General features: G+C 46.1%; 44 protein-coding genes and 12 pseudogenes (2 of these 56 cut by a window edge). 6 read left to right on the forward strand and 50 right to left on the reverse strand.

The window, feature by feature from the left end; all coding sequences use genetic code 11:
• The 8 genes and pseudogenes from RE628_RS26600 to RE628_RS26640 all read right to left on the reverse strand — a co-directional run.
• A protein-coding gene (locus RE628_RS26600; protein WP_309159579.1) for a TIGR03826 family flagellar region protein crosses the window boundary here: on the reverse strand, nucleotides 1–161 show its 5' portion. It extends 262 nt beyond the left edge of the window; only the first 161 of its 423 coding nucleotides appear in the window; it begins with the start codon at nucleotides 159–161; its stop codon lies off the left edge, out of view.
• Nucleotides 162–290: 129 nt separating this feature from the next.
• Nucleotides 291–932: a ComF family protein gene (locus tag RE628_RS26605; RefSeq protein ID WP_309156356.1), complete on the reverse strand. Its 642-nt coding sequence runs from the start codon at nucleotides 930–932 to the stop codon at nucleotides 291–293.
• Between the two features lie 631 nt (nucleotides 933–1,563).
• A pseudogene (locus tag RE628_RS26610) lies at nucleotides 1,564–3,042 on the reverse strand (DEAD/DEAH box helicase); the annotation flags it as partial.
• 385 nt (nucleotides 3,043–3,427) lie between these two features.
• Nucleotides 3,428–3,799 (reverse strand): hypothetical protein, encoded by a 372-nt coding sequence (locus tag RE628_RS26615; RefSeq protein ID WP_309156361.1) that lies wholly within the window; start codon nucleotides 3,797–3,799, stop codon nucleotides 3,428–3,430.
• Between the two features lie 179 nt (nucleotides 3,800–3,978).
• Nucleotides 3,979–4,416 carry a hypothetical protein gene (locus RE628_RS26620; protein ID WP_309156363.1) on the reverse strand — a complete coding sequence of 146 codons (438 nt, stop codon included), beginning with the start codon at nucleotides 4,414–4,416 and terminating at the stop codon, nucleotides 3,979–3,981.
• A 313-nt stretch (nucleotides 4,417–4,729) separates the two neighbouring features.
• On the reverse strand, nucleotides 4,730–5,458 hold the full coding sequence (locus tag RE628_RS26625) for a response regulator (RefSeq protein ID WP_309156365.1): 729 nt from the start codon (nucleotides 5,456–5,458) through the stop codon (nucleotides 4,730–4,732).
• A complete protein-coding gene (locus tag RE628_RS26630; protein ID WP_309156366.1) occupies nucleotides 5,451–6,632 on the reverse strand; it encodes a sensor histidine kinase in 1,182 nt (393 codons plus the stop codon). Before RE628_RS26630 ends, RE628_RS26625 begins: the two co-directional genes overlap by 8 nt.
• 46 nt (nucleotides 6,633–6,678) lie before the next feature.
• A pseudogene (locus RE628_RS26640) lies at nucleotides 6,679–9,328 on the reverse strand (stalk domain-containing protein).
• Between the two features lie 692 nt (nucleotides 9,329–10,020).
• Here RE628_RS26640 and RE628_RS26650 point away from each other — a divergent pair.
• Both RE628_RS26650 and RE628_RS26655 read left to right on the forward strand, forming a co-directional pair.
• On the forward strand, nucleotides 10,021–10,197 hold the full coding sequence (locus tag RE628_RS26650; RefSeq protein WP_309156371.1) for a hypothetical protein: 177 nt from the start codon (nucleotides 10,021–10,023) through the stop codon (nucleotides 10,195–10,197).
• A gap of 98 nt (nucleotides 10,198–10,295) precedes the next feature.
• Complete coding sequence (locus RE628_RS26655) at nucleotides 10,296–10,694, forward strand: hypothetical protein (RefSeq protein ID WP_309156372.1); 399 nt, start codon at nucleotides 10,296–10,298, stop codon at nucleotides 10,692–10,694.
• Between the two features lie 60 nt (nucleotides 10,695–10,754).
• On the opposite strand, the gene RE628_RS26660 is transcribed toward RE628_RS26655, so the two are convergent.
• The 26 genes and pseudogenes from RE628_RS26660 to spoIIID form a co-directional block, all read right to left on the reverse strand.
• Nucleotides 10,755–12,080: an S-layer homology domain-containing protein gene (locus tag RE628_RS26660; protein WP_309156373.1), complete on the reverse strand. Its 1,326-nt coding sequence runs from the start codon at nucleotides 12,078–12,080 to the stop codon at nucleotides 10,755–10,757.
• On the reverse strand, nucleotides 12,043–13,407 hold the full coding sequence (locus RE628_RS26665) for a SwmB domain-containing protein (protein ID WP_309156374.1): 1,365 nt from the start codon (nucleotides 13,405–13,407) through the stop codon (nucleotides 12,043–12,045). Before RE628_RS26665 ends, RE628_RS26660 begins: the two co-directional genes overlap by 38 nt.
• A gap of 28 nt (nucleotides 13,408–13,435) precedes the next feature.
• Nucleotides 13,436–13,687, reverse strand: coding sequence for a hypothetical protein (locus tag RE628_RS26670; RefSeq protein ID WP_309156375.1), 252 nt, complete (start codon nucleotides 13,685–13,687; stop codon nucleotides 13,436–13,438).
• 3 nt (nucleotides 13,688–13,690) lie between these two features.
• A pseudogene (locus RE628_RS26675) lies at nucleotides 13,691–13,762 on the reverse strand (hypothetical protein); the annotation flags it as partial.
• Nucleotides 13,752–14,243 (reverse strand): Ig-like domain-containing domain, encoded by a 492-nt coding sequence (locus tag RE628_RS26680; RefSeq protein ID WP_309156376.1) that lies wholly within the window; start codon nucleotides 14,241–14,243, stop codon nucleotides 13,752–13,754. The gene RE628_RS26680 and the pseudogene RE628_RS26675, both read right to left, overlap by 11 nt.
• Before the next feature lie 11 nt (nucleotides 14,244–14,254).
• On the reverse strand, nucleotides 14,255–14,728 hold the full coding sequence (locus RE628_RS26685) for an Ig-like domain-containing domain (protein WP_309156377.1): 474 nt from the start codon (nucleotides 14,726–14,728) through the stop codon (nucleotides 14,255–14,257).
• Nucleotides 14,729–14,922: 194 nt separating this feature from the next.
• Nucleotides 14,923–16,124: pseudogene (gene metK, locus RE628_RS26690) on the reverse strand (methionine adenosyltransferase).
• Nucleotides 16,125–16,329: 205 nt separating this feature from the next.
• Complete coding sequence (locus tag RE628_RS26695) at nucleotides 16,330–16,599, reverse strand: alpha/beta-type small acid-soluble spore protein (RefSeq protein ID WP_309156378.1); 270 nt, start codon at nucleotides 16,597–16,599, stop codon at nucleotides 16,330–16,332.
• Nucleotides 16,600–16,692: 93 nt separating this feature from the next.
• Nucleotides 16,693–17,237, reverse strand: a pseudogene (locus tag RE628_RS26700) (hypothetical protein).
• Between the two features lie 106 nt (nucleotides 17,238–17,343).
• Nucleotides 17,344–17,982, reverse strand: a complete 639-nt coding sequence (locus RE628_RS26705; RefSeq protein WP_309156379.1) for a hypothetical protein — start codon at nucleotides 17,980–17,982, stop codon at nucleotides 17,344–17,346.
• Entirely contained in the window at nucleotides 17,921–19,861 is a 1,941-nt protein-coding gene (locus RE628_RS26710) for a hypothetical protein (RefSeq protein ID WP_309156380.1), read from the reverse strand. Before RE628_RS26710 ends, RE628_RS26705 begins: the two co-directional genes overlap by 62 nt.
• 744 nt (nucleotides 19,862–20,605) lie before the next feature.
• The gene (locus RE628_RS26715) at nucleotides 20,606–22,888 is read right to left on the reverse strand and encodes a hypothetical protein (RefSeq protein WP_309156381.1); all 2,283 of its coding nucleotides are present in this window, start codon (nucleotides 22,886–22,888) and stop codon (nucleotides 20,606–20,608) included.
• Nucleotides 22,861–23,577 (reverse strand): S-layer homology domain-containing protein, encoded by a 717-nt coding sequence (locus tag RE628_RS26720; RefSeq protein WP_309156382.1) that lies wholly within the window; start codon nucleotides 23,575–23,577, stop codon nucleotides 22,861–22,863. The genes RE628_RS26715 and RE628_RS26720 overlap by 28 nt, the downstream gene beginning before the upstream one ends.
• Before the next feature lie 516 nt (nucleotides 23,578–24,093).
• On the reverse strand, nucleotides 24,094–24,435 hold the full coding sequence (locus RE628_RS26725; RefSeq protein WP_309156383.1) for a hypothetical protein: 342 nt from the start codon (nucleotides 24,433–24,435) through the stop codon (nucleotides 24,094–24,096).
• Nucleotides 24,436–24,603: 168 nt separating this feature from the next.
• Nucleotides 24,604–28,593 (reverse strand): S-layer homology domain-containing protein, encoded by a 3,990-nt coding sequence (locus RE628_RS26730; protein WP_309156384.1) that lies wholly within the window; start codon nucleotides 28,591–28,593, stop codon nucleotides 24,604–24,606.
• A 362-nt stretch (nucleotides 28,594–28,955) separates the two neighbouring features.
• Nucleotides 28,956–30,076: pseudogene (locus RE628_RS26735) on the reverse strand (glycosyltransferase family 4 protein).
• Between the two features lie 110 nt (nucleotides 30,077–30,186).
• Nucleotides 30,187–30,951: a WecB/TagA/CpsF family glycosyltransferase gene (locus tag RE628_RS26740; protein ID WP_309156385.1), complete on the reverse strand. Its 765-nt coding sequence runs from the start codon at nucleotides 30,949–30,951 to the stop codon at nucleotides 30,187–30,189.
• A 7-nt stretch (nucleotides 30,952–30,958) separates the two neighbouring features.
• Nucleotides 30,959–32,140: pseudogene (gene csaB, locus RE628_RS26745) on the reverse strand (polysaccharide pyruvyl transferase CsaB).
• Nucleotides 32,113–34,130 (reverse strand): annotated as a pseudogene (locus tag RE628_RS26750) (DUF5693 family protein). The pseudogenes csaB and RE628_RS26750 overlap by 28 nt, the downstream one beginning before the upstream one ends.
• Before the next feature lie 466 nt (nucleotides 34,131–34,596).
• Nucleotides 34,597–36,314 (reverse strand): annotated as a pseudogene (locus tag RE628_RS26755) (phospho-sugar mutase).
• A 91-nt stretch (nucleotides 36,315–36,405) separates the two neighbouring features.
• Nucleotides 36,406–36,828, reverse strand: a complete 423-nt coding sequence (gene fabZ / locus RE628_RS26760) for a 3-hydroxyacyl-ACP dehydratase FabZ (RefSeq protein ID WP_309156386.1) — start codon at nucleotides 36,826–36,828, stop codon at nucleotides 36,406–36,408.
• A 595-nt stretch (nucleotides 36,829–37,423) separates the two neighbouring features.
• Nucleotides 37,424–37,627, reverse strand: coding sequence for a DNA-directed RNA polymerase subunit beta (locus RE628_RS26765; protein WP_309156387.1), 204 nt, complete (start codon nucleotides 37,625–37,627; stop codon nucleotides 37,424–37,426).
• A 12-nt stretch (nucleotides 37,628–37,639) separates the two neighbouring features.
• Nucleotides 37,640–38,464 carry a flagellar hook-basal body protein gene (locus RE628_RS26770; RefSeq protein ID WP_309156388.1) on the reverse strand — a complete coding sequence of 275 codons (825 nt, stop codon included), beginning with the start codon at nucleotides 38,462–38,464 and terminating at the stop codon, nucleotides 37,640–37,642.
• 54 nt (nucleotides 38,465–38,518) lie between these two features.
• Nucleotides 38,519–39,414, reverse strand: a pseudogene (locus RE628_RS26775) (flagellar hook-basal body protein).
• A gap of 105 nt (nucleotides 39,415–39,519) precedes the next feature.
• Nucleotides 39,520–40,518, reverse strand: a complete 999-nt coding sequence (locus RE628_RS26780; protein ID WP_309156389.1) for a rod shape-determining protein — start codon at nucleotides 40,516–40,518, stop codon at nucleotides 39,520–39,522.
• 365 nt (nucleotides 40,519–40,883) lie between these two features.
• Nucleotides 40,884–41,168: a sporulation transcriptional regulator SpoIIID gene (gene spoIIID, locus RE628_RS26785; RefSeq protein WP_068778933.1), complete on the reverse strand. Its 285-nt coding sequence runs from the start codon at nucleotides 41,166–41,168 to the stop codon at nucleotides 40,884–40,886.
• 290 nt (nucleotides 41,169–41,458) lie between these two features.
• Between spoIIID and RE628_RS26790 the strand changes: the two genes are divergently transcribed.
• Genes RE628_RS26790 through RE628_RS26800 form a run of 3 tightly spaced genes read left to right on the forward strand, consistent with a single transcriptional unit; the run spans nucleotide 41,459 to nucleotide 43,409 of the window.
• Entirely contained in the window at nucleotides 41,459–41,830 is a 372-nt protein-coding gene (locus tag RE628_RS26790) for a GntR family transcriptional regulator (RefSeq protein WP_309156391.1), read from the forward strand.
• Complete coding sequence (locus tag RE628_RS26795; RefSeq protein WP_309156393.1) at nucleotides 41,827–42,723, forward strand: ABC transporter ATP-binding protein; 897 nt, start codon at nucleotides 41,827–41,829, stop codon at nucleotides 42,721–42,723. Before RE628_RS26790 ends, RE628_RS26795 begins: the two co-directional genes overlap by 4 nt.
• Nucleotides 42,720–43,409: a hypothetical protein gene (locus tag RE628_RS26800; RefSeq protein ID WP_309156394.1), complete on the forward strand. Its 690-nt coding sequence runs from the start codon at nucleotides 42,720–42,722 to the stop codon at nucleotides 43,407–43,409. Before RE628_RS26795 ends, RE628_RS26800 begins: the two co-directional genes overlap by 4 nt.
• Before the next feature lie 76 nt (nucleotides 43,410–43,485).
• Here RE628_RS26800 and RE628_RS26805 read toward each other — a convergent pair whose 3' ends face one another.
• From RE628_RS26805 to RE628_RS26820, 4 genes are all read right to left on the reverse strand, one after another.
• Nucleotides 43,486–44,232 (reverse strand): peptidoglycan DD-metalloendopeptidase family protein, encoded by a 747-nt coding sequence (locus RE628_RS26805; protein ID WP_309156395.1) that lies wholly within the window; start codon nucleotides 44,230–44,232, stop codon nucleotides 43,486–43,488.
• Nucleotides 44,233–44,438: 206 nt separating this feature from the next.
• On the reverse strand, nucleotides 44,439–45,554 hold the full coding sequence (spoIID, locus tag RE628_RS26810) for a stage II sporulation protein D (protein ID WP_309159582.1): 1,116 nt from the start codon (nucleotides 45,552–45,554) through the stop codon (nucleotides 44,439–44,441).
• Nucleotides 45,555–45,753: 199 nt separating this feature from the next.
• Nucleotides 45,754–47,097, reverse strand: coding sequence for a UDP-N-acetylglucosamine 1-carboxyvinyltransferase (gene murA, locus RE628_RS26815; RefSeq protein WP_309156396.1), 1,344 nt, complete (start codon nucleotides 47,095–47,097; stop codon nucleotides 45,754–45,756).
• A 272-nt stretch (nucleotides 47,098–47,369) separates the two neighbouring features.
• A complete protein-coding gene (locus RE628_RS26820; RefSeq protein WP_309156397.1) occupies nucleotides 47,370–47,621 on the reverse strand; it encodes a DUF1146 family protein in 252 nt (83 codons plus the stop codon).
• 257 nt (nucleotides 47,622–47,878) lie between these two features.
• On the opposite strand from RE628_RS26820, the gene RE628_RS26825 reads away from it, so the two are divergent.
• Complete coding sequence (locus RE628_RS26825) at nucleotides 47,879–48,568, forward strand: copper homeostasis protein CutC (RefSeq protein WP_309156398.1); 690 nt, start codon at nucleotides 47,879–47,881, stop codon at nucleotides 48,566–48,568.
• A gap of 97 nt (nucleotides 48,569–48,665) precedes the next feature.
• On the opposite strand, the gene RE628_RS26830 is transcribed toward RE628_RS26825, so the two are convergent.
• The 12 genes and pseudogenes from RE628_RS26830 to upp all read right to left on the reverse strand — a co-directional run.
• Entirely contained in the window at nucleotides 48,666–49,070 is a 405-nt protein-coding gene (locus tag RE628_RS26830; protein ID WP_309156400.1) for a F0F1 ATP synthase subunit epsilon, read from the reverse strand.
• A gap of 61 nt (nucleotides 49,071–49,131) precedes the next feature.
• Nucleotides 49,132–50,523 carry a F0F1 ATP synthase subunit beta gene (gene atpD, locus RE628_RS26835; protein WP_309156402.1) on the reverse strand — a complete coding sequence of 464 codons (1,392 nt, stop codon included), beginning with the start codon at nucleotides 50,521–50,523 and terminating at the stop codon, nucleotides 49,132–49,134.
• A gap of 27 nt (nucleotides 50,524–50,550) precedes the next feature.
• Nucleotides 50,551–51,411 (reverse strand): ATP synthase F1 subunit gamma, encoded by an 861-nt coding sequence (atpG, locus tag RE628_RS26840; protein WP_309156404.1) that lies wholly within the window; start codon nucleotides 51,409–51,411, stop codon nucleotides 50,551–50,553.
• Nucleotides 51,412–51,535: 124 nt separating this feature from the next.
• Entirely contained in the window at nucleotides 51,536–53,050 is a 1,515-nt protein-coding gene (atpA, locus tag RE628_RS26845; RefSeq protein WP_309156406.1) for a F0F1 ATP synthase subunit alpha, read from the reverse strand.
• A gap of 15 nt (nucleotides 53,051–53,065) precedes the next feature.
• Nucleotides 53,066–53,613 (reverse strand): annotated as a pseudogene (locus RE628_RS26850) (F0F1 ATP synthase subunit delta).
• Entirely contained in the window at nucleotides 53,610–54,098 is a 489-nt protein-coding gene (atpF, locus tag RE628_RS26855; RefSeq protein WP_309156407.1) for a F0F1 ATP synthase subunit B, read from the reverse strand. Before atpF ends, RE628_RS26850 begins: the two are co-directional and overlap by 4 nt.
• A 111-nt stretch (nucleotides 54,099–54,209) precedes the next feature.
• Nucleotides 54,210–54,434, reverse strand: coding sequence for a F0F1 ATP synthase subunit C (gene atpE / locus RE628_RS26860; protein WP_309156408.1), 225 nt, complete (start codon nucleotides 54,432–54,434; stop codon nucleotides 54,210–54,212).
• An 84-nt stretch (nucleotides 54,435–54,518) separates the two neighbouring features.
• Nucleotides 54,519–55,343 carry a F0F1 ATP synthase subunit A gene (gene atpB, locus RE628_RS26865; protein ID WP_309156410.1) on the reverse strand — a complete coding sequence of 275 codons (825 nt, stop codon included), beginning with the start codon at nucleotides 55,341–55,343 and terminating at the stop codon, nucleotides 54,519–54,521.
• A 31-nt stretch (nucleotides 55,344–55,374) separates the two neighbouring features.
• Nucleotides 55,375–55,755, reverse strand: coding sequence for an ATP synthase subunit I (locus RE628_RS26870; RefSeq protein ID WP_309156412.1), 381 nt, complete (start codon nucleotides 55,753–55,755; stop codon nucleotides 55,375–55,377).
• Nucleotides 55,745–55,987, reverse strand: coding sequence for an AtpZ/AtpI family protein (locus tag RE628_RS26875; protein WP_309156413.1), 243 nt, complete (start codon nucleotides 55,985–55,987; stop codon nucleotides 55,745–55,747). Before RE628_RS26875 ends, RE628_RS26870 begins: the two co-directional genes overlap by 11 nt.
• 135 nt (nucleotides 55,988–56,122) lie before the next feature.
• Nucleotides 56,123–57,320, reverse strand: a pseudogene (gene wecB, locus RE628_RS26880) (non-hydrolyzing UDP-N-acetylglucosamine 2-epimerase).
• 33 nt (nucleotides 57,321–57,353) lie between these two features.
• Nucleotides 57,354–57,671, reverse strand: the 3' portion of a protein-coding gene (gene upp, locus RE628_RS26885; protein ID WP_309156414.1) for a uracil phosphoribosyltransferase. 312 nt of this gene lie beyond the right edge of the window; 318 of the gene's 630 nt are visible here — the last part of the coding sequence; its start codon lies beyond the right edge, outside the window — the gene reads right to left on this strand; the stop codon is at nucleotides 57,354–57,356.

The following is a 57,671-nucleotide window of genomic DNA, read 5'->3' on the forward strand; positions in this document are numbered from 1 at the left end:
GTTGCCTCAGATAACTCAATCATCGTCGCTGACTTGTTTTTACGCAAATATTCGAGACATTTCTCGTACTCTGCCTCGATATCTTTCATGCAAGAAGGACAGAGGTCTCTGAAATTTTTGGCAAACAACCTTCCACAGCGCGGACAATTCCCAAGATTCATATCCATTCTTTCTCTTCCCTTCAGAAATTATCATCTGTTGTTAGATTACATGATCAGTTACATTTCGTCCATCACTTTCTCTCACTCTTCTTCCAAAAAATACAATATTCGACTTTCCCGTTTGACCTCCTATGATCGCGCCCAAGTCAAACTATAAATCTCAGCGGAACGCCCCAGCTCCCGGCAAAGGCCCTGAAGAACCGATGCACAAGTATCCATCGTGCTTCCTGTCGTATACACATCATCAATCAACAATAGACGTACGGGATACTGAACCAAATGCTTAGACAACAGGAACCCCTTCAATTTGTCTAATGCGTCGGGCAAAGGCAGGTATACCCCCTCCAGTTCCAGAAGCCTTTGCCTTCTGTTCTTGGAGCTCTGCTTCTCTGTATGCCGGGAACGCCCGAGCAGCTCTAATACAGGGGCTCTTGCTGCGCTTGCCGCTCCATAAGCTAGAGCTCTGGACTGGTTGAAGCCGCGTTCCAGCATACGCTCCTCACTCACGGGAACAAATGTAACTACATCGAAAAAATCCCACGAGGCTGCGGATTTCTCCCGTAATTCCTCAGCCATTGCCCTCATCGCATAATTCATCATCTGAGCCAACAGTGGCCCCATTGATTCATGTCCCCTGAACTTATATTGCGCCAGCCATTCACGCATCGCTGGATTATATTGAACCGCACTCCGATTCATCAGAAAGCTTCTCGTCCCTGACCAGCCCTGCTGCAATCCGGGCAGCCCACCGCCCTGCCACAGATCAGACAACGGGGGACAGTAATCCAGGGGATCGATGCATAACAAGCAGTACATATTTGTAAGAAGCCTTTGACTCCGCAGCCTCCCGCACGAATCATTTTCCCACAGGTCAGGCAGCTTTTATTGGTGGATGCTAACCATTGATGCACCGGAGTGATTAAAATGTCCTTCCAAGACAATATCTTCACCTCACTTTTGAGAACATGATATTTTCGTATTTAAATAAAGCACGTGGAGCTTCATGTTCACCTGCATTTTGAGAGAGTTGTCTTCTCTCTAAAAATAATTGTAAATCATACATCTAAATCTGGAGATTCCTCATGATCAGGCAAATTAGTTGTATAGTACATCTAAATTAGTCTTAATCCCCACGATGGCTCATATGCAGGAAAACTAAATGTACAAAATCCAACTATTCTTCTGTCTCCCTTTCTGTTCTGAAAAATAAGTGTACTTAATACAGCTATTCATAGATTTTGGTTTTCTTCCCTCATTGCTAGTCTTGGTAGCAGATCGATACATGGCCGGATCACTATTTAAGAATTAATTGTCCTACTACTACAATTGAATAGTAATGATCGAGTGCGACAATAAGTTCAATGACGAGTTAATCTACATGCTAAAACTATAAAAATTGATGTTATGTATGTAGGAAGCCCTTCTTACGGGCGATGGCATTCATGGAACGAATCTGACGCACCGCACCGCGCTGTGATCGAGTCCATTCCGGTGAAGCGAAGCAAACTCGGCCTGCGGGATCGTCTTTGGATCTACCAGCCCGCCCGGCCATCTGAACGAGAGACGCTTCATCGAACAAATCGCTATCCGCATCCAAAATAAAGACATCACTCCTGGGCACAGTAACGCCCCGTTCCAAAATCGTAGTAGTCACTAACACACGTGTCTTGGCTGCTCTGAAATCAAGTACCTTCTCCGCGCGCAGTTCATCCTTCGATGAGGTCCCTTCAATCTGTATGCTCGAGAAACGTCTCCTTAGCAGGACAGTTAAAGGCTCAATGTGCCGGATACGAGACACAAATATGAAGATCTGTGCCCCACGTTGAACCGATTGTTCCAATGCAGCAGCTAGTGAAGAAGGTAAAGAACGACGGCGAAGACAATGCTCTACCGATTCGATTCTGATTCGGTGCGGCACGGGCAGCGGATGACCGTGGAATCGAGCGGGAACTTTGGCATGCTCCAATTTACCTCTACGGACCTCCCGCTGCAATTGCGTGGGCGGAGTAGCCGACAGGAAAATGAAACGTCCTGCGTCTTTGCAGGATTCCTTGGCCGCATAAGCGAGCATGGGATCGTTGTGATAAGGAAATGCGTCCAATTCATCGATAATGACGAGATCAAATGCATGATAGAAGCGCATCAACTGATGCGTCGTAGCCAGGATGAGTCTGGCTTCCTCCCAGCGCTGAGTACTTCCGCCATAGAGAACCGCGATCGTTTCCTCCGGAAAAGCCTTGCCAATCCGCGGCGCAAGCTCCAATACAACGTCCCGACGCGGCGTAGCTACGAGCACTTTGCCCCCGGTGCTCAGTGTGTAGTTAATGAGTGGGAAGATCATTTCCGTCTTGCCCGCACCGGTCACGGCCCAGAGCAGGAAGCGTGGAAGCGAGCGTCCCCTGCTCTGGAGCAGCCGGCCATGACGATGTACATGGCCGAGGGCCGATTCGGCTGGCGCGATCTGCGGCTGCGCCAGGAACTGCAGCGCGGCGGACGCCGCATCGCGCTGCGCTGGGCTCAGCCCCCACCGGTCCAGCAGGGACCTGGTGGGGGCCTTCCCGTGCCGCCTGCCGCCGGCGGCACGGCTTCGGCGCTGCTGCCACGCAGCAGCAGCGCGCAAGACCGGCTGCGCCCCAGTGCGAGGCAGGCCTCGCAATAGGCGCAGCCACTGGAACCGCACGACCCGCAGGGCGTGCGGGAATGCACTTCGCTGCCGCAGCGCCGGGCAGCGATACTGGGCCCGCGGCCGCGCCAGCGGGCCCCACCCACTGCGGGCGGCGGCAACCGCCACGCCCGCGGTGAGCTGCACGCGCCCTTGCAGGTGCGCGTGCTGGACGGCGGAGCGCCACGCCGGCACAAGCTCCGGCAGGCGCTCCGCCAGTAGCTGCTGTAGCTCCGCTTCCAGCAGCGAACGCCCCTCCAGCGCGGCTGCAATACGCCGCGCCATTATATCCATCGCATCCACTCTTCGTCCTGCAATCATCTTCAGCTCTTCTTCACTACATCGCATTATTGCTCCCACCGTCTCCGCACCATCCCCCGCCATCCGTCCTATCCTCTCTGCACCAACCGTCTCCTTGTTTCCATACACACTCCCTCCAATTTCACTTCTATCCCCCTCACCTGTTCCACTCCAGTTCTGATCAAACTTATCCAATCCTGCCCCTAGAGAATACCGATCGATCTTCTCCCCCTGTACTGCTCCAGTATCCTCTCACCGGATCGGGTCAATCCTTGCCCCCTTGTCCACAACACACCGCCAGACCTTAATCCCAGTAAGCTTTCCTCATCACGACATCCATCTTTCCCCGCTTCTCTTTTCTTTCTTGCTCCAGCTCCCCTTGAAGAGCTCCACGTATGTATTCATGCCACCGCTTCATCTTCCAACCATCCATCTCCGGCCTTGACTGAAATGAATCACGCAGCCTAACTGCCCAACCTAACGGCATCGCTTTAGATAGCAAAATCATCCCAGAGCATCTCTCAACCTGAACTCCGCCCTCAACACCACGCTGACTCCCCTTCTCTACAAGCCATCCTCTCTCCGCTAGGCACCATCCTAGATCCGTAGCAATATCAATACTGATCATCAGTTTCCAGACTTGCTCCAACCTTACCGCATAAACAGCCGCCTTCAACACCTATCCCTCCTTCATAGAATTTACTTTCCGCCTACCTTCCCCTACATTTATCAACACAAAAAAGCACACTCCCCCGGCCTAAGCCATGAAAGAGTGTGCTTCACACTTTAAATACATGATTTTCAGTTGTTGATCGTACACCGCTGAATCCTAGATTTCTGACGGCTACCGATTGGTCACACATGAACATACGGTATTTTATTCGCCTCCCCAGGCGAACGGAGATCGATATAGAGTCGATGTTCTACCTCGTTCTGCTGCTCTTCCGCGGACAGCATATACCGCTTCATATCTTCCTCGCTTACCGCCGCCAGGCGGTCAAGCTTCAGTTCCATTCCACTCTGATGGCCAAGTCGCTCAGCAATCGCCATGGTATTATCCTCTGAAGCCTCATCGAGAACAGTTACCTTCACTGCATGACCACGCCACCGTCCATACCAGGACAAGGCCCTTAAATACCATTCCATTTGCTGTTCATGATTATGAGTCACCAGTACATAATGCAACCGCTTAGGAGACCTCGGCTGCATACGTAAATAATGTCCGTGTACCAAGTGCACCATCGCCGCCGCTAGACCGTAACCGAACAGAATCCAACCCATATATGGAAACATGGACCCACCTCCTTATAGAGGTCGTTCGAACTGCTCTCCTCCACCAGGGAGGGGAAGTTCGAACTCTCGCTTATAACGACAATATATGCCGCTTTCAGGAGGTCGGTTACTGGGCACTATTGAAATGGACCAATTGGTGCTGTAAACCGAACTTTTTGAACTACGCGCTATATGTACCCAACTTTACACTTGAGTAAAATATCCAAAAGGCTATCAACTCGCCTCTCTTTTCAAGTTAATGAATTTAATGGAAGGTTAGAACAACAAAAAGCCACCGCTCTATACACTTCTGATTTTCATACACCAGCAATGATTAGAGAGTAACCCATCCAAATTTGATCGCATTAATAACCGCTTGCGTACGATCATCAACATCCATCTTTTGCAAAATGCTGCTGACATGGTTCTTAACTGTTTTCTCACTAATGAACAAATGCTCGCCAATCGTCTTATTGCTACGGCCTTCGGCCATTAATCTCAGCACTTCAGCTTCTCTGCGTGTCAGCGGATTATTATCACCGGCAATGAACTTAACCCCTGCCTCACGAATCGCGCTATCCTCCGAGATCGCACCTGTCTCACTCAAGTATTCCATCCGGCGCAGCTGTTGAATCAGCTTACCTGTTACTTTCGGATGAATAAAAGCATTGCCTTCGGCAACAGTACGGATCGCATTGATCAGCGACTCTGCTTCCATATCCTTCAGCAAATAACCTGTCGCACCTTTGCGCAAGGTCTCGAACACATAGCTCTCATCATCATGAATCGATAATATAATAACCTTCACTTCCGGCAAAGCTTCGCGGAGTTCGGCTGTCGCATCGACTCCGTTCAAAATCGGCATGTTAATATCCATCAGCACGATTTCCGGTTCGTATAGCCGACAGCTCTCCAGTACCTGAGAACCGTCACTGCATTCACCAATTACTTCGATATCCTCTTCCATATTCAATATCCGTTTTAATCCCTCACGAAACAATTGGTGATCATCAGCTAAGAGGACCTTTATTGCCTGCCCATCATTTACATTGTGATTATCCATCTAGGTTCTCCTTTCCCTTCTCTGAATTTGTCGGAATGTGGATAGTAATTTTCGTTCCCATATTTTCCGTTGATTCAATGTCCATTCTACCTTCCAGGAGTTCTACCCTCTCCCCCATGCCAATCAGGCCGAAGTGGGTATGTTCCTTCGTCTTTTGCTCCAATTGGTCTACTCTGAAGCCAAGACCATTATCGTTTACAATAATTTTGACGAGCTGAGCTTGATAAGTAATCTCCACGCCGACAAAGGTAGGACATGCATGCTTGGCCGCATTGGTCAGAGCCTCCTGGATCAACCGGAAAATCGCTGCCTCCATAGGAGAGGTCATCCGCTGCTCCTTGCCCTTCGTCTCGAAGGTAGCTCTGATCTTTGTACGCTCTTCAAAATCATGCACATACTTTCGCACAGCCGGAATCAACCCCAGATCATCCAGAGCCATCGGACGTAAATTAAAAATGACCTTCCGCATCTCTTCTAAGCTGAAGCGGACTTGTCTTTTCAAATCTATTATTTCGTCCTGCACCATCTTAAATTCCTGCTTTGCGAGCATTCTTTCTACAATTTCCGTCCTAAGAACTAGATTAGCAAGTAGTTGTGCAGGCCCATCATGAATTTCCCTCGAGATACGTTTTCGCTCTTCTTCTTGAGCCAAGATGATCTTAAGACCTAGCATCTGGCGATTTTTGGCCGATTCGAGGATTCGCGTCACTTGGCCGAGTTCGCCGGACAGGTACTCAAGAACTACGCCCATCTGCGCACTCACCGTCTCCGCACGTTCTACTGACTTCTCTACACCGCGTACTCTTTTTTGCAGCTCATCACGCCTTGCCTTGAGATACATTTCCTTTTCCCGGTAGATTAGTAGATCAAGTTGAAGCTGAGTCGCCTTCTCATAAGCCTGTTTGATATCCTCTTCATTATACCGCACAAAATCCCGGCTGACTTCCGTCAGCCGGATGCGGGATCTGCGATAGTTGATTTCGAGCTGGTCCACCTTCTCCACGGTCTCCGCGGTTTCCTTCATAACCTGTTGCAGCTCATTATTCAGCGTCCTTAGCTCATCACGCGCAGATTCTAGTATTTCAAGGATTTGAATTTTGCTATTCTCCATAACGCCTACGGCGTTCTTAATAACACGATCAATCGCATCAGCCTGATCTTGATAATCTGCCACTTTGACCTACTCCATTTCCAAAAACCGTCTATTACCAATTATCATATCATGATTCCAAGGTGATGGATTTGGTTTTATTGTCCCATTTTACCATGATCCCTAGCTGTTCGGATACTAGGCGAAGAGGGACAAGAGTCCTGCCGTTTACGATTATTGGAGATACATCTGCCTGCTTTTTAGAACCGTTGATGAAAATTCTTTCTTCCCTACAGTAAGCTCAAGCACCGTAGTACCTCTTGTTACCGTAATTTTCTTCGCTGTATTATTCCAGGCTGCACTGCCGCCGAAAGTATCAAGTACATATTTGATAGGAACATACGTGGTACTATTCTGTAGAAGCGGAGCCGCATCAATATTCTTCTTCTCGCCGTTCACAAGCATCGTCTTCTGCCCGATAGTCATCACTGCCTTAGCACTAGGGAAGCCTGTACCGCCGCCATCTGTAGCCGGAGCAGTGAAGCGAATATTGTCAAAGGACACGCTACCTGTCAGCGCACGCTCATCCTGACCCTCTTCGAGATTCACGACATAGAGTCTCTTGAGCTTAGCTGGATACTTGATTGCACTCGTAGTCAGATCGACCGTTAGTGTTCTCCAACCTGTAAAATCAATCTGTCTGGTCAAATCAACATAGACACTCTTGCCGTCAGCATCTGCAAACTCAGCGCGCAGCCAGTTCAGGCTGGAGTCACCTAGGACATTGATTGTCATCTTGGTTGAATCCTTAGGAATCTCTTTGCCTGTTGTACCATTCAGCTGTGCGTAGCCGAATTTATTTCCAACTCCGCCGCTTAGATCATAGTCAAGCTTCAGAACCTTCGAGTTTGCGCGATCACCTGTCCCTTGTACGACGGATGCCGTTCCCTTCACTTCAGCTGGCAAGCCGGTAAAGGACACTGGATAGGTTGTATTCTCGAAATTCTCCCAGATTTGCTCGGAGGATGTTGTAAATACGATTGGTGTTCCGCTGAAGCCGTCATATTTCGGAGTCGCATAGCCCACCTTCGCTCCCGCATTCACGGATTGCACGGAGAGTACGCCATCCTTAACACTTGCCTTCATGCCAGTCATTTCCCAACTTACTGAATCCGCAGGAATCGTTACCGTGTTGCCATTCTTAAGCGTTGCCGTAACCGGAACGGATACCGAGGTCCCCGCCTCAAGCGGCGCAGAAGATATGCCCGCACTTAGGCTATCCAGATCGTTGCCACCGAGAACCGTAATACTCACACTATTCTTAGCATCTCCGCTCACGGCAGTAATTGTCGACTTACCGGATTTAACAGCTTTGAAGCCATCACCAGTCCAGGTTATATTCCCGTTATCCGATTTCCATGTCGCCTGAATTCCTGAAGCGTCAACTGGGTTATAGTACGTATCATAGCCCTTCAAAGTATATGAAGCGGTCTGCCCGATCAATAGAGTGGTAGGGCCGCTCACTTTCAATCCCTTCAGTGACCCTTGTGGAGCTGTCGAGAATATGCCTAGGCCATTCGCTACTGCGCGTTGTCCGGCCGATCCATTAGAGGTAGTAAAGGTTAGAGTAGTCAATGTCTCAGCAAGTGGACGCGTTACCATCGTCGTCGATCCACCGCCATCAAGATTCAGGCCTTTCCATATGCCGATGCTGGTCATGAACTTCTGAAGCTCTGTCAACGTCAGGCCGCTGCTACTATTGTTACTCTCCGCCGTAATGAGATACGCTGTCTTGCCGTCCTTCGAGTAGCCTAATGCGGTTCTAGCGACTGCGCTGCTGCCGCTGATCAATGTCGTCGAGCGTGTGAACTGCGAAGCCTTCCCTTGATCCACGAGCAAAGTATGACCGCCGATCATCATCTTCAGATTAGCCGGATTAATCTCTTTCCCGCTGGTCAACGAATAAAGCTGGTAATTCGTATCAATCTGCTGCCCTACGGCCAAATGGCTAGTAACAAAGTTGGCCGCATCTCCATGGGCGCGCAAAATATATCCATCTGCCGGAACCAGCCCTGGAATCGCCGCTTTCACAGAAATCTGTTGGATGATACCATTCTGAACAAGCACTTCCGTCGGTGTCGTTGTGCTATCCACCGGGCGCGATTCAGACTTCCACGCACTCGTGTAAATATACATTTGATTCACATGGCTATAACCTTTGTCCGGCTCTGTCCGGTAAGCCTCTTGGTTAATACCAGAGAGTGGGAAGGTTCCCCCATCCGCGGCAAAGACCGTTCCGTTAAACCTAAACATATCGATCATTGGCGTACCGTCACTGGTCAAAGCAAAAGCATACATCCCTTCAAGCTGAGAAGGAGTCGTGATTACCGTTCCCTGTGATACGGCGCCCCCATCGCTACCCCTTGCCCAGTCATCGGGAAGAAGTCGCCATTAATCCCAGCCACGGCTCCAGTATCATTCGTCATGCCCTGGACCGTTTGTCTAGTCGTTAATTGCCCCCCCTTGCCAGTCATTACATCCATTTGTACATATGGATTCGTTAGATCGACTTCAATCACATCGGTTAGCACATTAACCTGCTTGCCCGAGCGTGTTGTCGTATACTGATATTTTACGAGTTTGGCACCTGAGGTAATCATCTCCTCACTCAGCTTCACCGTTTGTTCAGCTGCCGCATGAGCCTTTGAAGCGTTTCCGCTAAATGGCCCTAAACTCACTACAGGCTGGATCCAGATCAGTCCGGCCATCGTTACTAGCATCAACTTTTTCCCTTGATTCGTCGCCAGGCGCACCCACTTGTTCTCTTTTCTCGTCGCCTCTTGTCCTTGTCCTGTTGCCTCTCTTCTGACTACCATGAAATTTGCTACTCTCCCATCTATTATTTCAATAATCATCCCTCTAAATGTCTCTCATCAATCTATTACACTATTAATAGACTACATTTATCCCGAAAAGTTACGAAAAAGTAGTAATTTTCTTAGGAGAGAAGGAGAATTGGGGCAGGAGTTGGGGAGAAGCCCGGATAAACTCACTTTTCTAGAACTAATCGCTAGACTACTTGGGAGAATAAGTAGAAATCCTACAACTAATTCAGACCGTACTCCCATTCTTCGAGAATTAGTTGTAAATAGTACAACTAAATTTCCCATTTTGCTTCAAACTCGATATTTCAGATAATTTAACTGTAGGAAATCCAATTATTTTACACCCCTTTCTTATTTGTGAGAATCTAGTTGTACAAAATACAATTAATGACCACTTATCTCCTCACCTTGCTCTATCACTAGAACTCATTCCTATTCCAACTACCTCCCTAACATAGAAAATAGATCATAAATCTGATAGAATAGGAGTAAATTTACATACCTAATGTGGCGTAGAACGTCCCACCATTCATCAGAATGGTTGGGACGTTTTTTCGTTCCATAATAATCCTCAGGAGGTATTAAGAATGAATTTCGCAGCAGCACATCAAGCTTTTATCGATAAGCATGCAGAACAACAACGGGTGAGCGCCGGGGTAGGCTTCTTCGTGGACACGGGCATGGGGAAGCTCTATTTCTTAAAAATGTTTGGTGGCCCCTATTTGGAAATTTTGAAGATTTGCATCCCGAGTATGAAGTCCTAGATTGGCGCAGGAGATCCTATTTTGGTGATTTTGCATATTTACCCGGCCCTCTTAAATTTATGATCGAAATAAAGGGGTACGGTCCGCATGTTCAAGAAATGGATCGTCAAAAATACTGTAACGAACTGAATCGTGAACTCTTCATCCAGACCTTAGGATTCCGCATCATTTCCTTCGCCTATGACGATGTTTCAGATCGGCCCGAGTTATGTCAGTATTTATTGCAGTCATTACTTAATCGCTACCGAGTCCAGCAACAGCCCGTACAGCGAACGGTTATGGCGGAATCAGAAATCATAAGGTACGCACTCTCCTCTTCTCGCCAATCCATAAGCCCCAAGGAAATATCGCTTCACTTCCAAATTGATTACCGTACATCTGTGAAAATGTTGAGAGCCCTATGCAGTAAAGGTTGGCTACTCCCCATACACAGTGGCTCAGGTCAGCGGATTCATCGTTATGAATTAGCAAAAAACTCGGTCGATTATTTCACATAAAAAATCAACCTCCTATGCTCTATACAAGCATAGGAGGTTGTCATATTGGATAACTATTTATTAATTCAACTTATCTAGCACTCGCTTCAGCATTACTACAGCCTGACCACGGGTAGCATAGCCTTGTGGCTGAAAGGTCGTCTGCGTCATTCCTTGAATGATACCTTCCTGTACAGCCTTGGCGACGGTCACCTTGTTCTGGATTTTGGCTCCGTCTTTGAACTTCACCAAAATTTGCGTTCCGGAGCTGTTCGACAGATCGTACCCGGAATATTCCATCGCCCGTACCATCATCAGCGCCATTTGTTCACGGGTAATATTGCTATTAGGCTTAAATGTTCCATCGGAGTTACCATTAATAATTCCAGCCTTAGCCGCTGCTCCAATGTAAGCGCCTGTTGCCGAGCCTGGGACTACATCCGGGAAGCGACGCGCGCTCGATTCATCTCCGTCCAGCCCAAGCCCCTTAACGATGAATACCGCAAATTCTGCCCGAGTGATATTCTTGTCCGGTTCGAATTTCGTGCTGTTTTTCGACCGCGGCTCAACAATTAATTTACTTGCGAGTTCAGCGATTTCATTCTTCGCCCAATGCTTATTAATGTCATCAAAATAGCTATAACCTACAGCAGGTCCGATCACAGTATTGCCGCCAACAACGCCTGTAAATACAACCCCGGCTCCGCGAGTGCTTGCTTTTGATGGCGTGTATGCCGCGACACCAGAACCCATGTCGTACTTGATCAACGACGCCGTGCTTGCCGGTACTTGCTTCGTAGTGTAAATATATATCTTTCCTTTATGCGCCACTTCCGCCGAGGTGGTGGTGCCTGCGACATTAGCATTAATATATACTTCTACCGGATCACCCAGGGCGCTGATTGTAATCGCCCCGTTGGAGGATAGAGCCGGAAGTTGTACCTTTGGCACAGATTCCATCCGAATTGTAAGACTAACCGAAGCAAACGAATTTGTGCTTACCAATCGCGAAATATCCGTAAAAGGAATCTTCTCTATCGGAAGCTCGTAAAGAACATCCCCATACCTGATTGCCAACGACGCTATCTTCCCGCTGCTGTACAGGTCCATCAACGGATTTAGCGGCACGGCTACTTCTGCAGCCTTCTCGGTAGAAGGAACCTCGAATACTAGTAATTTCTGAGTTCCAGGAGTACTGCCTATAAAACCGAGCGACTCTTTTAACTTCGCGCTGTCCAGCGTATATTTCGTTATCATCTGGCCGTATCGCGAACGGTCTACCGAGGTCTGGGCCGTATTCAAAGCCAATCCATAGCCGGAAAGGCCAAAATCATTGCTTGACCAAAAACTTAAATACGATGGTTGTCCACTACTTCCCGGCGTTGTCGTCGTATCTGCCTCCGTCAAGTTCGTAACCTGGCATGCTGCTGTAGCCCTTCATCACATTCCCTGCATTGTCATACAGCATCGTGCCGCTCGACATATAGGATACGAGCACAGACTGTCCCGCTTTTACCGGATTGACGAGCTTCAACGTAACGGTGTCTCCGCTTACGCTGGCAGATTGCAGACTTTGACTCGTATTATCTAGATCAACATAGAACTGATTGATCGGAAATACCGCAACTGATTTCAAGGATGAAGTATAACTAATCGTTATCGTATCGCCACGTACTATAGCGGAGCGAATGCCTTCGATTACTACATTGTACTGAACGGGCTCCAAATTGATATATCCGGCCAGGTTACCGTTCAGATCGGCAATCCCGTCAATACCCGATACATAGGAAATAGTTACATTTTGTCCCTGTGCAAAGGAAGATGCCAACGTCAAGAACACCTGATTCGATACAATCTCTACATTGGTTACATACACCGGTGAATTGTTCACAAGTACAGAAAACTGGCTCTTCATCGGGATGTCAGTTGTACTTAAGGCTTCATTATAGGTTAAAATGATCTTATTTCCCGATCCTTCCGAACGCTTCAGAACCGGAGGCTTCGTATCATAGGTGTTTCTAACGTAATAATCGCGAAACGCCGCGATATTCTGTCCGTTATAATCTTGCAGCGGATAATCACCGGGAGTATACGATACTTTCACCGCATCTCCATCAGATACCGAGGATCTTAAATAAAGTGTAACCACGGAGCCGCTTTGGTCAATTCGGTCAATACTTCGCGAGCTTCCATTTACATCTACCCTAAATTGTTCATAGGCGTAACGGGAGACGCTTTTTAAAGAATCACTAAAATGCAAGGTTAGAGTCGAACCTGAGACATATCCGTCTTCTGGTTTTGGTAGTACTGAATCTACTCCGTTCGTCACAACTTTGCCGGAGAACGAAGCAGCTACATTACCGTTCAAATCCTGAACCGGGCGTACTCCGCTACCTGTGTAACTTATCTGTATATTTTGCCCTACAGCAACCCCTGTTTGTAAAGTGACATATACACTCGAACCAGAGATGTATGAGTTGCTGATACGACGCGTTTCCCCATTTACAGTTACTGCAAAACTGGAGGTGAGCAGATTAATGGATGAGTCCAATGTTTTGTTATACTGAAGCCTAATCGAAGTATTACTTTGCATCACGGCACTTTGTAACACTGGAGCAGTTCTATCCGTTACACTCGTCTGGAAGGTCCAGCTATTCGAACCACTTAATCCATTAAAGTTTGTGCCTGTTGCCTTATCTACGACAGCTTCTTTGTCTATATCGATGTAATACACTGTTCCTTCTCGAAGATTGCTTTCAGGCTTAATTGTTAGCTTCGTACCAGGTAGCTGTAATTGTTGCCGGTATAGTTGAATTGGAGCCTTGCTGTCTTAGAGTAACCTTACCTGGATTATTCAATATTATCTCGCGGTTAAAAGTAGCTACCATATTGCTAGTGATAGATACACTTGTACTGCCATCACTAGGGCTTAAGCTAAACTTCAACACATCGGATGCGGATGTCCCAGTTGTGAATGACCACGTTTGTGGCCCTGGTGTTTCATTTCCATCCATATCTTTAAAGGCACCCTTAGGTACACTTACCGTATAAGTCGTATTATAGCTCAGTGTTGGCCAACTAATGGCGATACTGCTCGTTCCTCCCCGTTACATTGGCCGAGGTAACATCGATTTGTGACTTATATGAACCGCTTTTATCTTGAATCGTAATACTTCCATTGCTTGGATATACGGGCCGTGTGAAATTCAACTGCCCTTTTGTCTTAATATCTACTCCACTGGCGCCATTCTTCGGCGTTGTCGGATTTGACCCATTCCACCCAACAGCTGATCCTTGTACATCGAAGTACCACACCTGGGCGCTACTGATTCCAGCATAATATTGCTCATCCACATCTTTAAAGGCATTCATATCAATTAAAATATAATAACGTTCTCCCGCAACGAGTCCATTTACTGTAAAAGAAGCTTTAGCTCCGTCAATTTCCACTTTATTTGCCGGAAACTTAATCGACTCATTTGTGGATGCTCGTACCAGCGACACCTGGCCACTACCAGCTAGAACAGGTTTATTGAACGTTATGCTAAATTTCTGAGAACTTCCTGGCACCGTAGACTGTGTTACCGGCGAAAAGGGTGAGGAGTCAGCAAGTACTGGTGCTTTGCTCCCGCATTGCTTAAGGTCGTAAACGTAAGGTCAATCGCTTCGGATTTCACGGCTTCTTTTGCCGCATCTACGAATGCACCTTCTTTTCCTACCACATGATATGTTGTGTTGTAATCTAAGCTACCGCCAGGAAGCGCGATTTCCATCCCCCTGATCACGTACCCTTGCGGCGTAATTTCCTTACTGACCAACTCTTCCTCGCTCTTGTCACCATTTACTTTGAATACGGTAATCGTTCCATTCCCTTCTCGAACGTTCCGATCAAAAGTAAGTTGAATGGCTTTGATTCCTACTGCTACCCCTTTATCCCCATTAGTAGGGGTAACAGCCACTTTAAACGAAGTTTCTTCTGCCGCCGATACGATCACTCCTAGCAACGTATTCAGCACCAGAATTATAGCTAATGCTACTGATAATTTTCTTCTCATTTCTAGCAACCTTCCTCTCTCTATCTATTCTCACTGGTATATGTAAAACAGCCACATGGCGAGTATACGTACACTTACTATTATTAACGGCAAAAATCGCTACCAAGTTTAGGAATGGGCAAAATAAAAACGGATATCCACTTCCCGGTAGGAATTGAATATCCGTTTATTTACTTCATAAATATTTCCGCAATTTAGATACCGGCTTGCTCTTTCAAAGCCTCTGCCTTATCTAGACGCTCCCAAGGCAAGTCTAGATCTGTACGGCCAAAATGTCCGTAAGCCGCTGTCTGACGATAAATCGGACGGCGCAGATCCAGCATGCGAATAATACCCGCTGGACGAAGATCGAAATTGTTGCGCACAAGCTCAACCAGCTTCTCTTCCGGAACTTTACCTGTACCGTAAGTATCTACGTTGATCGATACCGGAGTCGCAACACCGATTGCATAAGCCAGTTGGATTTCAACCTTATCAGCCAACCCTGCAGCTACGAGGTTCTTCGCAACATAACGGGCAGCGTACGCAGCAGAACGGTCCACCTTCGTCGGATCCTTACCGGAGAAGGCACCGCCGCCATGACGTGCATATCCGCCATAGGTGTCAACGATGATCTTACGGCCTGTAAGCCCCGCATCCCCTTGCGGTCCACCGATAACGAAGCGGCCAGTTGGGTTAATATAGTACTTCGTCTCTTCATCAAGCAGTTCTGCAGGAACTACTGGAAGAATGACTTGCTCTTTAATATCTTTTTGAATTTGTTCCAATGTAATATCTTCAGCATGCTGCGTAGATACTACAATCGTATCGACACGCTTCGGCTTGCCATCCACGTATTCGATAGTAACTTGCGTCTTGCCATCAGGACGAAGATAGTCAAGTGAACCATCTTTGCGTACCTCAGAGAGACGGCGAGCAATACGATGAGACAGTGCAATCGGAAGCGGCATAAGTTCAGGTGTCTCATTTGTCGCAAAGCCGAACATAAGGCCCTGGTCACCTGCACCAATGTTTTCCGTTTCCTTATCCATTTGTGCCGGATCACGATGTTCAAGTGCTGCGTTGACCCCTTGAGCGATATCCGCAGATTGTTCATTTAAGGATGTAAGTACCGCACAAGTATTATAGTCAAAACCGTACTTGGCACGAGTATAACCAATCTCTTTGATGGTGTTACGTACGATTGAAGGGATATCTACATATTCCGATTTCGTGCTGATCTCGCCAATGACAAGTACAAGACCTGTAGCTACGGACACCTCACAAGCTACCGCGCATTTGGATCATTCTCCAGGAATGCATCAAGCACCGCATCGGAGATCTGATCACAAATCTTATCCGGATGCCCTTCGGTTACGGACTCGGATGTGAATAAATGTCGCCCTTGAATGGACATTAAATCAACCTCCCCATATGAATAGTATGGCATTCAATACTATATATTAGTAATGAATTCGAGGAGTTCAGGTCCAGACAGAACCTAAAAATCAAAAAATGAACCTTTTCCTGAGCGGAAAAGGTTGATTTGACAATCCTCAAAAGTCATATTAGCGTATTTAGAAGTTCATGTCAAAATAAAATGAGACAATTACAGTTGGAACTTACAAGGAAAAGTCCCGTTCTGCCTGGGCAACAAGTCGCTTGGTAATCTCTCCGCCTACGGAACCAACCTCACGGGAAGTTAAATGTCCCCAGTAGCCTCCGCTAGACGAACCGCCCAAAGCCCCCAGCTCACCGGCAAATTCAGTATCCGTACCACCTGCACCGTCTGCTCCACCAACAGGCAATCCAAATTCTGCAGCGATCTCATATTTCCATTGATTCAACACTTCGCGACTCTCAGGAACAACTTTACGATTACTTCTTGCCATGACTTGATACACCTCCTGATTATTGTGGGTCAGGAATAGTATGTGTCTAGTACATGGCACTAATCGTATTAATGTTTGTTACTTATGGAAGTATTACTTAATTTGATATCCGCCACGAACCATAACCGTCAGATTATGGGTATCTCCTTCTTGCACTTGAATACCCGGCCTGCTCTTGGGAAAGATAACAAATGATTATTCGATACCGCGCGACCGTTAGTAATGTCTACTCCATCGGTCAAATCAGCGACACCGTTCTTATCTTCACTATAAATCGCAGCTTTACCCGCACGAACAATAAATTCCGTACCAGCTGAAGCGATCAGAATCTGTCCCGGCTTCACATCCACAATTTTCACCTCATCGCCTGCAGAGGATGTAGAAGAACCATTATCTCCGCCATCTGGTTTAGATGGCTCTGTAGGCGTCGTAGGAGCCGTTGGTGCTGTGCTGCCTCCACCTTTCAAAGCTTGTTGAATAGCTTGATCTACATAACTCTTCGTCACGACCGGATCATCCGAAGTTCCAGGCTGATTCGTCACACCTGCTCCCTCTGCGCGTAAATTCATTAATGACCCTGCCCATAAACTCCCGCCAATCAATACAACTGCGGCTGTCACTTTCCATGCTGTCTTCATCATGTTCCTCCTCTATATCCCTATAAGTCTATTACTTCTAATGATAGTGGTTTTGATAGATTGGAACAAGCAAAAATCCCCGAGAGGGGATTTTATGCTTCTGAACCTATTCTTCAACTGTAGAATAATAATTGAATCCTTGTGTGCCAAGCAGTAATTTCTGACCTTGGAACACATCATAAATATTCAGTTTAAAGCTACCGATCTTACGATCCTGGAAAACAGCGTCTTCAAAGCTGAATCCAGCACTACCGCCATTCATCAATTTCAAGTCTGTCTCAGGAGTAAATTCCTTCTCAAAAGTACGGCCGGATGAATCAACAACCTCGAACAAATACTTATGACCAAACTCTCCAATGTTATATTCCATATCCCGTTTCTGATTATATTCAAAATTCAGATATACGGAAGTGGATCCATTTAGAGTAGCTTTCACACTCTTAACAGTCAGTGTATACGGGAACAGATCCAGATCAGATAGATTACCTCTGCTGTTTGGTGCACTAACTCCTAACTCTAGTGCAGCCGCATTAATATATCCGGTCGGCACTTCCTTAACAGTTGACAATTTGTTATCTGTGATACCTTCCCCTATAATCAGCTTCATATCGCTTGCTGTAATCTTTTTCGGAATTTTAGCCCACAGCGTAACAATACTCTTCTCTTCCGGTCCAGAGGATGTTTCAATCTGACTGACCGTAGCCTTGTAAGTTTGACCCCCAGATGCTTGATAGGAACCTGGCAAATTGTGAAAGATCGATTTGATGATCCTCTTTGTTAGTTACCTCAAGGTCCGTATAAATTAGATCGGAGCCAGCCCCATTGTACACAAACGAACGAAGTACTCTGATGCCTTCCTTATGACCTTCAGTATCAATAGAATAAGTCTCACCGTTTGCAATAGTAGATAATTGCGGAACAGCTCCAGCATGACTGAATTGCATCCATTCTGAAGTACTCTCGCCTACTTTTTGCAATAAAGAAATTTGAAGCTGACTAAAATCAAGATAATTTGGAACCTTGGATATTACATACACGTCCGTGGACATATTGCCACCCAACAAACCTACGCTCTGAGTAGTAATTAATTTGGAGTCGGAAGTAAGCTTGGCCTGATCGACTTTAAGTTGTCCTGTAAGCTCCGGAAGTAATATCGTTTTAAAACTAGGGTTATAAATAGTAATTCTTGCAGAGACAAGATCACTGTCGCTCCAAGGCAATCTCTGCAAGGAAGACAACTTGAATCCTACGAGACCCTGACTGGTCTGAACAAATTGTTGCTGGCCAATCATGTTCTGCATCGATTGTATTTCAGGCATTGCAAAGATCCCTACTGGATAGCTGAAACTATCTTTCACATCCTCTGCTGCCGGCAAACTCATGAACAACTGTGGATCAACTGCACTTACGTTGGCAGGAATCGTCACATTAAATGAGATTGTCTTCTCTTCAAGAGGTTGTAACGATAAGTTATCAATAACTTGCGAATCGATTGGCAAGCGGTAACCATCTGAAGTTTGCAAATCAAATTGATACTTAGGAATTTTCACAGTTGTTCCGCTTGTATTTCTTAATACTACTCGAATCGATAAATCATGTTCATCGAAGCTTTGCAGCATCGATGCCCCATTAACACGAACCGCGATTTTTCCATTGCCTATGGAGATGAACTTATCTGTATTTGCCTCAATAGCAAGTGACTTATTAGCTACACTCGGCAATTGCATCGTTGCAATTGGCAAGCTAAGTTTTGCAGTCTCGTCATCCTGGACCAATTGCAGCTCCATTTTGTCCAACTTGATACTTTTTGGAATTTTTGTCATTAAATTTAAAGTTTTATTATCCTGTGGCTGTATTTTATAATCCGAACTGGTTGGATCAGCCGTCAATGGATAACTGGCACCGCTAGCTGTTTTAATAACAAACTTCACTTTTGGATCTTCAAAGATTTTGTAGCCAATATTCTGCAGGTTCAAACCCACACTAACATAGTTATAATCACCGGAAGCAAATGCAGCGACCTGATTTACTTTCGCTTTAACCGGTGTATCGAACACTTTCAATGTTTTCGATTGATTCGCTGGGGTGGATGTCAGATAGGAGGCTGGAATCTTAAATTGGCCTTTTAAGCTTTCATAACCAGTTTGACTGAAATCCCATTTTATCACTTGAAAGACAAGGTCGCTGATCTTCGTATTCTTACCGACTTTGGCCACAAAGGTCAATGTCGTAGAAGACCCCGCAGACAGCTTCTTCTTATCTTTATCTTTCGTCATTAAGGTTGTACTATATTTCGTTCCACTGGCCGTTTTCACTTTCGACCAATAATCTAATAAATCCAACGTCTTTCCATCACCATTTTTGATAGTCAACGTATACGTAAGTATGCTTTCTTCATCCAAGGTTAAAATATTCACATCTGTTAGAGATGCAGTGCTCTTGGCGGAAATCTTCACAGGTTGAAGATTTGCTAATGTATGTACAGTCGTAGTTGTCTGTTTCGTTGCCGGATTCGTAGTAGATTTAGTCGTTGTTGCTCCCGCTGCCAATGCACCTTGAGAGTTTGTCAGCAGCATCGCTATCCCAATCGTCGCTGCTAGTGCAGAAGTTTTTTTCTTTTCCAATTTCTCGCCTCCTCGTATATTAAGAGTAACCCATTATTTTGTGATTGTTCACATCTCGTAAGTTAGTGCTGCTGTTGATAACTTGCTAGGAACTTACCCAACGCTGCAAATCCTAGAGTGGTGATCCCATACGAGAAGTAATTTGTTCTCCAACTGACCATCCAATGAATATTTATGGAGTACCCAAGAGTCTGGGTCTGGCTTGTTCAGGGTCACCTCCTGTAAAAAATGTGGTCAATTTAAAATATATTAATTGGAGACTTAATCAAATCACTACCCCGTACATTACTTCCCCTAAAGATTAAACGTTTAATAGAGAAAAAGGTTTCCTAATAAACTATATTTTCTTCCATACTAACACTAAAAGCTTAAATATAGCTGAAGAGAAGCTTAATAACTGTATCACAAAAAAAAGATCTCACCAGAATTAACTAGTGAAAACTTTATTCAGTATTACGGATATTACAACACTCACCTAGTTTCCATTACAATGTACTATTTTCGTTCCACTTACCGTAATCCAATAAATTCATCGCTTTCCCATCACTGTTATTGATGGACAATGTATAAGTAAGTATGCTTTCTTCATCCAAAGTCTAGATATTCACATTTGTTATAGCTGCTGTGCATTTGGCGGGAATCTTCACAGATTGACGATTGGCTAAAGGATAGAAAATATTTCGATATGCTGAAATTAAAAAATCGAGAGCCACATATGTGACCCTCGATTAAAACTACAAATTATTATTTACCATCAATTACTTTTGTAGTTTTAGTAAAACCAGCTGCTTTATTTTCATCTGCGCTCTTATCTACAATGAAGTCAGATCCTTTGAACTTAACAGTGTAAGCAGAATCTTTAGTTCTTGCATCATCATGAAGTTCGATGGTAACTGTGTTACCATTAACAACTACATCGAATTGGTCAGCTTTAAGAACTTTGCCGTCCCATTTACGAGTAATCTCAAATGCAGAATTCAAGAATTCCACTGGAGCAATAGCTTTGACTCCTTCTGTAAATGTAGCTGTGATTGTTCCAGCTACTGCATCAGAAGCCAAATCGCCTACCAACTCAGGACTTACTTCATCTTTAATATCTGCACTTGCAATAACAGGATCTTTTACATCAACCTTGCCAACCAGTGTAGTCAATGCTGAAAGAACTTCAACACCCAAGTTTTCGGTAGTAGTGAAGGACTCTTTCAAGTTAAGCTTGATAACATTGCTGCCATCAAATTTAACAGAGTTCACAGTATAAACACCAGCTGTTGCAGACGGAGATGTAACTTTGAAAGCATCTTTAGATGCTGCTGTGACTGTAGCATTAAATTCAAGTTCTAGAGTTTGCTTACCAGTCAACTTAGCAGATTTAACTTTCAATTCCTTATAATCAGTGCTAGTCAGATCAATTTTGTTAGTGATAGTAACACCACCAACAGTATCATTGGCATTTACAAACTCATACAGCAAGTTGCCGTTCGTGTCTTTTAATCCAAGAACGTACAATTCAGTTACATCACCAGTTGTAATCTTTTTGTTCTCAGCAAATCTAATCATAAGTGCTTTGCCGCCGTTCAATGGCTGAAGCTCAGCAATTGCATCTGTCATAGCTTGTTTCTTACCATCAACAGTAACATAGAAGTTAGAGTTGTTAAATGTAGAAACATCCATTGCCTTATCAAATGTCAGCAATACAGTGTTACCACTAACAAGAACATTCTGGTCAAGTTTAGGTGTTTCTTTATCGCCGCGTACTACTTTACCCGAATAGTCGAGCATAGTATTATGCAGACGAGTGCTATCTTGAAGGTTCTTAATAGTAAGTTTGTTCTCGCCTACTGACAATGCTTTGTAAGTTTTAATAATAACGATGTTTTTGTCAGCACCGAATGATGCTGATTCAACTGGAAGAACATCGCCATCTTTGTTTACAACTGAATAGTTGTCAACATTATCTACTTGATACAAGTCTTTGCTGAATGTAACTTTGATTGTATCTGGATCTGTAACTTCAGCTTTTGTAACTTCAGGGCGAGTTTGGTCGATCTCTGGAGTTACTACTACAGAAGCATCTTTAGCGATCTTGTTGCCAGAGAAGTCAGTTACATTTTCTACGTAGATTGTAACTGGACCAGTTGGCAAGCCATTGTCATCATTGTTGAAAGTGAACTTGTATTTGTTATCAGCGACTTGAGAAACTTTGTTAGCTTCTTTATTGCTACCGCTGGATTTCCAGAATACATCAGACTCATCAAATGTGTCTGGGTCTACTTCTTCAGAGAAAGTAATAGTTACACTTTCCAGAGTTGCAGTAGCTTCTGCAATCGTTGGAGCAGTTGTATCTTCTACTACTGTGAACTGATGAGTCGAAGTCAATCCAGTGAAGCCTGCGAAGTCATTAACACCCTTAACTACCAACTTGTGGTCAGCTACGGAAAGAGCACCAGCATATGGAGTCAATACATATGTTCTGGAGTTCAGTTCTTTAACATCGCCATAGTATGCAGAACCATCCAATTCAAAGTTGCCTTGAGCTACACCAGATACAGGCTCACTGAAAGTAACTTTGATCGATTTAGTTCCCAAAGATTTAACAGCTGTTACTTCAGGAAGGTCGTTATCAGCAACTGTGAATTCAACTTCCTTAGCAGAAACTGTGTTGCTACCTGCTTTAACATTAGCTACACTCAAGTATTCCACTTTATTGTTAGTGAATTGGTTGTTAAGAGTCAATGTTACAGACTTAGCATCATCGGACAAAACAGCCGATTTGATAACTCTGCCGGACTTCAAAGTGTAGTTAGCAACATTCTCAGCAGTATCTTTGTCTACTTTACCGTCGAAAGTTACAACAGCTTCTTTCAAGTTAGAAGCAGCTACTTTCTCAACTTTAGTAGCGTCAGTTACTACCAAAGTAACAGTGTATTTCAACACTTTACCGTCTTTAGTAGTGTACTCAAGCTCAGTAGCTTTGTTAGCTTCAAGAGCTTTCTCCAAAGTTACTTCAACAACTTCGCCAGTGGACAAGTCAACTTAACATGAGTTGCATCAATAGCTTCAGCTTTAGCTACTTTCAATTGGGACTCTTCGTAGATTGCATATGCAGCAACGATTGCTTGGGAACGGCTAGCGTTAGCTTGGTAGTTGATACCAGCGTCGATAAACCCGCCCTTAACAGCTGCTTCTACATAGCCTTTAGCCCACTCAGTAGCAGTGTTGTTAGTTTCAGTTGGAACTTCAAGTTTCAATGCACGAACCAGAACTGCAGCGAGTTCTTGAACGGAAAGGTTACCACTTGGGTCGAACAATTTCTTCTCAGTGTTCTTACCTTCCATGATTCCCGCTTGAGTTACAGCTTCGATGTAAGTACGTGCCCAGTGCTTAGCATAGTTCTTATCGTTGTAAGAAGTAGCGTCAACTGGAGCAAGGTCAGTTGCTTTAGTGATGATCTTAGCCAATTCAGCACGAGTCAGGCTTCTGTCCAAGTGGGACAATCCATCTGGGAAACCTTCTACGATACCAGCGTCTTTCAATGCGTTAAATTGTTGTTCTGGTGTCAACTTAGCGTCAGCACCGAATGCTACAGTAGCAAACATGGAGAATGCCATTGCTGTAGACAAAGCTACGGATAAAATTTTCTTCATAACCTTTTTTTCTCCTCCTTGATTAACTATCACATAAGAGTTTTCTTTAATTGAATAGCTCGTGTTACTCATTAGCCATTGCACCCCCTTTCCAGAGTCTGAGCAGAGTTCCTATAAATTAGGTCTGCGACAAAGCCGCAGAAACTTATAAACTATGAGGCAAGCTAATAGAATGTAGAAGTAGACTAGTTTCCTAATCCTACCTAAACATTATACAATGAGTCCCAAGTGCCGTAAAGTTAATTTTTCTAAAAGATAGACAAGTTTCCCCATGAGGAACATGTTGGGATGTCTAAATTTGGTCCTCATCATCATGCTCACAATCTTAAACGCAGTAGAATAAAAAAAGTTGCGCCTATTTCAAAAAAAATTGCAAGATTGTTACCTTTTCTATTGTTCTCCTGCATTTCATCATATTGTCACGTGTTCCTGCTGACGGAAATTAGTATAACACCCCTGAATCTCCCAAGTCACCGTGCAAGTTTTTCCAGATCAATATTCTAAATATATGTACGAGTAACACAAATAAGACGTCCAAATTTGGACGCCTTATTGGGCAAATAAATAGCTTATGATTGCAATTTATTATTATCTAACTCTCATCGCCAATTGAATAATCCGGCTGCGCATCTTAGGATCAGAGTTCAGCTTCAAATACATATCATCAATTGCTTGCTTGTTATCCTTGTATTCCTTCTCATGCTTCATTGTATTATGAGACCATTCAATTAATTCATTCTCGGCATCACGCAGATCATTGAAAGCTTGGTGGAAACCTGTCTCTATAACAAGCCCCTCCATAACCAGTTGAGTTACTTCTTGTTCCTTAGCAATCTCTTCAATTCTCTTCTCCAATACTTTGGATCTATCCTCAAACTTTCTCTTTGCCTTTGAATATCCTAGTTGCGGTTTTGACAATATCGGTTTCATCAGTTCAAATTCACCCTTTTTGCAAAAAATGTTCTTCTGAATATTGTACTTGATCTTTCTTACTCTGCCTATTGTAACTTAATCCCCAACAAATTACAAAAAGATGTAATTGGAAAAAAATATCCCCTTGCCGCAATCCGCTCAGGCAAGGGGATATCCGATTACGTGTTAGCTAAAGTTCTTTGGGAAAAGACTCGTCGTCTTCTTTAACAACTCTACAGCGATCTTACCAGCTTCAGCCCGTGTCATATTGCTGTCCGGATTGAAGTTATAGGAAGGCTTCTTGGCCCCTGGCAAAGTAACAGGAGTACCGCTCATAATCTTCGCACTAGTAACGGCCGAAATCGCTGGCAGAGCATAGTAATCCATCTTGCCAGAATCAAGGAACGACTTCGCCAGGCTAGCTTTTAACTTCTGGTCGTTAGCTGGCAGTTTCAAGCTCTTCATCGCTCTTGCAATCATGACCGCTGCATCTTGGCGGGTTATCGGCATATTCGGCGAGAAGAAGCCTTCTGTACGTCCGGTTATGATTCCAGCTCTTGCTGCAGTCTCAAGATGTTCGAAATCCCAGGTTGCTGTCTTCGAACCATATGGCACATCAAAGAAGGTCTGTTGGTTCTCATCAGCATTAATTGGAAGATTTAAACCTTTAACTAGCAAAGTTGCAAACTCACCACGAGTCGTCTGATCATCCGCACCAAACATATCAGCGCGCAGTGCCTCCATAATTCCTTTCGAATACAATGCGTTCAGAATATTTCTGGCCCACGGATGGTTCGTAATATCGCTGTAACCACGGTTCAGCTTCATCACGGTATAATAGCCGAATTGGTCGAACGGTACCGTGATCGTATGCTTGCTCGAGTTTACCTCTCCAGGAATTCTTTCCCAACGACCGTAGCCGCCTGCATCGATATATCTGAATACTGTTACCAAAGTTCCAGCCTGATCGACTACATTCGGATCATAGCTAAGCGTTAACGTCCCGCGTTGGGAAGGAACAATCTTACGCTCATTCTCGAACGCGGTAAAGAAGCCTTCGGTAGAATATGGAGCCAGACCGTTCGTCGCTGGCTTATAGCCTAAGTTACCTTTATCCCCCAGCTCGCCGACACCGCCGTTAATCCAATAGATTTGTGAGATACGCGTAAAATTCGATGTATCTGCAGTTGAGTTAAAGCGGCTGATGTATGTGTCAGGAATAATAATATTGTTAATGCCGTCATTCTTGTTGATAAAGCCACCGTAATCATTGCGACGCTCTACAACGCCATCCTTCGGATCGGCAATCCCAAACAGAATTTTGTTGTCAGGATAGAACTTTGTCACCCGGTTGCTATTCATGGTCGCAGATTGAAGAACCGTTCCTTTCGGGAAGCTAAGTTCTAACGATTTATTGAATATACTATATTTGTTGGATACCTTCTCGGCCATATACTGGGAATCAATCTCTATTGCTCCCGTATAGTATACCTCTATCGTATCATTGATCGTTGAGTTACCGCGGACGATCTGAATCTTGATCTTTGTTGTCTTGTCCGGTTTCAACCCTACATAATCGTAAGTGAATCGATCCTTCATCTCCGGCTCAGGGCGACGGGTTGCTTCATTTTTATCAATAATTACTTTGGTAGCTCCCTCCGCCTCAATATCGAAGCGAATGAAGTTCTTGTTCACTACATACTTGTCGCCTACGGTAGGTTGTGGCGCAAGCAAACGGTATGGTGCCAATTCACGGGTAATTTCCAACCGTTGGTTCGTACGAGCACCTGTAGAATTAATTAATTCCAGGTTATAAACATGTGTACCCGGAGCATTAAATTTAAAATTGCGAATACGGAGAATAAAATCATTCTCATTACCCGTTAAATCGTAGTCATATCCTTGGTAAGTCGAAATTTCATGCTTAGTAGTGTTATCGAGCGATGCCGTAAATATTTTGTCAGAACCAAAATACAAATTAACATTCCTTGCCCCGCCACCACGGATGACAAGGTCATATTCTTGTTCGCTTGTCGCGTATTTATCATCCTTGAATGTGAACTCGGTAGGCTGTTCAAAGATCAAGGCAATCATATCTTTGACTAGTTCTTTAATATCCGCATCCGTTGAATCAAATTGATTCTCACTTGGGAATGGGGCCCGCGTCTTGCCTGTTGAAGGCACCTTAGCCGGATGGAACTGGCTAATGTTCGAGACATTCTCATCTACGATATAAATTCTGAGCTCTTTGCGAACCTCCCGTTTATTGCCCGCATTATCCATCGAAGTTCCCGTGAAGACGATGGAGTTCTCGCCATATACGAGTGGACCGTCTGGTTTGATGTTCAAAGTCAGACTGAATTTTGTTACCTTCGGAGTCGCCGTAAGGTCAACGTCCAATTTGGTATCACTACCATCAGCCCCTACACCTTGAGTCAATTTGTCCCCAGAAATGCCGTTAATAAAATACTGGGCGTTTGTTAGATTTTCAAAACCGATGTATTCACCGGTAATATTCATTTCATTTGTGCCATTTTTAGAGTTAAAGGTATAAGTCTGTCCATCGAACAAATTACTGACATAGATATAGTTTTTGGATACATAAGAAATATTAACGGTTGCAGCCGAAGAATTGCTGTATTTGAATCTAACCTGTTGCTCACCATTGGAGAAGCCGGTTATTTTATATATCCATGCATTCGTCTCGCCTTGGACGACAGTAGGTCCGCTAATGTTCAACGTCTTCGTCCCTAATGGCAAGTACTCACCTGTCAGCGCCCCAACTGGCGCACCGTTCGTTCTGACCATGATATAGAAGTCGCCGCTGCTAACTTGAGAGCCATCAAGCTTCGTCTGGCTGACATCCTTTAAATTACCATTGTAGGAATCTTTGTAATCCGGGAGATACATCAAATCTTTTATCAGTACCTGTCCCTCAAGATACTGGAAGATTGGAGTATAGGAAGCGGTAAAATTCCAAGCCGAACCATTAGCTCCGTAGTTTACAATTACTTTCGGCGATTGAGATGTCTTCACGATACCAGCGTCGTCTTTCTCTAATGGGAAAGGACTCGTCTTGAAAGTTACGAGACGATAAGACGGGTTTCCTAGTGAACCATTAATTACAACTTCAGTTCCTGCTTTAGGAACAAATTTTCCGCTATCGTCATAAAGATTGGAATCCAGAATTGAATCAATCGATACAGCATTTCCGTTTACTGTGATCTTAGAATCCGTTGCAAAATCCTTAGTGCTTGCACTATATGGTAGCAGCACTTGAATGATCATTGAGGCCGATGATAGACCTGTAGTCGTTAGAGTCGGCTTACTCTCAAACACTTTATATTCCTGATTCCCGTCCATCACGTACATATCTGTAAACGGGTCAGACAGCTTAAAGTAGTACACGTCACGAGTAATCGTGATAGAGTCAGACGCATTCGTAAACACGATTTTTAGTTTGTTCAGACCTGGCGACAAATTCAAAGGTGGCGTTGCCAATTGATTGTTGTAAATCTCCGTTGATAATGATGTGCCACCGTTAACAGATACAGTAGCTTTCGTCGTATTATGAACCTCTCCCAATAGGGAAATTGGCGAGTTCTCTACAACAACCCTTGTACCTTCATTTAAATTCACATCCGACAGAAGACCGCCGCCGGAGATAACGAGCTTGGATACATAAGGTATTTTGTCATAAAGTACGTAGAAAGATTCCGACCCTTCCAAGTTACCAATCGTACCTGTAAAAGTAATCCGGTTCAAGCCGGGGAACAAAGTCAGATTGGAAGCGTTAAAGCGGCTCTCCGGAGTGTTTGTATCCTTCTGAACCGTACCCGGAGCGGAATGGACCTTATCGGCTACCCAGGAATTTTTAGACGCATCCCAAGTAAACAAATCTACTTGAGCTCTTAGCGTATCTCCTGATACTTTGGAATAGGTACCGCTAATTGAAATCGTCGGACTATTTGTAATGTAAACTTCATCCCTAAGATTTTCCTTCGTCAAATCAAGATTGGACGTCTTGCGAATATCGAGGATATCCGGGCTAAAGTACGTCGTAGATGTTAAATCATTACTTGCGGCCAGCGCTTGCTGCGTAAGCCCTGTCGGAAACAAGGAGCCTACCAATACCATGAGCAGAAGCCACACGATTGATTTCTTGATGCGTTGCATGTGTTTATCTCTCCTTTTTGAATGGTCTGGTGATTCCCGCATTTCCATGGCGGAAACCCGTCCAATAATCGGCACTTATTTCTGTTATCGGACAAAAGGAGACAATCTTTTAGAAAAACCGTAAAATCCGTCACATTAAAATGTTTACTATCTCTTTGCTCACCGCAAAGGCCGTGCCTATCATCGCCACACTTTCCTGATCAACCGCATAGAATAATATGTAGATGTACAAAAAAACAACCCCTTCAGCACCTAAGCACCAAAGAGGTTGTCCCATTCAAACACATTTATATAAATCATATAATTTCTGTAATCTTCAGTTCCATCTTGCTAAATCGAAAATCCAAGTTCCTGCAGTCGTCTTACTTCGATCCCCGTTCTTCTCCGACCTTCATGCGCAGACGTGCCAGGAGATTCAACACTGGCCGTTTGGTCTTGCCGATAAGGCCAATGACTTCGGCTCCGATTTGTAGGAAGAAGACCATGACGCAGATGACTACAAAAGTAACCCAGTTGGCACTATACATCGCTGCCGAGGATTGGATAACTGCCAGCACTCCGAAGAAAGCAGCAATCCCGTAAATGATCAGCACCGTCTGGCGGTGGCTGAATCCGAGCTCGCGCAAGCAATGATGTAGATGCCCCTTGTCCGGTGAGAAGATAGGTTTCTTCTGCATCCAGCGGCGGATGATTGCAAACATCGTATCTGAGAGCGGTACACCGATCAGAATGATTGGCGTCAGGAACGACACAATTGCGACCTGCTTAAATCCGAGCAAGGATAATAGTGCAAGACAGAAGCCAAGGAACAACGATCCCGAGTCGCCCATAAATATCTTGGCTGGGTGGAAATTGAAATGCAGGAAGCCAAGGATACTTCCGAGCAACAGTAAGCTCATCAAGGCAACAACGACATTACCCATAATGAACGCCATCACAGCAATCGTTGCAATTGCAATGCCGGAAACCCCAGCTGCCAATCCATCCAGACCGTCAATCAGATTGATGGCATTGGTTACCCCGACGATCCATAGAATCGTGAACGGAATAGCGATCCAGCTCTCAATCGAAGCGTAGGTATGGAACGGTATATTCGCGAACTCCAGCCGCACGTCAAATCCGAAGACGACGATGCAGGCTGTCGCAATCTGCACAACAAATTTCAGCTTCACCGGCAAATCGAAGCGGTCATCCAGTGCTCCAAGCAGAACTGTTATCGTACCGCCCACAAGAAATGCCTTCATAAAATTCATCTCACGTACTGAGAATGATCCGGAACAAACCATATGATTATCAGAAAAGTAATTAAAAAAGATAAATAAATGCCCAATCCACCGAGTCGCGGCATAGTCTTCGTATGCACCTTACGTGCGTTAGGCACGTCCACAGCGCCGACCTTAAAAGCGAACTTCTTAACCAGCGGCGTGAGAGCAAGCGCCATACCAAGCGCGACGATAAACCCGATGGTATAGATCATCCACATGTGTAATAACCCCCAATTGTTCTGCCGGAATGATTATACTCCGTTTCAAAAAGAAAGACCAACCTCGTATTTAAGCAATAATACGCTGTTTTCTGTAATATTTCAATGAATTATCTTACTTTGGTCAGGTTTTCTCCCTCGCGCATCACCTTAACGGTAAATTTCGGTAGCGCAAGCATCCGCGGTAACCGGGATGGTTGTTTTAACAGACGGTATAACCATTCAAGCCGAAGCTTCTGGAATACAAGCGGAGCCCGCTTGGTCTTGCCGGATATAACATCAAAACTGCCTCCGACGCCCATCATAATTGGTACGCCGAGTGACTTCTTATATTTTGCGATCCAAGGCTCCTGCGTGTCCGCACCCCTAGCAACAAATAACAGATGCGGCGAGGTTTCCTTAATCGCTTGGACAACTTCCTCATCTTGTTCCGGACCAAAATATCCGTCCCGGTAGCCCGCGATCACCAGGCCTGGATATTGCTGAGACAAGCGGTGAGCCGTCTCTTCAATCACTTCCGGAGTCGATCCCATCAGATAGACTCTCCATTTACGTCCCGCGCCTTGCAGCAGTAGCTCATGCATCAAATCGATACCTGCCACCCGCTCTGCCACGGGATCGCCGCCTTTCTGCGCAGCCCAGACCACGCCGCTGCCATCTGGCACAATTAATTCAGCCGCCTGCATCATCTGCTTGTATTCCGGGTTCTCCAGAGCGGCCATAATCATAATTGGATTCGCGGTAATAATCTGATGGGGTGTCCCGGAAGCAACCACCTGAGACAAGTACTCCACCGTATCCTTCATTCCCCACTTACATACAGGAATGCCGAACATGGATACCGTCGGTACCGCTGTATCATGTGTTATCGTCATTTTCGGATCACCCTTTGCTCCGTAGAAATTGTGCGATATGCTCCGCCGGCAACCGTGCTGCTTTCTTCATCGCGTCGATCTTCGCTGTATTTGCTCTGCGCCTGGTCTCACCTTCGGTGAGCAGACGCTCGGCTTGCGCGGCAACAATCTGCGGATCGAGCTCATCCGTCGTTCCGACCGGAACACTGCCGACACGGCCGAGGAAATGATCGATCTTCGGATCATACGAGATGCCGAGCAGCGGAACTTCCCGCGAGGCCGCGTAGATCAAGCTGTGCAGCCTCATGCCGATCAGCAGGCTGCACTGGCTGACTTCCCGGAGCATATCCTGCGGATGCTCTGTCTCCGCCGCAATACTCACGGTGCTGCCGCTGTCTGCCACATTTCCCATCTGCTCCATGACGAAGCGCGAAGCTTCGTCATCGCCGGGAAATGAAATGGCAGGAAGCGGATATGCACCGGCTTGCGGCGGCTCAGCGAAGCCAGGCCTTCGGCCAGCTTCGCCAGTTCGGTCCGCGCTTCTGTCCAGAAGCGGACCGACACCCCCACCACCGGCAGCGCGGCCGCATCAGCGCCGACGCCGGTGGTAGCAGCGGACTCGCCCCCTTGCGAGTCCTGCTGTAGTTCTGCTGAAGCTGCCGCCCCATCTTCGGGCAGCTTCAGCCCCATCACCGGATCGGGGACAACTTCAATGTCCCCGCCCGGTATGCCCATGCTGCGGAGCAGCTCCGCCGACTCCGCATCCCGCACTGAGATATAATCGCAGCGCCGGAACACGGACGCGATAAATGGACGGAATAGCTTACGATTAACTGGGCCTACGCCCTGCGCATACACAAAGGTAGGCTTTCCAAGCCACTGCGCTAGCTTGATCACACCGAGATAATACGGGATCGACTTGAGCCCCGTCGCATCCTGCAGCAGGCTGCCCCGCCGCTGATCAATCCGTCGCTGTTCTTAATAGCGTTCCTTACTTCCGTAAATTTCATCCGATGTACAGCTTTTACTCCATAGGTACGACTCGTCCATTCGGGATCGATCGATAATACGACCGGTTCAATCTGTACCCGGATGCCCGGCCCTCCTCTTCCAGCGCAGTAAGAATAGATTGCAGCACTGCTTCATCCCCGCTGTTGCGAAAGCCGTAATATCCCGATAGAACTATGGTTTGAGGAGACGCGGTGACCATTTATCCCAGCACCTTTCGATAATATGCCAAATTACAATTGCGATTAAGCCAACGATCAATCCCAGTCCCAAACCGAGCAAGCCGCGAATCAGAGACAAGACCGCTGGTGTATGGATATGAGCGAACGTATCCACCATAGACAGTTGTCCCATCACCGCGACAACCATCACGTAGAGTGCCCAGCGATAACGGAACGCAGCGAAGATACCTGCCAGGAACAGCGGATGCGCAAGCAAGAATTCTTTATTTCTAGGTCTTACACCAAATGTATTCTCAAGGAAGGATCTGAACGCGGCTTCGCCAGGTAGCAGCGAGCCAGCGTTGCCTGTACGTGACAGGTAATACAGACCAACAACGCCCAAAATTCCAATCACAAGAATCCATAATAAAGTAATCTTCGTCTTGAGCCAACGGTTCAATTCTTTCCAGACGGATTCACCTTGGTATAAGAAGACATAAAGAGCAATCAGCAGAATCGGTCCCAAATGCAACAAGCTTACGCCGCGGAACTGATTCAGCACGAGACTGTACGTAATATTGTTAAGCAATGCGATCACAAAAGGAACCGCCGACAGCGAAATCACCGCCGTCTTCACATACAGAACGATCGTATGTGCCAGTCTTTTGCTATTAGGAATCACTGTCTTACCATCATTTACTTCATTTACTTTACGGATCGCCAGCACCATTGCAATGGTCGGGGCACTAATTGCCACAAACAGAGCAAGGGCCTGTTCCATTAATGTTGGTTTCAGTACATACAACCCTGCGGATCCGATCAGTCCGAGGACGAACACCGCAAGCGTAAGCGGAGCGATAAAGTAAGAAACCAACAAAGCAATAAACGCTAGGCCTCCAAGAACAACCAGTGCCTTCGCATACTTCTGCCAGGAAGCATCATATACGTGGAAGGCCTGCGCTTGCCCAGCTCGAATCCGTCATTCTGGATACGCTGAATGGCTTGTCCCGGTTCTTGAAGCGAATCAATCAGGTTATCAATCGGATTGGTAATCGCTGCTTTAGCCGCATCCTTAGCCGGAGAAGCATTCAAATAGATCATCCGAATGTTACGGTCCTTCACAGCAAGTGAGAACCGATCGGCTAAAGTCTCGATAGGCTGTCCTGCCTCCAAGTCCGCCAGCGAATGAAGACGAACTACATTATAATCCGTCAGATATGCCAGATTGTTGAAGCCTTTTTGAGGAGCCTTCAAATTCTCAATCGTAGCAATCCCAATATTATATTTATTCAGCAGGTCAGCAAAACCCTGCAAACTGTTCATTTTCTCATCATCTTCGAACCCTTTGACGGCTTCACCATCAAACAGGATACGATTTACGCCATGATCTGCGAAATATTGAAGCTCTTTATCCATCATCGCTTGATCATACGAGATATTATCAGACAACCGCGGCAAAATAATGAAGCCTTTATCCTGCAGCATCGAAAATGTCGTCTTATCAATCGGCATCGGCTTCAGCAGCGCCTCATCCGGAGACATCTCAACGACCAGACCCGGACGGCCTTCATATTCCCAAGGTGTAACTGTAACGCCTAAGCCGCGGAAAGCATCTTCAATCACTGGGCGAAGTTGCTTCTCGTTATCATCAGTCGTAAAAGCAATATAAGCAAAGTTGCTGTTCGGAGTCACCAGTGACTTGTTGAGCTTGGCGATATCCGCCTCACTGAGGACCATAATTCGTCTTGTCTTCTGATACTCGTCCAATGTGCTCTCGAACAGAGCCATAGTTGTAATTCCAGCTTTCTTCAATCGATCTAACTGTTCATTCATATATGCCGCTGGATTAGCTTGATAATTCGATATCTCCACCAAACCGCGATAATTGAATACAATCTCCACATTATTTGCCGAAGATTCCGTCTCCACCCGCTGATAAATGACAGGTATAGAGGCGACAATCCCCACAATCACCAAAATCCATAGCCATTTGCGGGAAGCTTTATTCCACCGCTGCCAACTTTGTACCACAAAGTTACCTCCTCAACTTAAGAAAAAAATATATCCATCCTATTATCTTACAATCTGACAGACCTCATAATCAAAACTGTGACAACATCATCCCTAACATCAAGACTACTAAGTTCTCGCTTCTGAGTCAAAAAATGCCCGATTGTTCGTCTATGCATGAAGGGAAATATAGGATACTCCGGTAAGCATAGACCAATAATACTTCAAATCTATAACTAAATCTTATCAAATTGTCACTTTTTTATCATTAAACGACATGGCAATCCCAGTAATTACTTCACTTATTGTAAAAAGTACACCTAAAATGCAACTACTCATCCATGCTAACGCAATGAGTCATTTTGCCTCATACACAACATTTAAGTCGACTTGATCAAGTCGACTTAAATGAACGGCTTATTCATTTCAAACTGCAAATGTAGCTTCAAGATGTTTTAACATACGTATTACGAATAAAGCTTGTGCCTTAAGCGTCTATACGCGCCAATACTTCATACTCCAGACGCTTCAGTCTTGCTTTGGCATCGTCGTTGGACTGCCCGCAAACTGCGAAATAGCATTTGATCTTCGGCTCAGTTCCAGATGGACGCAGGCAGAACCATGAACCATCCTTGAGCATGAATTTCAATACATTCTCCTTCGGAAGACCATCCAGTCCCAGGGAGTAGTCGAGCACTTCCTTCACATTAGAGCCTGCGATCTGCTGCGGCGGATTGCCACGGAAATCTTCCATCAGTGCACCGATCTTAGCCACACCATCTTGGCCTTTTAATGTACGAGAAGCGAGCGATTCACGATAGTATCCAAACTTCGCGTAGAGCTCCTCCAGCACATCGATTAAAGTCTTACCTTGACGCTTATAATAAGCGGCAGCTTCACAGATCAAAGTCGAGGCTACGATAGCATCCTTGTCACGTGCATAGTTGCCAGCCAGGTAACCATAGCTCTCTTCGTATCCGAATAGATAAGTATACTCACCAGTCTCATCGAACTGGTTCATTTTCTCGCCGATATATTTGAAGCCGGTCAGCGTATTAAACACAGTAGCACCATAGTGACGGGCAATGGTAGCACCCATCTCACTCGTTACGATCGTCTTCACAACCGCGCCATTCTCAGGGAACTTGCCCGCTTCCTTCAATTGACCCAGTACATAATGAACAAGGATCGCACCCGATTGATTACCGGTCAAAATCTCATATTCTCCATTCGCCGCTCTGACAACGGCTCCCATACGGTCAGCGTCCGGGTCCGTTCCCATCAGAATGTCCGCTCCAACCTTCTTACCAAGCTCTATCGCCATAGTGAACGCTTCGCGCTCCTCAGGGTTCGGAGACTTCACTGTGCTGAAATTGCCATCCGGCAACTCTTGCTCCTTCACAATATGAACCTGGGAGAAGCCGATCTTATCTAACACACGGCGCACCGGAAGATTCCCTGTTCCATGTAGAGGAGTAAATACGACGACCAAATCCTAGCTGCACCGGCAGCCATTAGCTCGCGATTCACACTAGTCGCAGCCACAACCTCAGCGAAAGCTTCGTCCTCCGCTTCACCGAGCCAGATGAGCATCCCTTGCTGTTCAGCCTCTTCACGGCTCAGACGCTTAATCCCGCCGAACGAAGTGACTTCACGAATCTTAGCGATGACCTGCTCCGCCTCATGCGGTACCAATTGTCCGCCGAAGGCATTATATACTTTATATCCATTATATTCAGGTGGATTATGGCTCGCAGTTACGACAATTCCGCCGGTTGCCGCTAATTCACGCACGGTGTAAGATAGCTGCGGTGTCGGACGTAACGATGTGAATAACTTAGCTACGATTCCATTGCCGGCAAGTACTAGCGCAGCCTCCAGAGCGAATTCAGGAGAGAAATGACGGCAATCATGAGCGATAACGACAGAAGGTTGACCTTCCTGTCCACGATGCGCCTGCAAAATATACTCAGCGAAGCCTTGCGTCGCCCGAGCCACCGTATAACGGTTCATCCGATTGCTTCCCGCGCCAATGACACCGCGTAATCCGCCAGTCCCAAATTCGAGGTCACGATAGAAGCGGTCTTCCAGCTCCGCCGGATTATTCTCAAGCTGCTTCAGCTCCTGCTTCGTTGCTTCATCGATGGCAGGATCTTGGAGCCAACTGTCTAGTCTTTGTCTCACATTCGTACTAAGTTCAGTCATGATTACAAACTCCTCCTAATTGTTCTACGTCTATCCCCTAAATTTAATAGATGGACAGGTCTCTATACAATAAACAATCACACATCCCCGTTTATGACAAAGCAAACATAATTACGCCTTCTGCAACGACTTTGTCGTCGACCTTGGCAACAGCTTTACCTTTACCGATGGAGCCCTTCAGGCGGATAATTTCTACTTCAAGACGCAGGGTATCGCCTGGCACGACTTGACCGCGGAAGCGGAATTCATCTAGGCCAGCCAAAAATCCGATCTTGCCTCGGTTGCTCTCCAAATTCAAAATCGCTACAGCGCCTACCTGCGCCAACGCTTCCGTGATTAACACGCCCGGCATTACCGGATATCCAGGGAAATGACCTGTAAAGAACGGTTCGTTCACCGTTACATTCTTGATGCCGACGGCACGCTTGCCTTCCTCCAACTCGACAATACGATCTACCAACAGGAACGGCGGGCGGTGCGGAATAATCTCTTGAATTTGTTTTACATCCAACATATGTAATTCCCCTTTCTTGAATTTAATTACTTTTATTTAGTGTAAGTTGAAAAAGTACGGTTTTCAGCACCAAAGCTTATGCTTCCGATGTGCGTTTTTTCAAAACGCTTCAGTTGGATGAAGCTAAGGCATGAGGAGCGGAGCTACACGTTTTCGTAGAAAACGGCCTCGGAAGCATTTGCTTGTAGTTTGTACGTGAGCACCTGAGATGTTTCCGTAGGAAACATGACTTCGTAAGCATCTGCTTAGGCCCGGCTGAATTCAAGATTCGATGCCGAGTTAACTTCATGATTCGCTTCGCGATCAAAAGTGGACTTTTTGAACTACCTCTCTTAGTATAAAAAAAGTTAAAGTTGATCACACTTTAATTATCCTTCGCCGCTGCAGAAGCGAGGGTTAAGATAAGGGGCTAATCCCGTGCAGCCATCGCTGTATAGGATTTAGCCCTTTTATTTTCAGATGGAAAACCTAGCACTTAGTCCCCCATCATTATACATTCTCCCACGCAAAAAGAAAACTCCCGTGTCCGGGAGTCTCTAAGCTATTCTCATCAAATCTATACTCAAAATCGGGATGCATCAAACCACCTTGCCCGCTAAGGAGCAAAGACCAGATCGAAAACGTGACGCCAGGTGCTCCAGTTCAATACATCATGTATATCCTGCTTGCCAAGTACAACGTACCCTGCTACCGCTCCACCAATCAAAGCGGCTGCGAAAAAAAGCAGTATTAACACAATCTTCAACAACGGGACCCACCATGCACGGCGCTTAACTTCCGGGTTATTCTTATCTGTCATGAAGCTCTCCACCTACCCGCGTAAGTTATTAGCCAAATTCATCATTGTATCACTCGAAGTCAAGGCACGAGCCGAGAGCTGGTAAGCTCTTTGAACTTGCATCAATTCCGCCATCTCATCCGTTAGATTCACGTTGGAGGACTCTATAGCTCCTTGACGGATACGTGCCTGCTGATCTTGAGGTAGAGCATAGGTGTTCGCCAGTACATCTGCTTCCTGTGCTCCTGGAGCGATTACGTATAAGTTTCCGTCCCTCTTCTGCAGAGCATCCGAGCGAATCGGCGTGTATAACTGAATCTGCCCAATCTGTTCAGCAGCTCCAGAACCAGAAACCGCTGTAATCCAGCCATGATCGTCAATTTGCAGCTTGGCATTAGCAGGAACGACAATTTTCTCCCCATCTGTATTTAACAAGTGGTTACCGTCATTCGTAACGAGCCAAGCGGATTCCGCATCATTCGGATCAGGTTGAATCATGAAGTTGCCTGCCCGTGTATAGGCCTTGATATTACCAGGTGTCATCACCGAGAATAAGGCATCCCCTTCGATTGCCAGATCTGTCGGAACATCGGTCTGTTTGATAGGCCCTTGTTCAAAATTAACCTTAGCTCCCGCCATGATGGAACCAAATCCCTGATTGAAACCAAGCGGAGAGACCCGGCCAGGCAATGCCATACCTTTTTCTTGCTGTTGAACGCGAGTCAACGTATCTTCAAAGGTTGCTTCCTTGCGCTTAAATCCAACTGTATTCAGATTAGCCATATTGTCGGCAAGCAAATCCAGACGCTGCTGAATCCCGCCCATGGATACCATGGCACTGATCATGGAGTTATTCATGTAGCACCTCCTATATTTAACCGTTCAAGTTTATATTGACAATAACCTATAAACCTATACCTTGCCAACCTCATTAACCGCTTTGTCCAAGCTCTTGTCATAGTATTGAACGATCTTCTGATTGGATTCATAGGCTCGCGCGGCAGCCATTAAGTCTACCATCGATTGGGCTGAGTCAACATTGGATACTTCGAGATAGCCTTGGCGAACCTCAGCACCTTCTCGATTCGTCAGCTGTCTAACATTAGGGGCTGTTCCAGCCTCCTCACGGAATACTCCGTTGCCATCACGAACCAGTTCTTGCGGTCGGTCTGCGACCGAGATGCCAAGATTCCCAACATCCACACGAGTCCCTGAATTATCATAATAGAAGAGTCTTCCGACACTATCACTCTGCAAGGAATCCATGGATACACCCGCAGGCAACACAACCGGATTATGATCCATATCGAGTACTCGATATCCTTGCGAAGTCATTAGAGATCCATCAGGAGCTACTGTGAAGCTTCCATCTCTCGTATATCGCAGTTGATTGTTCTCATCCATTACCGTGAAGAAAGCTTCCGGACGATAAAATACTTGACCGTTATTGTCCACATATCTGCCGAAGCATCAAATGGAATCAATTCCCCCGTAGTAGGATGATTCATTCCAATACTCGAGAGTAGTGCAAAGTCCGACCTCTTGCCAGTCTCCTTCAAATCTCCTTGTGCATAAGAAGCCAAGCTCTCTTCCGCAAAAACCCCGGTAGCCAACTTACCAATTCTACGATTATTACCGGACTGCTTGTCTCCAATAATCGAGATCAACGTATCGGGAAAAGAATGCGCAACTGAGCTTACCTGCTTATACCCTGGAGTATTGATATTTGCGATATTCTGCGTAATCGTATCGTGACGCCGTTGCTCGGCTATCATTCCTGATGCAGCAGTATAAAGTCCCCTGATCATGGACATGCCTCCAAATTCAAACTTTGCTGCTTCGGCCGCGCTTCCTCCGTCTTACACCGACGCAGCACCGATGATTTCATTCGATATACAGAATATATCGGTTGATTAGAATCTTTTCTTAATGGCCTTGTCCAAATTATCAAGCATAATGCCCGTCCCCTTCACGACGCAATGCATCGGATCTTCGGCGATCAGCACAGGCACATGCAATTCTTCAGCTAACAGCTCGTCCAATCCATGCAACAACGCACCGCCACCCGTCAAAATTACGCCACGGTCGATAATATCTGCCGACAGCTCCGGCGGAGTCCGCTCGAGCACCGACTTGGCCCCAGCTACTATCGTAGTAACCGAGTCGAACAGAGCTTCCTGAATTTCCTTCGATGTAATCGTAATCGTCAAAGGAAGTCCCGACACCATGTCTCGACCACGGATATCCATCTCTGCAACGCGGCCAGAAGGATGCACCGTACCTACACCGATCTTAATGTCCTCTGCCGTACGTTCGCCAATCAGGAGCTTGTACTTTCCTTTAATATATTTAATAATGGCGGAATCAAACTTGTCGCCGGCGATCTTGATAGACGAGGAAGTAACGATATCTCCCATGGAGAGAACCGCTACATCCGTCGTCCCACCGCCAATATCGACAACCATATTACCGCTCGGTTCAAAAATATCCATACCCGCCCCAATAGCCGCGGCCTTTGGTTCTTCTTCCATGAAGACTTCCTTGGCACCGCTTCGCTCGGCGGCTTCGCGAATCGACTTCTGCTCCACCGACGTTATATTCGTAGGAGCGCAGATCAAAATCCGGGGATGGCTGTACCAGCTCTTGCCCCCCACGCGATCGATAAAATACTTCATCATCGTCTCAGTGACATCAAAGTCAGCAATTACGCCGTCACGCAAAGGTCTGATCGCAACGATATTGCCTGGCGTACGTCCAACCATTCGCCTTGCATCCTCACCTACGGCGAGTACACGCTTAGCGTCATTATCAATGGCGACTACTGACGGTTCGTCAAGAACGACTCCTTTTCCTTTGACATGAATCAGTACATTCGCTGTACCCAAATCAATACCAATATCCTTGCTCATCATTAGGATGCTCCCCCAAAGCGTTTTTTGTTGACATATAAAGGGACGGTCTATATACAACGTGACACCGTTCTCTAATGTCGGCGAACTATTAGTTCATATAGACTGCCCAGGTCGGTAATTATGATGAAGAATCCAACTTATCTATGTTGATCCGATTAGGCAATCCGATGTGCAAAACATGGTAAATGTGTCCCAATATTTCCTTGCGCAGTCATTCGACAGAACGGTGTCTAAATCCGTGAAAATTCGGGTCCAATGGATAGAAATCCACATTGTCATACCATATTTAAAAATACCATACTTTGGGGGATGTGTTCAATGATAATCCTAAAGTCCCATTGCAACTCACGATAAGTACCGGAAAATCAGCGTGCTGAGCTAATTACCTCCCGTTTGTTCTGTCCCTTCTTCTTATACTTGATTTTTGTCGCTTCTCCTCCGCGAAGATGTCTGATTGACTTATGGTATTCGAGAATGTGCTTCACCTGATCTGCTAGATCCGGATTAATCTCCGGCAGACGCTCGGTTAAATCCTTATGCACCGTGCTTTTCGATACGCCGAATTCCTTGGCTATAGTCCGTACCGTGTGCCGAGTTTCCACGATGCAGCGACCAATTTTAATCGTCCGTTCTTTGATGTAATCGTGCACGCTCCCGCCTCCCTACTCGAGATAGTTTGGTACATTATATGAGGGGCGTGCCCATATATTCTTTGTTTCCAAGCCTGACAAGCCTAAGCGAGGCCAAATATTTTAATTGCCACAGTGAAATTAACAACAAACCGCCGTAGTATTTCTCGGTTAGTTCCGCGCGGGTAGCCCACCGAAGTCTCTGATAAACAAATTGGTTGACGTAAAATAGGCAAATGTTGTTTGACAAAAATAACCATAGGTTGTATAGTTAGTTACATGAGTAATTAACCAGTTTGGTGGTGTGGATAATGACAACAATAATGGATGACAGCCGCCCTATATTTGTGCAAATTGCCGAACGTATTGAGGACGACATCATCGAAGGTAGATTGCCTGAAGAATCTCAAGTACCCTCAACGAATCAATTCGCATCTTTCTTTCAGATCAATCCGGCAACTGCAGCGAAAGGAGTCAACCTGCTGGTGGATGAGAACATTTTGTACAAAAAGCGGGGGATCGGAATGTTTGTAACAACAGGGGCAAGAGCTAGGCTTATGGACAAACGGAAAGAACTTTTTTATGAGCAATATGTAATAGCCATGATCAGAGAAGCAGAAAAGCTGGGAATTACCAAAGAGCAGTTAACCGATATGATTCAGAGAGGGGATAGGCAGAAATGAATACCATTGTTGATGTGAAAGGTCTGAGTAAAACATATGACAATGTCACAATTATCAACGATGTTACCTTTTCCTTAGAGGCAAACAAAATCTATGGTCTTCTTGGACGTAACGGGGCTGGCAAAACAACGATTATGCATATGCTGACAGCACAAATATTCCCGACAAGTGGTGAACTGCATGTGTTTGGAGCAGCCCCTTATGAGAATAACTCTGTATTGAACAAGATTTGCTTCATTAAGGAGAGTCAGAAGTATCCCGACAGCTTTCGAATTTCCGATATCATCGATTTGTGCCCTGCTATATTTCCGAATTGGGACCAGGAATTTGCCAATCAACTTTTGGAGGACTTCATGCTTCCAGTTAAGCGTCGCATTAAAAAACTGTCACGCGGGATGCTCTCCTCTGTTGGTATTATCATTGGACTTACAAGCCGTGCACCGCTCACTATTTTTGATGAGCCTTACCTCGGACTCGATGCAGTAGCACGCAGCTTGTTCTATGATCGCTTGATCGAGGATTATGCTGAACACCCAAGAACGATAGTGTTATCCTCACATTTGATTGATGAGGTTAGTCAATTATTGGAGCATGTTATCGTGATAGATGGTGGAAAGATCATGCTGAATGAAGATGCAGATGCACTACGCGGTCGTGCCTATTCCGTCGTAGGCCAAACGACTATAGTCGAGTCATTCATCTCCGACCATACGACAATCGATAGGCAATACCTCGGAGGTCTGTTGTCTGCTACCGTGCTTGGCAGCTTAACTAGGCATAACCAAGAACAAGCCGCTGAACTTGGACTGGAACTCGTTCCCGTATCACTTCAACAACTCATTGTTCACCTCACGAAAGAAAAATCCAATCGCAAGGCGGTGAAAACTCAATGAACCGAATTGCAACGGTAATCAAAATGCATGCCAAAGATAAAGTGATGTGGCACATGTCATGGTTCTTAATTCTATTCCCTTTTCTTATCAATGTGGTCATCGGCAGTATGCTTAAGCTTGAAGAAGGTTATTACAGTGGCGGTATTTCTTCCATTTTCATTTTTTTGTTGATACTTGGTATTTTAACCGTAACCCAAAACTTTCCCTTTGCATTTGGCTTTGGCATCCGTAGAACGGATTACTTTATAGGAACCATATTGATGTTTGCACTGTCAGGCATAGTCATTGCTACTATTCTACTACTGCTGTCTCTCAGCGAAAGTTATATTACCGGGCAGTTTCATGTTAATTTCCACTATTTCCACTTACCTTATATAAACGATGGTAGCTTGTTCGAGCAATGGTGGTTCTACTTTTCTACGGCTATTAATCTCACTACAACCGGATTCGCTATAGCAATGATCCACCGACGTTATGGCCGTATGGGAATGTTCATCTTCTTCCCAATTATCCTTGTCTTCAGCTTGATCTTCAGTTACCTCTGCACTTACTTCGGCTGGTGGAACACGATATGGATATGGCTAAGCAGTCATTCAGCTGCACAACTTGCAACGGGTCTATTCTCCTTGGCGGTCATCTACTCCTTATTCGCTTTTCTTATGATTCGCAAGACTACCGCTTCATAAATATGCAACCATAGCAAAGCCGCCAGACCTAAGGTCAGGCGGCTTTGCTTGCAGCGACTATGATTCGAACCCTAGCCTAATTGTTTTTAGGCAATACATTTGTCGGATTAACCGGTTCATCATTCTCATACACTGCGAAATGAACGTGGTTGCCAAGATCTTTCTCGAGCTCATTGCGTCCGGAGCTTGCGATCACATCGCCTTGCTTCACTTCAGCATTCATCTCCACCTTCACATCAGACAAGCTCTCATACACGGTCTTCATATTGCCCGGATGAGTAATCTCTACAACATATCCGATCAGTGGAACTTCTTGTACCCGAGTGATTTTACCGCTCATTGCTGCTTTCACTTCAAATGTCTGATCATCTTTGCGTGCCAGGTCAATACCCATGTTCGCTCTATACGTATCGTTGTAATGAACAAGCGCCGCTTGATGATCTTCAGCACTTCCGTCCTTATCATAGAACGGTTTGACAACAGTAACGTCAGCTACGTTAGCAACAGGCCATACCATATCCTCAGCGGAAGCAACCGTCTCAGCAGCTTCTTCTCCCTGCTTCCCGTCTACTTTCCCTGCGGTTCCCTGACTGTCATCAATAGATTGGGAGGTACTGGCAGGGGCGTCTTTTGGCTTTTGGCTGGCATCCTGATAGACCCACACTAACGTTAGTATAATTGCCACTGCCGCCACGTAAATTGCTGGGAACACCCATCTTTTCGAGAATACTCTCTTCCACGCGGACACCTGTGATACCGGTTCTCCCATTGTTATTTTAGGAGATTCCTCATGGTTCTTCTTTTTACTATTTTGTTCATTCATTACCTCATCACCTCAATAATCATTGTTACCGAGGCAATTGCTTTTATACTTGGCTATACTAATTTTTTTTGAAAATAGGGAGAATACCAGAGAGTACACTCTATTGAACATAGCTATCTTGATGAACAAAGGAAAACTAGTTGGGTTTCTTCCATCTACTTTGGGATGTCCATAGCGGTTCGATGGAGTAGTTGCCTATTGTACAGTTAATTACGTGGGGCAAGAACATCAGATACTTGGTTGAAGGAAATCCCCGTATAGTAGTGTTTGAGAATTTGTGTGGTCGTATAACCCTGCTTGGCCATCCCATTGGCTCCCCACTGACTCATACCGACGCCATGACCTGAGCCATAGGTTGTGATCTTCACCTCGGCACCATCCAGTACCATATTGAACTGACTGGAGCGCAGTTCCAGCTTCTCGCGAACTTCCCGCCCACTATACGTCTTATCGCCAATTCGGATGTCCTTCACACTGCCTCCTGTAGTTACGGACAGTACTTGGAACAGCTTAGGGATAGGCGCTCCCTGACGGCCTGTAGTCGGAAGTGCAGGAGCAGATTGTCCCAGTTTGGAAAACAATTCATTCACACTGATTTGCGCAGTCTCTTGATTGTGAGGATCCAGCTTGCTATCCCATGGACTTGATACACTGCGGAGATAAGGCACCTGATCGGACCAGTAATCCTCCGAATTCTCCGTATATCCACCACTGGAGGAGAAGAAAGCGGCCGTAATGGGTTGACCCTGATATGTCATAATAATACCACGCGTCAGGGAGGCGGCCTGCTGCAGCTTTTGAAGATCCTCACCGCGTCCATCATTCTCCCATGCTCTGAGCGAATCGCTAGACACATAGGCTTGATGCTCTACCGTATCATTCACATCGGCGTTACCGCTAGGTACGCCGCTAGTGTCGCTGGCGGCAAGGCGGCGAACAATGAAGGTGCGGGCGGCAATCGCCTGCGCCTTCAGGGCTGCGAGCTCGAAGTCAGCCGGCATCTCGGCGGCCAACACGCCAGTGACGTACTCCTCGAGCGGCAGCGTCTCTACCTTGCCCGTGTGCGTCAAATATACGCGCACGGGCCACTGATCGGGATCGGCCGCAGCCTCACGGCCCGATCCCACCGCCTTGCCGCCGGCCTGTCCCGCGGCCGGCGAATGCACCGCCGCCGTAATACCGGCGGCGTCCTGCGCCTGCGTTGCCCCGCGCTGTACGAGCAGCGCGGGCAGCAGCACCGCTAGCGCGCTTACCGCCGCAAGGGCAGCTAGTCCACCAAATCTTATGCTCCGTCCGTCATTCATCAAATCTATGACCTCCATCCAATTCACATCTATCTCTAGATTCTGCTAACCTTCTCTACTAATTTTTATGCAAAAACTAGGCTGCACATACCTTAAATATATATATCAATGGAGGCCGAGTTCTCTTCTTCTGAAATAAATAAGAGGCCATCTCTTATCTCATCCGTAGATGACATAAGAGATGACCTCTTCATAATTAATGATTTGATGATTTGGATTAAGCCCAGGTTGGCTGAATCTTCAATGAAGACAATTCATTCTGTACAGTCTGAGCCGCTTTCTCCGGCTCTGCAACTGTCTCCTCTTTGCTAATACGCCAAATATTAGCGCCAAGTCCAGCTAATTTCTCAGTCAGATTGACGTATCCACGATCAATATGATGTGTACCGCTCACTTCAGTCGTGCCCTCAGCTACGAGACCCGCGATAATAAGCGCGGCTCCTGCACGCAAATCCGTCGCACATACTTTAGCACCGCTAAGCTTGGATCCACCCGAGACAATAGCACTTCTTCCTTCTACCTTGATCTCAGCGTTCATCAGACGGAATTGGTCGACATGCATGAAGCGATTCTCAAATACAGTCTCCGTAACAACACTCGTTCCTTCCGAAGCGAGCAGAAGAGCCATCATTTGCGATTGCATATCCGTCGGAAAACCTGGATAAGGCAAGGTCTTCACATCTACAGCTTTGAGCGGCTTATCCGCAATAACGCGTACACCGTTCTCTTCCGCTTCGATCGTTACGCCCATCTCTTCAAGCTTAGAAATAATCGGTCCCAAATGGTCGGCGATCGCGCCTTCTACGAATACATTACCTCCGGTAATCGCAGCGGCTACCATAAATGTTCCGGCCTCGACGCGGTCAGGAATCACTGTGTGCTCAACGCCATGCAGCTTCTCTACACCTTCAATGCGAATAACACCGGTGCCTGCGCCGCGAACGACCGCACCCATACTATTTAAATAGTTGGCCAAATCGACGATTTCCGGCTCTTTAGCCGCATTCTCGATCACCGTTGTACCTTCTGCCAACGTGGCCGCCATCATAATATTCTCCGTAGCACCTACGCTTGCCACATCCAGATATATCTTCGCGCCATGCAATTTGCCAGTAGATCTAGCTTCGATAAAACCTTGTCCCAAGTTAATCTCTGCACCCATCGCTTCAAAGCCCTTCAGATGCTGATCAATTGGTCTAGTTCCAATCGCACAGCCTCCAGGCAATGAGATTCGCGCATGTCCTGTTCGTGTTAACAGTGGCCCCATTACGAGAAAAGACGCCCGCATTTTACGTACCAAATCGTACGGTGCTTCACAGGAGGCGATTGTCCGTGCATCGACCGTGATAACCTCACGCTCGTAATTCACGTTCGCTCCTAACGATTCTAATACTTTATTAATCGTCATCACATCATCCAGAGGTGGCGCATCACGAATGATGCTCACGGTATCCTCTCCCAATAAAGACGCTGCGATGATCGGCAGCACTGAATTTTTAGCTCCGCTCACTTTAACGTTCCCGGCCAAGACATTGCCACCGCGGACGATAAATTTACTCATCTCGGTTCCCTCCGCGTGTTCATTTTCACTATTTTCCCCGACATAAAAAATAGTATCCCGCTTAATTTCCCTAAATTTCATCATATCAAATTTCATTTACATCACACAAGGTCTAATTTGTGTCAATAAGATTTATCATACCAACAATTCCGTAAGCAATCAACGATCATTAGATATTCTTATCCACATTGTTGACACAATATTTTGATGTTATTCGACAAATTCATACCCCATCATATTCTAACATAATTATGGCAAGTTTGCCCTTAATGTTAGAACATGTAACGCAACATCTGCGTATATCCCCAATAGTCAAGGACAAAGGCAGCTACAAAGTGTCCCAATACTACAGCGAGCAGTAATTGGAGCAGCTTCCCCTGTGGTCCTTTCGGATTGCGGATGATCAGATCTAGCTTGAGATTTTGCAGCGCCCACCAGGATATAGCGATACAGACCAGCGATACAATAATCCCCGTAAGACCACCGATCCCGACCGATGATGATGCCGACTCGACCGGATTCACATGATTTCCCCCGTCACGTTATATTTATGCTGTTGGCCCCTAATCGGTTAATAAGTAACCAAAGAAAAGACGGCCTGAAAATATAGACCTTCTATATCATACTTGGCAACGAGACAATAATCCAGTACTACTTTTCATTGTAAAGGTTTCCAGTAGAATCTATTTTGTAACCTTTGTTTCTGAATTATGCAGCCAGGTATTTACGAAAAATAATATAATGAACTCAATAACCTATGGAGAGGAAGAATAAATCCACTATGATCATAGAAGTCATTGCCTATACGTTGTCAGATGCCCTGATTGCAGCTAGGAACGGAGCGGATCGCCTCGAAGTCATTACAGCCCCTTCAGAAGGAGGGCTAACCCCAAGTCTTGGTCTTGTCCAAGCTATTCGAGAACAGGTTGATATCGATATTCGGGTCATGATTCGACCACACAGCCGTAACTTCATCTATACAAACGAAGACATCGCCGTCATGGAGCGCGATATTGCCATCTTCCGATCGCTCGGTGTCTCAGGTCTTGTGACCGGAGCCCTAACGCCGCAGGGAGACATTGATACTGTTGCGCTTGAGAGACTTCTCTCAGCTGCCGAAGACCTGGCGATAACATTCCATCGGGCGATCGATGAAGCTGCTGATCTGGAGCAAGCCATCTATACCCTTGGTCAATATCCACAAATCACTCATATTCTTACTTCTGGCGGCCAGTCCTCCGTGCTTAATGCTACTGATATCATCGAGCGGTTAAGACTTGTGGCCAAGCAGCAAGGGATTACACTGCTGCCAGGCGCCGGACTCCATATCGATGCCCTTGAGACATTTCTTCGCCAGACATCGGTTCAAGAATTTCATATCGGCTCAGCAGCAAGGCAGGGCGGCAGCATTATGAATCCTGTCGACGCGGACATGCTATCCACGATACGACGCATCGCTGACCAATTTTAATGACTCCAATAATTCATAATAATATAGGTATGAAGGCTCAGGAGCATAGAAGCAGAAAAGACCGGAACATCTTCAAGCGATGTCCGGTCTTTTCTATCTATTTGGAGTTGGCGACATTAATCCGCGTTACCGCTCTTTGCAAAGCAAGCTCAGCACGACGTTGGTCAACCCGGTCCTGGCCACCGCGCGCCAATCGGCGCTCAGCGCGTTCACGGGAAGCAATAGCCCGTTCCAGGTCGATATCCTCAGGCATCTCTGCACTTTCGGCAAGAATGATCGCCTTATCCCCTTGCACCTCAGCGAAGCCTCCGTGCACAGCGATCGCGATCTTCTTCCCACCTATTCTCGCCTCAATTGGCGCAACCTTCAGTGGAGTCACGAACGGAATATGTCCGGGTAAGATACCAAGTTCCCCTTCAGTTCCGCGGATTGTCAGACTGTTCACTTCTTCTGTGAACACAATATGCTCCGGTGTAACAATTTCCAGTGTAAAGGTACTCACTTTTCATCCCTCCTGTTCGTGGGACATTCATTTCTGAAGCATCCGACGTGAACGGTGCAATTTACAGCGTCTTCGCTTTCTCTACTGCCTCTTCAATCGTACCGACATAGAGGAAGGCGGCTTCTGGAAGATCGTCATGCTTGCCTTCAAGAATTTCCTTGAAGCTGCGAACCGTCTCAGCAACCGGAACATACTTCCCTTTCAAGCCAGTAAACTGTTCAGCAACGTTAAATGGCTGAGATAAGAAACGTTCAACCTTACGCGCACGAGCAACGATCACCTTATCATCCTCAGACAATTCATCCATACCGAGGATCGCAATAATATCCTGAAGCTCTTTGTAACGAGCCAGCAATTGCTTAACCCCTTGTGACACGTTGTAATGTTCTTCCCCTACGACATCAGGAGAGAGCATACGCGAGCTGGATGCAAGTGGGTCCACAGCGGGGAAGATACCCTTCTCGGAAATTTTACGATCCAGGTTCGTCGTCGCATCAAGGTGAGCAAATGTAGTAGCCGGAGCCGGGTCAGTATAGTCATCCGCAGGAACGTAGATCGCTTGGATCGAAGTAACGGAACCTTTCTTCGTCGAAGTGATCCGTTCTTGCAATTGTCCCATTTCCGTAGCCAGTGTAGGCTGATAACCTACCGCAGAAGGCATCCGTCCGAGTAGAGCGGATACTTCCGAGCCCGCTTGTGTAAAGCGGAAGATGTTATCGATAAAGAGAAGCACGTCGCGGCCCTCTTGGTCGCGGAAAAATTCAGCCATCGTCAGACCTGTCAGGGCCACGCGAAGACGCGCACCTGGCGGCTCGTTCATTTGTCCGAATACCATCGCTGTCTTATTAATAACGCCGGACTCAGACATTTCCATGTACAAGTCATTACCTTCACGGGTACGTTCACCAACGCCCGCAAATACCGAGATACCACCATGTTCTTGAGCGATGTTATGAATCAGTTCCTGGATCGCAACCGTTTTACCTACACCAGCACCACCGAACAGGCCGATTTTACCCCCCTTGGCATAAGGAGCGAGCAAGTCGATAACCTTGATCCCCGTCTCCAGGATTTCGGATTGCGTCGACAATTCTTCAAACGCAGGAGGATCACGATGAATCGGATTTCTCACTTCGCCTTCAACTTGACCTTTATTATCGATCGTCTCACCAAGCACGTTAAATACCCGACCGAGCGTAACCTCACCTACTGGTACAGAGATCGGAGCGCCTAGATCGATCGCATCTATTCCACGTACAAGACCGTCTGTTGAAGACATAGCGATACAGCGCACCAGATTGTCGCCTAAATGGCTAAATGTCTCCAGCATCAGGTCGCCTTGATCGCCTTGCTTCACAATTTTAATAGCGTTATAAATTTCCGGTAGTTGGCCGCGTTCGAATTCGATATCAACGACCGCGCCCATTACGCTAACAACGCGTCCTTTGTTCATCCTTTTTGTTCCCTCCTAGTTACTTACTTATCCTTGCGCGTTTGCTCCGGCAACGATTTCTGTAATCTCTTGAGTAATCGCCGCTTGGCGAGCACGGTTGTATGTCAGGGTAAGTTCATTAATCATCTTCGTAGCGTTCTTCGTAGCGCTGCCCATCGCAGTCATCTTCGCGCCAAGCTCACTCGCTTTACCTTCCAATAGTGCAGCAAAAATGAGGGTCTCTGCATATTTAGGCAGAAGGACTTCAAGCACACCTTCAGGCGATGGCTCGTATTCATACTCTGCTGTTGCACCATGGTGCTCCACACTTTCAAAAGGAAGCAAACGGTCAACCGTCGGCATCTGCGTAATCGCATTGATAAACTTGCTGTAGCAGAGATAAACCTCGTCATACTCTTCGTGTTCAAAGCCTTGAACAGCCGCATAAGCCAGAGATTTAATATCAGCAAATTTCGGAGTGTCAGATAAATCCGTCACATCTTGAACAATGGGATAATTACGCCGATTGAGATAATCACGGCCTTTACGACCAATCGTAAACAGACCATATTCGTCTTTAGAAGCATGCTTTTCTTTGATAAAATCCGTAACTGTACGCAGCATGTTAGCGTTGTATCCGCCAACTAGCCCACCATCAGAAGTGATTACAATATACGCCGTACGCTTCACAGGACGTGAGACGAGCATCGGGTGAGAGACTCCGTTCGAACCGGTCGCGATGCTGGACACAACTTCTCTCAGCTTCTCAACGTAAGGACGAGAAGATTGAGCTGTCTCCTGAGCTTTTCTAAGCTTGGCGGAAGCAACCATCTCCATCGCTTTCGTAATTTGCCGAGTATTCTGAACGCTCTTGATCTGGCGTTTTATTTCGCGCATCCCTTTTGCCATGATTTCACCACCTTAGAACTTTGGCCGAGCCAAAGTTAACATCGTAAGCATTAACTTAAATCTACATAATCACAAACCGGCGATCCGGCATGGAGCCAGGGCCCGTTATGAATCAATTATTCGTTTATACGGAACCGGCAAAACCTCTCTTGAACTTCTCGATGATTTCCTTCAACTTCTCTTCGTTATCCGCAGTTAAATCTTTCGTATCGCGAATCGATTGCAGGACATCATCATGCTGGTTCTTCACAAAGCTGAGGAATTCGGACTCAAAGCGGCGTACATCGCTAACCTCAATATCATCAAGGTAACCTTTAACTGCCGTATACAAGCTAATGACTTGCTCTTCTACTGCAAGCGGTTGGTGAATACCTTGCTTCAGAATCTCCATCATACGCGAACCGCGGGTCAAACGCGCTTGCGTCGATTTATCCAGGTCGGAACCGAACTGGGAGAACGCTTGAAGCTCGCGGTATTGCGCCAGATCCAGACGCAGCGTGCCCGCTACTTTCTTCATCGCCTTAATTTGCGCCGAGCCACCTACCCGGGATACGGAGATACCGACGTTGATCGCCGGACGTTGGCCGGAATAGAACAGGTCGGACTCCAAGAAGATTTGACCGTCCGTAATTGAGATTACGTTAGTCGGGATATATGCGGATACGTCAGAAGCCTGCGTCTCAATGAAAGGAAGCGCAGTGATCGATCCACCGCCAAGCTCGTCGCTCAACTTAGCTGCACGTTCCAGCAAACGGGAGTGCAGATAGAATACGTCACCTGGGAATGCTTCACGACCTGGAGGACGACGAAGCAGCAAGGACAATTCGCGGTAAGCCGCAGCTTGCTTCGACAAGTCATCATAGATAATTAGGACATGCTCGCCTTTGTACATGAAGTACTCAGCCATAGCAACGCCCGCATAAGGAGCGATATACAAGAGCGGTGAAGGTTCCGATGCGGAAGCCGTTACCACGATGGTATAATCAAGTGCCCCATGTTTGCGTAAAGTTTCAACTACGTTAACTACAGTAGATTGCTTCTGACCGATAGCAACGTAGATACATTTTACGCCACTGCCCTTCTGGTTAATGATCGCATCGATCGCCAGAGCGGTCTTACCGGTCTGACGGTCACCGATGATCAGTTCCCGTTGGCCGCGGCCGATTGGAACCATGGAGTCAATTGCCTTGATTCCCGTTTGCATCGGTTCATGAACGGATTTCCGGTCGATAACGCCTGGCGCGTTATTCTCAACAGGACGGAATTCCGAAGTCTCGATAGGACCTCTACCGTCCACCGGCTGTCCCAGCGGGTTAACTACGCGTCCGAGTAATGCGTCCCCAACGGGAACCTGCATAATTTGTCCGGTACGTTTTACTTGATCCCCTTCACGAATTGCGCTGTATGGTCCCAAGATAACGACACCGACATTGCTTTCCTCAAGGTTGAGCGCTAGACCATATACGCCATTTTCAAATTCAAGCAACTCGTTGGCCATTGCATTCTCGAGGCCATGAATACGGGCAATACCGTCACCAACTTGGATGACTGTGCCGACTTCGGCAACTTCAATTTCCGATTTATATTGTTCGATCTGACTTTTAATCAGTGTACTGATCTCTTCAGGTCTGATACTCAAGACTTTCACCCCTATCTACAGTGCTTGTCTTCGAAAAGACTTTTCAAGCCGTTCCAGCTTGCCGGATAAACTTCCGTCATACAACGTATCGCCAATTCTTACTTTCATTCCGCCCAACAGGCTAGAATCGACCACGTTTTCGACGCGAATCTTCTTATTTACGAGTCCGCCAAACTCGGCGGCTACCTGCTCTTGTTCCTTCTCATTCAAAGGATATGTCGTATAGACGATCGCATTCGCAATACCCAGAGCATCACTAGAGATTTTGATATAAGACTCCAGCAATTCGGCAACAACTCGGTACGTCCACGCTCCAATAGAAGTTTCATGAGATTGACCACAGGTCTAGACAATTTGCCTTCAATAGCCTGGGAAACTGTCTCCCATTTCGTCTCCACAGTGATTCTTGGTGAAGCAATAAATTGAGCAACTTCGTCCCCTGCTGTAAAGGCAGAAACCAGATCCTTCAATTCCTTCTCTACCTCTAGAGCGCGGCCTTCTTGTACCGCAATCTCATACAACGCCTTGGCATACCGCTTAGCTGCTACAACCTCGCTACTCATGAGCGTCCACCGACTTCTTTCAGGTACTTGTCAACCAACTCACCTTGTACCTTGTCTTCACTGACCTCTTGTTCGATCAGTTTAGAAGCAATTTTCACAGACGCAGAGCCAAGCTCGCTGCGGAGTTGTTCGACTGCCTTGTTCTTCTCGCTCTGAATGTCGCGAATCGCTTCGTTCTTGAGACGAGATGCCTCGCTCTTCGCTTCCTCCATAATATGAGCAGCCTGCTTGTTACTGGTTTGCTTGGACTGTTCGATAATTTCATAGGCTTCTTTACGCGCATCTTGAAGAGCCGCTTTTTGTTCCTCCACAAAAGTGTGTGCCTGCTCTCTGGTTTGCGCTGCTTCATCAAGCTGTTGCTTCACCAGTTCACGGCGTTTCTCCATCACGGAGAACAGCGGACCAAAAGCGTATTTGTTTAATAGCCAGTATAAAATCCCGATCGCGATCATCGAGATGACGGTGTTTTCCCATACGAAATTCAAACTTAGTCACTCCTTTCCGAAGCTTCCGTAATGCGTGTCTTGACCACGAGAGCTAAAAAGAAGGCGCGGACGGCTGTGGCCTTCCCCGCCAGTTCTTTTTAAATTCAATTATTAAGCTTTACCGAAGAACATAAATGCAAGAACCACACCGATAATCGGAAGTACTTCGATCAAGCCGACCCCGATGAACATCGTAGTCTGTAAAGTCGATTTAGCTTCAGGTTGACGTGCCATTCCTTCTACTGTTTTGCTGATAACCAGACCGTTACCGATTGCTGCGCCGAACGCGCCCAAACCTGCTACGATAGCTGCTGCCAATAATGCCATTGCTCCCATTTGTATATCCTCCTTAAAATAAATATCTAATGTTTTATGTTCAGTCAGAATGAAGCTTTGCTCCACTTAACTTGAATCTAACTCTTAATGATGTTCTTCATCGTGCGTCTGAAGGGTTTGCGAAATATATACCATCATCAGAATAACAAAGACGAATGCCTGAATCGCACCGATGAACAAACTGAAGCCTTGCCATGCCATCATCAGCGGAATCGAGAAGATCATACCGACAACACCGGCTTTGGCCAGAGTCATGATCGTTCCAATCAGCACCTCACCCGCGAAGATATTCGCGAATAGACGAATCCCGTGTGTAACAAACTTAGACAGCGTCTCAATCAAGTTAATAGGGAAAAAGATAGGATATGGTTCAAAATAATGTTTTAGATAGTTCTTCGTATTCTTAACCAATCCAAGTCCATGGGATAGTAGAAATACGAGTAAAGCTAATCCCATCGTTACACTGACATCAGCGGTCGGTGATTTCCACCAAGCAACTTCAGCTTCAGCCGTTTCTTCAGGATGAGCTGCTTGTTCTTCATGAAGTTTGTCGGTTACGGTTGTAATCTCATGACCGAAGATCTTCGCATCGGCTGGGTCATGATATTCAGTAACAACACCGAATGGTAGACCGAGCAGGTTCGCAACGAAGATGAACATAATCATGGTCATTGCTAGAGATAGGAAGGGTTTACCCTTCTTCCAATCCATCGTACTGGATATCATATTTTGGACAAACTCCACAACCCATTCCATAAAATTCTGCAGCTTACCAGGATTCTCAACAGATAAATTGCGTGTTGCCAATTTTGCGATAACAAATACGATTGTACAAGTAACGACTAGCATCAAAACAATAGATAGGTCGACACGTATACCGGCCAACGCTATGACTGGAGCTTCATGCATATTCTCTCACCCCCATTCTCAGTTGAATGCCCTATTGTGACTTACGAGAAAATCTAATACCAACAATTAGTAGATACAATTGTGCAAAAACAAGTCCTCCGGCAACCGCATACACATTAAGGTATTGCGGGTTCTTCAAAGCGGCATATACCGCAAGAATAGCCAGAGCAGCCCGGGTTAAAAATCCCATACTGAGTCTCTTCGACCCACCGCTGACAGCCGCTTCGGAAACCTGGCGCACTTTGCGGCCCAAATAATACGAATTGAGCCAGCTTACTCCAGCACCTAGCGCCAATCCTAGCAGGATACTCTGATGTTCAGGCAGCAATGCGCCACCCAAGAAACAAAGAGTCAGTAGAATAAGCGTCCCGATTGTCAAAGCACGGCGGTATTTCGACAACTCATCCATCATTTCCCCCCATGACCGTCTTGATCAGAGCTATAATACCCAGGATTCCTATGATGATTCCTAGCAGTACTCCAAGCCCGATACCAAGCCCGTTTCCTAACCAGATCTTATCCAACCAGGATCCCAGATAAAAACCTCCGAAGGTGCATACAGCAAGTTCGATCCCGAGGGCCGTCACTAAACCAACAGCCTTCCATCCACTATTATTATCGTCGGATTTCGTCGGATCTTTCATAATTATCACCCTGACATCCTCAATCATTTTACTAATTGTGAACAGTCTTTGTCAATTAAGCATTTACATTGCCAAATACCTTAAGAATGATAAATATGCCCTTGCAAATTAAGCGCGAATGCATACACCATACAGTTATACTGTATACTTTTTATGCTTGGTGATCAAAAGGTATTTTAGTGATTTTGTGAACTTTTTGTGAAATTCTTCAGGACGTTCGTCAATAGCGCCGAAATGGTGACGTATTGCATTGACAATCCTCTTTGATGCTTGTCCATCTCCATACGGATTAGCTGCTTTGCTCATAGAGTTATAAAGTTCGTTATCAGTCAGCAACGCTCTCGTCCGTTCATACACCATCTCCTCATCAGTGCCGACAAGCTCCAGTATCCCCGCTTCAATCCCTTCCGGACGCTCAGTTGTGTCACGAAGCACAAGTACAGGTACGCCAAAAGACGGCGCTTCTTCCTGTAAACCGCCGGAATCCGTAAGGATTAGATGAGTGTGTGGATAGAAATTGTGCAAATCCACAACATCTAAAGGATCAATCAATTGTATACGGGGATGGTTACCCAAAGTTTCATACGCCGTTCTTAACCGCAGGACTTGGATGAACCGGATAGACGATCGCTACGTCCTCGAATTCATCGGCAATGCGCTTCACAGCACGGAAAATGTTCATATGAGGCTGTCCCTGCGATTCGCGGCGATGGGCTGTCATCAGAATAAGCCGCTTTCCGGCGGCCCACTCCAGCACAGAATTGTTATAATTCGGCCGTACTGTATATTGAAACACATCCGTAACGGTGTTGCCTGTGATATATATTGCTGACTCCGATTTATTCTCTTTACGCAAATTACCTGCCGACCAGTCCGTTGGAGCAAAGTGCAAATCAGCCAAGACTCCGGTCAATTGCCGATTCATCTCTTCCGGATAAGGTGAGAGCTTGTTCCAGGTACGCAGCCCCGCCTCAACATGACCCACCTTAATTTGCTGCAGGAATGCGGCATAGCTAGCAAGGAATGTCGTCAAGGTATCGCCGTGTACAAGAACGATATCCGGCTTTGCCTCTCGCAACACGCCCTCGAGACCCTGTAGCACCCGAATTGTAATTTCATTCAGGCTCTGATTTGGCTTCATTACATCCAGATCATAATCAGGAACAATTTTGAACACGTCCAGCACCTGATCAAGCATTTCACGGTGCTGGGCAGTTACACATACCACAGACTCAATGTCCTCAGGATGCTTGTTCAGTTCCAGAATAAGCGGAGCCATCTTGATAGCCTCAGGTCTGACTCCGAAGATCGTCATTACTTTAATTTTAGACATGTTCGTTTTCCTTTCTCATGATCACTTCATGATCTATTTTGTTCCGTACAAGCGATCACCTGCATCGCCAAGTCCAGGAATAATATACCCATGATCATTCAGACACTCGTCCAGTGCAGCTACGTAAATATCTACATCTGGATGGATATCGTGTACCGCCTTAACTCCTTCTGGAGCAGCGATCAGGTTCATCATCTTGATCTGCGTGCAGCCACGTTTCTTCAGCGCATCGATCGCAGCAATCGCCGAACCGCCTGTAGCAAGCATCGGGTCGATAACAATCAACTCACGTTCCTGTACGTCTGTAGGAAGCTTAATATAATATTCCACAGGCTGCAGAGTCTCAGGATC

It is taken from the genome of Paenibacillus sp. D2_2, assembly GCF_031199965.1.
GTDB lineage: Bacteria > Bacillota > Bacilli > Paenibacillales > Paenibacillaceae > Fontibacillus.

Coding starts and splice junctions, on each gene's coding strand:
- RE628_RS26620 (WP_309156363.1), bottom strand. CDS start 4,416: ATGTTTCCATATATGGGTTGGATTCTGTTCGGTTACGGTCTAGCGGCG.
- RE628_RS26625 (WP_309156365.1), bottom strand. CDS start 5,458: ATGGATAATCACAATGTAAATGATGGGCAGGCAATAAAGGTCCTCTTA.
- RE628_RS26650 (WP_309156371.1), top strand. CDS start 10,021: ATGAATTTCGCAGCAGCACATCAAGCTTTTATCGATAAGCATGCAGAA.
- RE628_RS26655 (WP_309156372.1), top strand. CDS start 10,296: ATGGATCGTCAAAAATACTGTAACGAACTGAATCGTGAACTCTTCATC.
- RE628_RS26670 (WP_309156375.1), bottom strand. CDS start 13,687: ATGGATGGAAATGAAACACCAGGGCCACAAACGTGGTCATTCACAACT.
- RE628_RS26685 (WP_309156377.1), bottom strand. CDS start 14,728: ATGAGAAGAAAATTATCAGTAGCATTAGCTATAATTCTGGTGCTGAAT.
- RE628_RS26695 (WP_309156378.1), bottom strand. CDS start 16,599: ATGGCAAGAAGTAATCGTAAAGTTGTTCCTGAGAGTCGCGAAGTGTTG.
- RE628_RS26720 (WP_309156382.1), bottom strand. CDS start 23,577: ATGAGTAACACGAGCTATTCAATTAAAGAAAACTCTTATGTGATAGTT.
- RE628_RS26725 (WP_309156383.1), bottom strand. CDS start 24,435: ATGAAACCGATATTGTCAAAACCGCAACTAGGATATTCAAAGGCAAAG.
- RE628_RS26730 (WP_309156384.1), bottom strand. CDS start 28,593: ATGCAACGCATCAAGAAATCAATCGTGTGGCTTCTGCTCATGGTATTG.
- RE628_RS26740 (WP_309156385.1), bottom strand. CDS start 30,951: ATGACGATAACACATGATACAGCGGTACCGACGGTATCCATGTTCGGC.
- fabZ (WP_309156386.1), bottom strand. CDS start 36,828: ATGTTGGATGTAAAACAAATTCAAGAGATTATTCCGCACCGCCCGCCG.
- RE628_RS26765 (WP_309156387.1), bottom strand. CDS start 37,627: ATGACAGATAAGAATAACCCGGAAGTTAAGCGCCGTGCATGGTGGGTC.
- RE628_RS26770 (WP_309156388.1), bottom strand. CDS start 38,464: ATGAATAACTCCATGATCAGTGCCATGGTATCCATGGGCGGGATTCAG.
- RE628_RS26780 (WP_309156389.1), bottom strand. CDS start 40,518: ATGATGAGCAAGGATATTGGTATTGATTTGGGTACAGCGAATGTACTG.
- RE628_RS26790 (WP_309156391.1), top strand. CDS start 41,459: ATGACAACAATAATGGATGACAGCCGCCCTATATTTGTGCAAATTGCC.
- RE628_RS26795 (WP_309156393.1), top strand. CDS start 41,827: ATGAATACCATTGTTGATGTGAAAGGTCTGAGTAAAACATATGACAAT.
- RE628_RS26800 (WP_309156394.1), top strand. CDS start 42,720: ATGAACCGAATTGCAACGGTAATCAAAATGCATGCCAAAGATAAAGTG.
- RE628_RS26805 (WP_309156395.1), bottom strand. CDS start 44,232: ATGAATGAACAAAATAGTAAAAAGAAGAACCATGAGGAATCTCCTAAA.
- spoIID (WP_309159582.1), bottom strand. CDS start 45,554: ATGGAGGTCATAGATTTGATGAATGACGGACGGAGCATAAGATTTGGT.
- murA (WP_309156396.1), bottom strand. CDS start 47,097: ATGAGTAAATTTATCGTCCGCGGTGGCAATGTCTTGGCCGGGAACGTT.
- RE628_RS26825 (WP_309156398.1), top strand. CDS start 47,879: ATGATCATAGAAGTCATTGCCTATACGTTGTCAGATGCCCTGATTGCA.
- atpD (WP_309156402.1), bottom strand. CDS start 50,523: ATGAACAAAGGACGCGTTGTTAGCGTAATGGGCGCGGTCGTTGATATC.
- atpG (WP_309156404.1), bottom strand. CDS start 51,411: ATGGCAAAAGGGATGCGCGAAATAAAACGCCAGATCAAGAGCGTTCAG.
- atpE (WP_309156408.1), bottom strand. CDS start 54,434: ATGGGAGCAATGGCATTATTGGCAGCAGCTATCGTAGCAGGTTTGGGC.
- atpB (WP_309156410.1), bottom strand. CDS start 55,343: ATGCATGAAGCTCCAGTCATAGCGTTGGCCGGTATACGTGTCGACCTA.
- RE628_RS26870 (WP_309156412.1), bottom strand. CDS start 55,755: ATGATGGATGAGTTGTCGAAATACCGCCGTGCTTTGACAATCGGGACG.
- RE628_RS26875 (WP_309156413.1), bottom strand. CDS start 55,987: ATGAAAGATCCGACGAAATCCGACGATAATAATAGTGGATGGAAGGCT.